The organism is Bartonella sp. MR110HLJHH (assembly GCF_042194225.1).
GTDB lineage: Bacteria > Pseudomonadota > Alphaproteobacteria > Rhizobiales > Rhizobiaceae > Bartonella > Bartonella grahamii.
The window spans coordinates 467,420-507,826 of the sequence record NZ_JBHIMQ010000001.1 but is presented as its reverse complement, the minus strand read 5'-3'; the positions used below and the strand labels follow the sequence as shown (position 1 = coordinate 507,826).

The following is a 40,407-nucleotide window of genomic DNA, read 5'->3' as shown; positions in this document are numbered from 1 at the left end:
ATTTCCTTCCAACTTTATGCCCATCAAGGGTAATATCTTCCATCACACCTTCAACTACAACAATCTTGAGATGACCGTGCAGGCAGAGTAAAATAGGCTTAAAATTTGCCAACAGTTAGAGGAATTAGTGTCTAAAAAATTCTGCTAATGAGGTTTATTTTGCTTTTCCTTGACTTTTAAGCCACGCTAGCATGTCTGAATCCACACGCACAGTTAGCAACAGTTTTCGTTGGTTTATAGAACGGATTGAGAACGGCGTTTTTCCAGAACACATCATTGAGTGACGAAATCTCTCTATGATCAATTGTACTGTCCGGCATTACAGCCAGTTTATCAACTTCAACTCTCTGTTTATCTGTCAAAGGTGATAAGTTACCTACCTCAATTTCATAACGAACTTTCTTCTTTATAACGTTTCCTTTCTTTCAAGTTGGCTCGCCGTGCTGAAATAATACGGATTCCCTCTATGCCATCTTTATCGTCATAGACAGTATGCGCTACGAATAATAATAAAAAAACCATCCATGAGCCCTAAAGCTTGCTAACCATACTCTCCGTTTTCAATACGATCTTGTTTAGCTATGGAGAATGAGTCCGAAAAAACACATGCAGCCATTTCAAAACTTACACGGTGCTTTCTAAGATTATTTTTTGTTTTAGCTTCATCCCATGCAAATCTTATTTTTATACCTTATATTAACACATTTATAAGGGTATTATGTACATCAAGAGTTTTAAATGAACACTGAATTATCAATGTTTTTGTACAATTAATATAATTTAATACTTTAAAAATTAGTGATTAATTAACTGAAAATATAAAAAATAATAAATAATCCTAAGGCGTTATGCATATAATATGCAAATCGAATAAAACTTACAAGCATGTTGAATAAAATGATATTAATTGACTATTTAGGGGTCTGCTCCTGAAAGCAAAAAATAAATTTTGGTGCCGAAATATTCAACTTTCGTATGGCTACCTTTGAGAGCTATACAGATAAAAATACCAATAAAAAGTAAATAAAACAGAATGGTATTCCGTGGTGCTTTTTAATCCACATACATTTGGCAAAAATTGTTCTTCAGTACAGAACTACCCCTTTTTAAGAATGAATGAGAGGAGCGATTTTTTTAATGGTCAACGCTACAAAGGATGCAATCAGCACTTTCAAGAAACCACCAGCCAAAAAACCTAATGAACTTATTAAAACCGTCAGCAAAGGAACCTGAGTCATATAAGCTACCCATGGTATTCCAAAAGAATAAACTATCCCAATGCCGCCCACAGTATTTATCACAAATAATATTATAAAATTTAACCGCTGCCAAAACAATTCTACCATAAAACCAATAAAAAATGCAGCAAATGGAAAACTAATCAGATAACCACTCGTAACTCCTGAAAAAACACTAATTCCACCACGACCACCAGGCAATAGAGGTAACCCAATCGCAATAAGAACAAGGAAAAGAAGTGATGCTAAAGCTCCCCTTTTCGCTCCAAGTATAGAGCCTGCTAACATCGGAGCCATAGACTGAGCTGTAATAGGGACACCCAGCAAAAAAGGAAAATAAATAGGAGGAAAAAGACTCAAAACAGCGTAAATAGCGGCAAATAAAGCAATATAAACTAAATCTTTTGTATTCACTGAATTATTCCTTCACTATGAAAAAACTTTTGTTATTGTTTTATAATTAATAAGTTGTATAATTAATAAAAAGTATCAGATTTATAAAAGTACACTTTAAATGCCTTAGATATAGAGAAAAATACTATAATAATTTATTTTAATAATATCACTTATATAAATCACATTAGATTCTACAATGTTTAATTACATTATAGATTACTATGGTTAAATTCAGTAAACTTATTGTGATGCATGAATATCATATAATAACAGCATAACAAAATAATACATTTATTTTAGCTTGTTCTTATTATGCTTTGAATGAATGAGAGGAACAGATCTTTTAATCGCGAGTGCAACAAAGGATGCAATCAACACTTTTAAACAATCGCCTATCAAAAAACCTGATGAAGCCATTAAAACCTTCAGTAAAGAGACTTTGGTCATATACGCTGTCCATGGAACACCAAAAGAATAAACTATCCCAATGCCACCAACAGTATTTATCACAAATAATGTTATAAAATTTAACCGCTTCCAAAACAATTCTACCATTAAACCAATAAAAAATGCAGCAAATGGAAAACCTATTAAGTAACCACTTGCAATCCCTGAAAAGACACTGATCCCACCGCGACCACCAGGTAACAGAGGTAATCCAATCGCAACAAGAATAAGAAAAAGGAGTGACGCTAAAGCACCCCTTTTTGCCCCAAGAATAGACCCTGCTAGCATCGGTCCCATCGATTGAGCTGTAATAGGTACCCCTAGAAGAAAAGGAAGATAAATAGAAGGGAAAAGTCCCAAAATAGCATAAATAGCGGCAAATAAAGCAATATAAACTAAATCTTTTGTATTCATTTGATTCTTCTTTCACTATAAAAAACTTTGATTATTATGAGATGCTGTATCAATGGTATCAGCATCATAAGAACGCGCTTCCAATGCTTCAGCCACTTCTGAAGCCATTCTTATGGTTCGTATAATTAAAGGTATCGCAAGAGCGACAATGTTAGTATTAAGTCCCCGTGCTTGCTGTGCTTCATGTACCTCATTAAACTTTTCACTCAAAAGAGGAATAAACCTGATCGCCATAGAGATAACCATACTCACTTTTGATGGATTTATACCAAAACAGCAAAAAGGCTGAAGCCCGACTTCAATTGCATCCACCATATCTGAAACTTTTGTTGTGAATGAAACAAGTGATGATAAAGAAAAGAGGATAACAAGACGTAATATGACCTCAACCCCCGTAAGCCAACCGCTAAAAATAGTTTGAAATACAAATAGAAGAACTAAAAGCAATCCCATCGATTTAAATTGCTTCATCGCAGTTTTGAGAGGGAGCTTGGCGACTCTATAGAATAAGATGACCAACAACAAAAATAACCCAAGAAGCGCTATGGAAGAAACCATTATTATAAAAGTTCCACACGCCGCAAGAAATAATAACTTAACTCCAGGACTTAACCTATGAATAAACGTATCCCTTGGAATATATAAACCGATCATGACATTCTTCTTATATACTCCTTGATAGCAACAAAAGGTACATCATCAATTGCTATCTCCCCCTTATCAAAAACCAGCACTCTATCAAACTTTTTCAAAAACTCCAAATCATGCGATACAACTATTGCCGTTTGTGGTAATTCTTCTATCACTTGCGTAACGCGATGCTTATTTCGCAAATCAAGTAATGTCGTCGGCTCATCAAAAATAATGTAGTCTGGTTTCATTGCAACTACACCGGAAATAGCAACGAGTTGTTTTTGCCCACCACTTAATAAATGGACAGCGTGATTTCTGAAGTCTTGAAGTTCATAGCGCTGTAAAATTTCATCTACACGCTCCTTAATTTCATCTTTACTAAGCTTTAAATTTTTGAGACCAAATGATAAGTCCTCTTCAACTAATGGTAAAACAATCTGATTATCGGGATTCTGAAATACAAATCCAACTTTACGCTTTACTGCTTTTGCATCGCGCTTGGTATCAAGCCCATCAACGCTTACAAAACCGTGAGATGGTAATTGGAGTCCATTAATAAGACGAACAAATGTACTTTTTCCAGAACCATTCGCACCTATAACAGCAATTCGTTTTTCGGTAAGCTGTACAGTAATATTTTTTAAAACACACAAATCACCAAAAACTTGTGTTACCTCATCAAATTTTATAGTCCCCAAGATTTATTCCAATCAATCCCTTTTATTAGCTCTTCTTTCTCTATCGTTTCAGTTTATAACCTAAAAGTAATAATAAGCACCATAGAGGAATAATAATGACTGCCAAACTCATATCAGGCATCTGTACAGGAATATATGTTTCAAGAAAAGGCACGCTTATTCCTATCATATCAAAAAGTCGAGTCATCAATCCATTTTGCCCAAAACCACTGATAAACATAATGCAAAATAATAAAGCAAGAAAGCAGAGACAAAGATAGTTAGCGTAAGGATATAAACCAAACGCATAAGTAAAGTCGCCTTTTTTGTTCTTATGTGCATTGCGAAATTTCAAATGAACAATAACAATAATAGCCCAAGTAATCACTGCTGCTGCAGTTGCAAGAGCCATGATCCGCATGAAACTATTATCAGGAACAAGAGCATTAACAACGACAATCAACACCGTACAGAATGATGAAAAAAGGATAGCAATATAAGGAACACGAGCAGCACTCAGTTTACTAAAAATATGTGGTGCATTTTTTTGTACAGCTAAACTATAAAGCATACGTCCATTAGAATAAATGCCACTATTGTAAACAGAAATAGCAGCCATAATCACCACAAAATTCAAAATATGACCAGCAGCAGGAATTCCTATAGCCTCGAAAATTGTAACAAAAGGACTACCATTTTTTCCAATCATATTCCAAGGGCTGATTATCATAATAACGCTGATAGAACCAATATAAAAAATTATAATTCTCCACATAACTTGACGGATAGCCGCTGGAATTGTTTTTTGTGGATCAGATGCCTCTCCAGCAGCAATACCAATAAGCTCTGTTCCTCCAAAAGAAAACATTACTACAGAAGTCGCTAAAACAACCCCTACTGCTCCATAAGGGAAGAAACCGCCATGGTCCCAAAGATAATGAATATTCGCTTGATTTTCCCCTAGTCCAGTGACAATGAGAAAAATTCCCAAAATAATCATACCAATAACAGCAGCCACTTTGATCAAAGCGCAAGCAAATTCAAATTCTCCATAAAAACGAACATTAAACAAGTTAATGAATGTAACAAATAAAAGAACAACGAAAGATGCCTTCCAGTGATCAATCAAAATCCAATGATCAAGGTAAAACCCTATCACTGTAAGTTCAGCCATGCTCACAAGAATATAAAGAAACCAATAATTCCAACCTGTTATGAAACCAGCTAATCTCCCCCAATATTTATAAGCAAAAAAACTAAATGCTCCTGAAGACGGTTCTTCTACTGACATTTCACCAAGCATTCGCATAATGAAATACATAATAAGCCCGCCGACAAGATAAGATAAAATGACTGAGGGACCAGCTAATTGAATTGCCTCGGTTGATCCATAAAAAAGTCCCGTCCCAATAACGCCACCCAAAGCAATCATTTGAATATGGCGATTTTGAAGGCTACGCTTCAATTCATTGTGCTTTTTTTCAAACATCATGCCTCATTACTTTTGTTGAACCTAACCTCAACTTTTATCGAAAAATTAGGCACCTTTTTCAAAAAACACAAAACAAACGTAAACCTATTTTCTTATCATAATGCAACTCCTTATTTTTTTGTGCATTATACATATGCCCCGTTGAAGTTTTAAGAAAAAATATGCTCCACTATTTATTTAAATTAATGTCCTTCATTTTCGTTACACTAACCATTATAGCATTGGTCATTGATAACGCACACTCTGTAATCACATCACATTGGACAACAACCCCCTTTAATAAAATTTTAATAAACCTTCTGCAAACAGATGTCTACCACCTTAATCAATCTCTATGCAAAGTAATGCCTGATTTTCTGTCTTCAATTTGCATTACTCTCACTTATTTACCAGCATGGTTTATCTTTGGTGCTTTAGCAATAGTATTTTGTATCTTAAATTACGAAAAACAAAAACCTTTTCACAAAATATCATATACATATAACGAAGAATATATTTAATCTTGAAAAAGACTTCTAGAGCTCTTTGTACTATACACAACCGATATCGCTTAGAGCACCTCACCCGATTAAAACAACTGAAAATAACTTGATCATCAGAATGGATTAAAACGCTTTATTATAAATATACGCGCTCACTTATGATTTCTATAGATAACGATAACATCACTTCATTTGTATCACTTTAAAAAAATTAGCGAATAAATCTAACTCCCATCTATAGAAAACTCTGTACAGAAAAAAACTTAACATATTGAAGTTCATATATTTTTATGGATGCTTTTTTATACTCTACAAAAACTTTTCTTAATTTTAGTACTAGAAATCACATATAAAAAACGTCTTCTAATATCAGCACTCCTTATAAAATTGGAACTTCTTGAAATTAATGAAGAAGCTTATAAAAATTATTCTACAAATCTAACAAAATGCGTTAAATAAAAACTAATCTGTAAATAATTGCAATTGTAATAAAGAACATTTTGCACCTTCCTCCCATTGTGATATCCACCCTATTACATCTAAAAAAATCCAAGAGACTATTAGTAGAAAAATTTTTAAGCACCTTCTCCCTATTGAGAAAATGGTAAAATAACAGCTTCAGTAACACTCTGTTCTTTTAAATCTGAAAGTCGTCTCGCTAAAACATCAACTTTTTTAGATATCTCATCCAAACTTTTCCATTGATTCGTTACCACTCGAGAAAGTTCCTCAATGAATTTTTCTTGGTAAGCTAGCTTTATTTCTAGTTCTATCAGCCGATCTTCATCCGACATGATTCTTACTCCATCTTAAATAAAAAAACGTGATTAATTTTATTAATCCTCCCCCTTTTTCTTCCCCTAAAAATGAGAAGTAACTTTTCAACTAATTCTACTCATCTTATTTGCACATTATAAAGGGTTTATAATGATCTTTATTTTCCTAATCACTTATTCAACAAATTTCTTTCTTAAGAATCAGAAAATGTTTTTTATCTTTACTAAGTTATCTTGACACCATTTTCCATCCTAAAGATCTACATTCCCAGCTTCTTAATTTGAGTGCTATCGTAAATTGGAAAGCATTTATAGTATTAAGATCAAAGAATACTGTCCTCTGACTTTTACATACTTCTCCTGCAAATTATTATCATATTTTATAAATTATTGAAAAAATGCATTCTTGCTTTTATACGTACTTTTAGCTATTACCCTCAAATTAGTTTTGTCTCATTGATTTACAAACCTATGCCGCATTAGCTCAGTTGGTAGAGCACATCATTCGTAATGATGGGGTCGCTGGTTCGAATCCGGCATGCGGCACCGCATTTTCTCTTTTTCATATTAGAACATATGGATTTTTATTTAATTATCTGTTTGAAGACCACCTTCTACAGTTTATATAATTTTACCTAATTTGTTCTTATTTCTTTGGAGTAAAGGCTAAGATCTCTTTCTTTCTCCACCTCACCGCTCTCCCTAGCTTATATGGCTCCGGAAACAACCCCTGAAGCACCTAATGGCGAATCGTTGTTGTGGATACACTAAAAAGCTGTACACATTCACGGGTTGTTACATATCTATCGCCATCATCAAATATCATCTCATTACCTTTCTCTTTTTTATGTTATGTAAATGGGCGGAGATGCTAGGAGGAGAGAACCTCCCATATCTTCAAGCGGCTTTTTGTTAAAATCTTTTGTATCTCTTGTACTATTGCCTCTAAAAAGATTTCAATAGCTTGATTGATTTGTTTAAGACGCTTCTGGAAACGTAGCCAATACAACACTAGACAAAGATGATACCATTGTCCCCGAATGCCCCATAAAACACTTCATATGAAAAAGACGAAAGCATTATTCATATGGAAAAATATATGAAACCGAAATCATCATTCAAGTTTATTACAATACAATATTCTTTACAACACTATCCAATATCATTGGTCCATATATTGAATATGCTCCACTACTATATTGTTTTAGTTGGAAACAGACTACTAGAGAGGGAGAAAATATCGATTATGTTTTTATATAACATTTTATTTAAAATCCTTCATAAAGATATTTTTTAAGAAAATTAAGCAATTAGAGGAAAAAATAAATAACAGTTAAATTCACTATAGATTTTTTGATTAAATATGTATAATACGTTATGTGTATATCGTGTTGATTCTAAGATAATTTGTAGATCTATAATATTCAACTGTAATGTTTTTTTGTTTTTATGAAAATAATTCTATGGTGTAAGTTATGGGTTATGCAATTACTTGAAAATCAATACCTATTATTTCATTACTTATTATATCTCTTATTTTTTTGTTAAAAAATGCTTTTTTTCATCAGGATTATTGAAGTTTTTTTAAGTAAAGTTCTTCTAAATCATTCTGGATCAACTGTAAGAATTTATGAGTAAAATCTATCTGATTATAAATGGATTTATTATAAAGTTATTATATTGAGATGGAGATCAATTGCTGCAAAATGAATGGTGTTTAGCATAATATTTGTTCAAAAAACGATATGGGTTTTAACATAACTCACTATGGAGATTTTGAATTTATTATGCCCTTTCACTGTTCTGTTCTTAAAAATGAGTAGATGTAAGTTTTCGATTCATATCCTGCTTTGTGTAGTTTTTTATAGGTAAGAATAATGCGAAAAATATCAAAAGAAGGGCTTGCATTGATTAAGCAATTGGAAGGCTTACGTTTATCGGCTTATGAATATTCTGGTGGTGTATGGACAATTGGTTATGGACATACAAATGCTGCTGGTGCTCCAAGCGTCCACAAAGACATGCAAATTACGGAAAAAGAAGCTGAAAAAATCCTTTGTCAGGATTTGAGAGAGTGTGAACTCGTTGTTGAAAAAGCCGTTACCGTTCCTTTAAACAATGAACAATTCGCGGCATTAGTATCATTTTGCTATAACGTAGGAATAACAGCCTTTTGCAATTCTACACTTTTAAAAAAGCTCAATAAAGGTGCATATGAAGTGGTACCAACTGAATTGCAAAAATGGACAAGAGTAGGAGGAAAACGTATCCAAGGTCTTGTCAATCGCCGAGCAGCCGAAGCAGGATTATGGGCGAAAGGATCTCATGTTGCCCCAAATTATCATGTAGTAGAATCAGAAGGTGTAACAGGTATTTGCAAAGTAGAAGCTCTTGCACCAATCATAGGTTCTTTTTCAGGGCTTGGAGGGCTTTTTTCAGGAAATGGTCCTGTTCAATGGGTTTTAGCAGGCATTATGGTTTTAGCTGCTTGTACAGCTATGGTATACATTGCTAAACGCTTTCAAGAACACCGCCTATGATCTTATGGATAAAAAAATATCTAACAATGACGTCAGTGACCATAGCAACTTTTCTTATAGCTTTAGTGAAAGCCTTTTTTCTTGGGGAACAAGTTGAGAAGAAAAAACAAACAAAGGAAGCTTTCAAGATAGGACAACACGGCTTAAGGTAGAAAATGAAGATTAATAAGAAAAGTGATGCTGCTATGCGTACTAAGCTTTCTAACTGGCTGCGCGACGAATGAACGAACTTCTTGTATTGGATGGCTGCCAATTTATTTGAATCGACAAGATATCAATGTGATTAATCCAAATTTGGCGAGAGATATTTAAAACATAATGAACAAGGTGCAGGTCTATGTGGTTGGAGACATAAACGGAAAATAAAGTGGGACCATTACCTTCTTTTAAAATATCACTGTAATATCTTGCAAACTCATATGCTGCTTTTAGAGAAAGTTTGTAACGTGCCTTTCACGGCGTTTATTGTGATGTGTATAACGGAAAAATTAAGAGTGCGTATTATCTTTTCGAACATTCAACCACAATCTTACTTCATCACAATATTTACCTTAGGGAGATACTTTTACAAAAGATGCTGATAATCTGTAAATCGCCCTCACCTAATTCACCTTCTCGTTCATCCTTCTATGCATTGCCCGTCCACCTTTTAAACCACCTTAAATTTTTGATATAGAATTTTTTCTTTAGTTTTTATTTTTTATTGAATCATAAAAATGATCTGTACCAATCTTGCCTCTATGCATCTTTATACATTTTGATTCTTGTTTCTAAAGCCCAGTCTACAAGCATGTCACTCTGTTTTTTATATTTAATATATATTTTTAGATTTATTCGTAACTTGCTAGAAAAGTTTCTATATTTTGATAGCAAATCTTCTATCAGTTCACTTTTTTCAAAAGATTCTGAAAGGATTCTCAAAAAGTCTACAAATTTAAAGACTCTTTAATGCGTATTGTTTCTTTTTTAGAAATCAAAATTGGTGATGCCTCATTCCTTACCAGAAATTGTATTATTTGAAGAGCAATCTGTATAAGATGATGTAATCTCTTTTATGAAGTTAACTAAAGTTTTTTGAATTTCTAGCACATTGTTTAATGACAAAAGAAACCTCCCTTTTATTTATGCAAGCAGCTTAGACATCGGCTGATAATTCTCCCGCTTATAAAAGCTTTTCTGGAATAACCTTCAGAACCACAATAAAGTGGTGAAAGATAAAACAAGTTTTTAGATGATCATAACGCACAATAAAATCGGACCAGTTTAAATGTTCAATGCTAACACCTGCTAAACAGAGGCAAATAAGTTTTAGCACGCCTTCAAATTGGAAAGACTTAAACCCACGCGCTACGACGGATTTCAACTCTCATCGTACGATTTACCTTCCCTCTAAAACTTAATCGCTGTAAATATAAAAACCTTGAAGCCTGTTCTAAATCCGTGAGAGTTGCTGGCTCTTGCTGTATTAAACGTTGAAACTCCTCACAGCTACTCATCTGAAATGCTAGCATTTTTCATAAAAGGACGATAGTAGCGTTGTAACATCCCCAAAAAGTTTACGACATCACCTGAGAGATTATTGCTGATTTCAGGGGATAGAATCAATTTCTGCTCAAAGAAAATCCCAGCCATACCAACAAAAGATTTAGTCTACATGCTATGAGAAATATCCTCAATAATTTTGATAATTTTTTTAGTCAAATTTCTTTTGTTACCAATATCAGCAGCAACTGTTGTGGAATTAACAGAATTATAATTTTTTATCTTAAAATGTATCCATTATTTTTTACATTCTTTCATCTATCTTAGCCTTCTTTTCACAGCTTCAAATGATAAAAAGTAGCTGCAATGTTAAGTTGTCTTGCATCGAACAAATTTCTCGCAAACTATCCCTATTGGCTAGATGACAACACATCCTCTATTTAAAGAAAGAAAACTTTTCTTTTTTATTCAGCGATAAAGTAAATATTATCCAATTACTTATGAGAGTAATTCGATCAAATGGAAACTGTAATTTTTTCCACTCTGAGTAATCCTGTACCCGTTTATATAGATTTGAAAAACACGCTGTTATGAATATTCATAAAAATGCTTTAAAAATTGATATCAGAAAAACTTCTGTTTAAAAAGGGAAAGGTGTTCTCTTACTTGCTACTGAAGAACCTGTTCAGATTTGTCTTGATATTGCTGTAGAGCTTCAAAAAACATAAAGTTATCCCAACGTTTACAAGTGTGCCAACAATTCAACTTTGAGATAATATATCTGTGCTAGAGTTATGCCAATCTCACCAATCTGTTATTGTCTGTGAAGAGCATAGTATCAATGGAGAAGCCTAGAGATGCAATTGTTAAATCGCTTATAGAACAAAACATTCTATGCCAATTTGTATCATTAGGAATACCTAACGACCCCATCTGCAATAAAAACAAACTGGATTTTTAATAAATTATGCAATCAATAGAGAAAGCATAAACAGTGTTAGCAATGACATACTATACAAAAAATATTCAACTGCTTCCTAATATGTTCGCCAGTTCAAAAACATCATAACTCATTGAGGATGCAAGAAAATAAGAAAGAAAAGCACATTAATTCACGCAGTCTTGCTCTCAGTAAACGAGCTTTTTTAAAGATTGTATGGGTATTTTTTTCATTGCTTAAAAATGTACTCCATAAAAACAATATCATACCCATATAATATATTATCCAATAAAATTAATATAAATAATATATAGATTATAGAAATATTATTTATTAGATCCATTTTTTATTATAATTATAGCTTTCAATAAATACATATTGACATTTTTAATAATTTTATTTATATACCATAATTAATATTATTCTATATTAAAATAAAACTAAATGAAGCTTATAAATTTACGTTTTATGCTAATGTGGGAAAGAAGTAATTAACATGTTATATTTTTATATATAGGAGGGAAAAATGCTCACAGCATTATTTATATCTATTTTTTCTATATCAACAGTTGTTTTACCTTTAATATCAGCGCTTGTTCCTTTTTATCCATAGAATGAGCTTTTAATAAAGTAAGTAAAAGATGTATGCAATGTTATTAGTATTTTTTTTGTGTTTATTATTATTAAGATTTTTGCGTTAATATTATTGTAATTACTGAGTATTTTCTGTGATTTTATAGAGGAGCTTTTTGATCTTTTCTATTTAACTTTAACTGTCAACATATTTGTAAAATATATAATTATGCTCCTCTATAAAAAGACTTTCTTTTTCTGAAAGCAGTATAACATATTGCTTTCATTGCTTAAAAACATCTATATTTACTAAACTCTTGCGTGTAATATCTTTGATTGTCTGAGTACCGGTCAGTGTCATAGCTACCCGCATTTCATTGGCAAAAAGATCAAGGAGATGCATAACACCTTTCTTACCTGCTGCTGCAAGCGCATAAACAAAAGCACGGCCAATCATAACAGCATCCGCACCTTGTGCTATCATGCGTACAACATCAAGACCAGAACGAACACCTGAGTCCGCTAAAATAGTCAAATGATCCTTTACAGCATCCGCAATTGCAGGCAACGCTCGTGTTGTTGATAATACACCATCAAGCTGACGTCCGCCGTGATTAGAAACAACAATACCATCCGCACCAAATTTTACTGCTTCTCGTGCATCTTCTGGATCAAGAATACCTTTCAAAATCATTTTTCCTTTCCAAAAATCGCGAATCCATTGTAAATCATGCCAACCAATTGATGGATCAAAATTTGCACCAAGCCAACCAACGTAATCATCCAATGCAATTTTCTTTTTGAGATAAGTGGAGACATTTCCAAGATCATGGGGGCGCCCCATAACACCAACATTCCAAGCCCAATATGGATGAGTAAACGCTTGTAAAAAACGACGTAATCCAGCATAAGGACCAGACATCCCCGAATGCGAATCACGATAACGTGCACCAGGAACTGGCATATCAACTGTAAAAACCAACGTGCGTACACCAGCTAACCAAGCCCGTTCTAGTGCATCACGCATGAAACCGCGATCTTTGAGAACATAAAGTTGAAACCAAAATGCACCTCCAACCGCTTCTTGCACTTCCGCAATGGGACAAACTGAAACAGAGGATAGAGTAAAAGGAATCCCTTTTGCCGCTGCGGCACGCGCCGCTTCTACCTCTCCACGACGTGTATACATGCCCGTTAGCCCAACAGGTGCAAGTACAATCGGTAAATCAAGTGTCTGTTCAAAAAGCTTGATTGAAAGATCAACTTCACCAACTTGCCTTAGAATCCTTTGACGCAGTGCAAGAGCTTGAAGATCTGTACAGTTACGTCGCATCGTTTCTTCAGCATAAGCCCCACCATCAATATAGTGAAAAAGAAAGGGAGGAAGACGACGCTTTGCCGCCTTACGATAATCAAGTGTTGAAGAAATAATCATTGATGGCACCATTGTTCCTAAATAAAAAGAGAAGACATACTAAAACGCATAAAAGCGAACCCGTGTACCTTCCTACTCGATATTCTCCAAAACGCTCTATTGAATAGATAGAAGCAACAGAGATTGCAACTTTCTAAAAAAACTAATTGATAAAAACAATGTCTTTATTTCTCCTATCCAAATTTAAAATCTCACAGTATGGGGTATCATTAATAACGTATCCTCTCATATATTGTTCATGTACAATTGAAGTGTTATACTTTCTTTAAACGAATACCTCTTCGAAAGCGATTGCTCCGCAGCTTAATTAGTTATAATTTAAAGTCGTTTCTCCCTCCAAAGGTCCTTAAATTATCGGTTATAAGAAGATAGAGCCTGTAGTCATTAAGTATAAACCATAATCTCCCCCAAAAGATAAAAAAATCCTTTATTAATACTGGAAATAAAGCTGTCGCATACATCCAGAAATCTTCTTATATCAATACTCAAAACTGAGACCTGTTACTTATTCATGAAAGTTTATAAAAATATACAGTGCCTAATTCACATAAAGCATAAAAAATTTTTTTAATGTTCATACTAGTAGAAGCTTTCCATATTGAATTGAATAATTTTCTAGCAATATTTTATATCTTGAAGCTATAAATGAGTTACTAAAAGTAGAACAATGTTTATTAAAAAAATTGTTACTAAACTGTAGTGAAAAACTTCTTTATTGGCTCTTAAGGATAATTTTTATACGAAATAAAATATACTGGTCATTCAAGCTCTAGAAAAATGGAGCAATAGAAGCATCCAATCTCGCATGTTTACTTTGAAAAACAAATACGTTACTGTTATATTGAATTTTAGTAACTTATTGATTTATTATAATCAATAAATACGAATAACATATTGAATATAGTAAAATTCTTTCATTTTAGATTTTTTCATGATGAAATAATCAAAACTATTCTTTTGCACATCATAAACGAAGTTCGTATAGATAAAACCTCTTGAAAAAAAGAAGTAAAAATGCCTCTCAAATGCAAGGGATGCAATAACTTTGGAAACTAAAAATAGAATGAATGGCGCCAATTTTGCGAAGAACAAAATTTTCTTTTATCCAAAATACACTTTCTGCATACATGTTATCAAAACTCGTAGTTTCCAACTCATTTAAAATGCTTGGACAACTTTAAACCCTGTGCTTGATAATGTGATCCAACATCATGTCCATAAAGGGTTGATGGTCGATTAAGCATATGCTCATAGACCAAACGGCCAATCATTTGACCATGCTCTAAGATAAAAGGAACTTCATGGCTCCGCACTTCTAAAACCGCTCTTGCTCCTTTTCCACCCGCTTCCATATGCCCAAATCCTGGATCAAAAAAGCCTGCATAATGCACCCTAAACTCACCAACTAAAGGATCAAAAGGAGTCATTTCGGCGGCATAAAGCGGAGGCACATGAACAGACTCTCGTGAAACTAAAATATAAAATTCATCAGGATCAAGAACCAACTCCCTTTGACCACGATCAAAAAGAGGTTCCCAAAAATCTAAAACGTGGGCAACAGCACGTTTATCAATATCAATAACACTTGTATGATGTTTACCACGATAACCCATAAGCCCTTTTTCGTCTCCCTTTAAATTAATGGAAAGACCAATACCACCAGCGCTAATATTAGGAAGATCCTCCGATATCAGTGTTTCTTGCTTTTGCAAAGTGTGTAACTCAACTTCATTCAAATAACTTTGCCCTTTTCTAAACCGAAGCTGTGATAAATGTGAGCCTTTATGCACCAAAATTGGAAATGTGCGTGGACTAATTTCCAAATAAAGTGGACCATGATAACCAGCACAAATTTTATCAAACTCCTGAGCATTATCCGTAATGACACGCGTAAAAATATCTAATCGGCCTGTAGAACTTTTGGGATTGGCAACAGCAGATAAAAATTCTGGTAAAGCTAAACTTTCCAAAAGAGGAACAATATAAACACACCCCGTTTCCAAAACGGCTCCATCTTGTAAATCAAACTCATGCAACTTTAACCGTTCAAGCTTATCCAAAACTTTTGTATCAGGGCCTGGCATAAAAGAAGCACGTATACGATAAGCTTTCTCCCCTAAACGAAGATCAAGGCTTGCTGGTTGTATTTGAAATCTATCAAATGGATACTGAGCCTTGAGAAAGTTATTCTCAATCAAAGCTTGTATATCACTATCTGCTAAAATACCGCTTATACGCGCCATATATATTGCCTTTCCTTTTTACATTGTTTCTTTTTTGACCTAGATGATAAATTGGTGCAAGCTATTTTAAGGTGATAAAAACTATTTTTTGTGTTTTTTCCAACCGATTTGTTAACATAAAATAAAATAGGAGGTATTGTAAAAAATAATACCTTCCATACTCTCTTATTCTTGAATGTCGCGCAAATGATGTTATCATAATTTTCTATAGAAGCCTTAAGATTCCTGTTAGAATTTATTATGATTATACGCCATCTTAGCGAAAATATTATTAATCAAATCGCCGCTGGTGAAGTTATTGAACGACCAGCAAATGTTGTCAAAGAACTTGTTGAAAACGCTATTGATGCTGGTGCAACACGCATCGAAATTATTACAGCAAATGGTGGAAAAAATTTTATAAAGGTGAGTGATAATGGTTATGGAATTCCTGCAGATCAGTTAACTTTAGCAGTTTCTCGCCATTGTACCTCAAAGATTACCGATGACGTACACAATATCTGCTTCCTTGGGTTTAGAGGAGAAGCCCTCCCCTCTATTGGTTCTGTTGCTAAACTTAAACTCATTTCACGAACAAAAGATGCTGAGAGCGCTGCTGAAATTTCCGTTACTGCAGGAAAAATTGTAGGACCCAAACCAGCTGCTGCAAACCTTGGAACAATTGTTGAAGTTCGTGATCTTTTCTTTGTCACGCCGGCACGATTAAAATTTATGAAAACCGATCGAGCTGAAACAAATGCTATTAGCGATATGATTAAGCGAATTGCTATCGCATTTCCACATATCCGCTTTTCTCTTTCAGGACTAGACAGAACATCTATGGAACTGTCCGCTACAGAAAATAATATTCAAGGACAATTACAACGTATTACGCAAATTATGGGAAAAGAATTCGCCCCTAATAGCATCGCACTGAATGCTGAACGCGAAGCAGTGCGCTTAACGGGTTTTGCCTGTTTGCCATCTTTCAACCGAAATAATAGTCTTCATCAATTTGCTTATGTTAATGGGCGTCCCGTGCGTGATAAATTTCTATGGGGCGCTATCCGGGGCGCTTATGCTGATGTGATGACACGAGATCGTTATCCTGTCGCTATTCTTTTTATTGATCTCCCACCTGCTGAGGTAGATGTTAATGTACATCCAGCCAAAGCTGATGTACGATTCCGTGATCCAGGATTAATTCGTGGTTTGATCGTTGGAGCTATTCGTGAAGCATTACAGCAATCTGGTATTCGTCCTACTTCAACCCGTTCTGAAGCAACGCTAGCTGCATTTCAAATACAAAAACCATTGGCACAACAACCGTTAGGCAATTTTAAGAACACGCACCAGTCCTCTTCTTATAGCCCACAACCTCATCATTTTGCCGCTGCTTCAATGGTTCACAAACCATTGGATATTACTAGTTCTTTTGGTTTAAAAGAAGATGCTACTCCTATTATGGAGGGCTTAAATATACCAAGTGGAGATACATACATTCCAAACACTACATCTTCATCAGAAGAGTTATCTTATCCACTAGGAGCGGCCAGAGCACAAATCCATAAAAACTATATTATCGCCCAAACACAAGATAGTTTGATCATTGTCGATCAGCATGCAGCTCACGAACGATTGGTTTATGAAGCACTCAAAAATGCACTTTATTCCAAACCGCTTCCTTCACAGTTATTACTTATTCCTGAAATTGTAGAACTCTCTGAAGAGGATGCAACATGCCTTTTAACGCATAAAGATGCTTTGCAAAAATTTGGATTAGGAATAGAACCATTTGGACCAGGAGCAATTGTTGTGCGTGAAACACCTTCCATGTTAGGAGAGATCAACGTCCAAGCCCTTATTAAAGATCTTGCAGATGAAGCCGCTGAGTATGATACAACAAACAATTTAAAAGCAATGCTTGATTATGTTGCAGCAACGATGGCTTGTCACGGTTCAATACGGTCAGGGCGCCTTTTACGTCCCGAAGAAATGAACACACTGTTGCGACAAATGGAGGCAATACCCAATACAAGTACATGTAATCATGGACGCCCTACTTATATTGAACTCAAATTGGCAGATATAGAACGGCTATTTGGCAGAAAATAAACTCTTAACTATTTTGACAAGAAAAATATTTTTAAATTAACTCTCGACTTTATAATATATCTTATGGCACTTTTCTTGAATCTCTTGTATTAGTAAAAAGGAATTATAATGTTTTCCGATAGTGAACGCGAAGCAAAAATTCATTATTCTAATAATGGATATGACATTATAGAATATGGTACCTACACCATTTGTGCTGTTAGCGGACAAAAAATCCCTATAGATGATTTAAAATATTGGAATCATCACCGTCAAGAAGCATATGCTAGTTGTGAAATCTCCTATCAGCGCGAACTTGAGTGCAACCCATATCTCAAGCAATTGTTAAAAACAAAAGAAAAATAAACCCTCGAAAGCTATAAATTTAGCCTTTACCTTTTAGACAAGAAAATTCAAGGGAACGTTTTCTAAAGCGGGTCATGACCTCCTCAAGGACCATACGACAGAAATCTTTTTGAACAAAATCGACATTCACATCAAAGACAATAAGATTTTTAAAATCTTTTTGCGTGTGAATTGTCTGTATACGGATATAATCTTTAGCTGTTGTTGCTAGCCATAAATTGTGCATTTTAGCCTTTTGTATAAGGCTTTTTAAATTTTTATCTGTGAAAAAATAGTGGTCTGGATACATGTAAGTTTGCACCACATGACCAGATAATTCTTTAATAGATTTAAAAAATTTATCTGGATTGCCAATACCGGCAAATGCCAAAAATGATTTTCCTGAAACCTCATCAGAGGCACTGGCTTTAAGATGAGCACGATATAAAGGCTTTCCAGTACGAGAAACAAGAAAAGAAACATTATCAGGCGCATCGGAATGACCAATCAATAAAACACTATCCATAAAAGAAAACTGCGTTTTTAATGGTACGCGCAAAGGTCCTGCTGGAAAGACAGCTCCATTACCAAAACCGCGCATCGCATCAACAACGAGTAACGTATAATCCATATAAAGACGGCGACTTTGAAATCCGTCATCCATTAAAATAAGATTACATCCCTCTTGCTTAAGCTGTTGTGCCGCTGCATAACGATTAGGTGATACAGCTACCAAAGCATGCCGTGCAAGTAAAAGTGCCTCATCTCCAACATTGTGTGGAGTATCATATTTCTCATTTACAAGATGTACCCCTTTAACTGATCCACCATAACCACGTGATACAACACCAGGTACGAAACCAAGTTCTTTAGCCACTTTGGTAAAAGCAATAACAACCGGCGTTTTACCCGCACCGCCACATGTAAAATTTCCAATACACAAAACTGGCAAATCAATCACGGAAGGCTGTCTTGTCATAAAACGACTTGAAAAATAACCATACCCCCATGAAACTGGAGCTAATACAAAACGCAAAAAGCTTTTATTTTTCCACCAAAAATGGGGGGCGCTAATATGCATATCTACCCTGACGCTGACGTAAACCCGTTTGTATTACAAGGGGTTGTAAAAATGGATCTAAAGTCTTTAATGTGCGCTCAAGTGCACCTGCCATATCTGTCGCCACTTCATGAGCCTTATCAACCATTTCTTGTCGCAATGTTTCATTTGTTAAAAGCTTATACACCTGAATAGCAAGCTGTTTTGTATCTTGAACTATATATGCTGCATCATGCGTTAAAAATTGTTCGAACATCTCTTGAAAATTTGAAACATGGGGCCCTGTCAAAATAGCGGAACCAAGCAAAGCCAATTCCAATGGATTGTGTCCACCATTTCCACATAACGACTTACCAACGAAAGAAACTTTCGATAAGCGAAGAAAAAGCCCCATTTCTCCAATTGTATCTCCCCATAAAATATCGGTATTCATGTTTGGAACAGCATCTCTACTCCTCCGAATAAAACGCAACCCCTTATTATCGCATTTTCTGATAAGATCTTCTGAACGTTCAGGATGACGAGGCACAATAATTGTTAATAAATCTGGCAAATAATTTTTAACAATCTTATGGACCTCAAAAGCAATCTCCTCTTCCCCTTCATGCGTTGAAACAGCTGCCCAAACTGGGCGATTGCCGATTGCATTACGATAACGTGCAAGCAATGCTTGATTTTCAACCAGAACAACATCAGCCTTGAGATTCCCAGAAAACGTAACAGATTTTACGCCAAGTGTATGGTAATAAGCTACATCTCTTTCGTTTTGACCAATCGCCAAATCAATATCCTTAAAAATATGTTTGGCAAGAACGCGTCGTTTTTGCCAAGCTTTAAAAGAACGTTCAGACATATGGGCATTAACCAAAATCTGCGGAATACGCATTTTTGCAAGTTCTTTAATACGAAGAGGCCAAATTTCTGATTCACAAATCAAGGCGAGATCAGGCTTCCAATGACTAATAAAACGGCGCACTGCAAAATCTAAATCCAAAGGAGCATATTGATGAATCAACCTATTACCAAAATGTTTTTTCACAAGAGTAGAAGATGTCACAGTCCCTGTCGTCATTAACACATTGATTTTCAATGATAAAATATAATTTATAAGTGGGACAAGTGCAAGTGTTTCTCCAACACTTGCTGCATGCAACCAAACTAACGAACCTTGGGGGCGTACATGAGAACTTTTACCTAAACGCTCTTTTTTGCGACACCACTCTTCTTTTCCACGAATAGCACGGAAGAACAAATAAAAAGGAATAACAGGACATAAGCAAAAACCAATCATCCGATAGCTTAAAAGAGCCGTATGTGCCTTTAATTCTACCATTTAAAATCACCTCTTCCAGCTATTTTAAGATATCTATATGCTTATTTTGTTAAAAAATTCACACTATTAGTTACATCCATATTTTTTTAATATCATCCATATCTTGAATAAAAAACGCTTCACCCATGAGAAAATTCAATACATAAAGGACAAAAAACGTAATTTTATCGCCATATTTTTTTTAAAATTTTCCTATAAAGATAACCTATACACGTTATTTAAATCTCTTTTAATGAAACTTTGTCACTTATATGGATTTTATCACTTCATTCTGCACCCTATAAAAAATCTTACTCAAAAAATAACAAAGCTACATTTCAGTCGATTATAATTTTGAAAACATAAATGATAAATATCATACAACCTATAACATAGATTGTATCAATTTTTTTCAGCTCACTGAATAAATACTTCTTATGATTTTAGTAAAACTTTGAATTTTGCACGTTGGTATTTTAGAGAAAAAACTTATTTTTACATATATTATGTATTATCAATTTTTCAAAAAATAATCCATATAAATATTATAACCTATATAAATCCAACAAATAAAATATGTTTTAAAAAAGCCTAATCTCTATGATTTCATTTCAATAAAATGAATATGTAAAACTAATCTTAAAAAAACTTTTGAACGGTATAAAGTTCTCATTTTAAATTGTGATATAATCTCTTAAAGGTAATCCAGAAAAATCTAATCTTGTTTAATAGAAAATTTCTTAAAAGTCTTAAAGCAATTTAAATAAGAATTTTCAAAATTTTAAATCCTCTCTTTTCAGGAGATCGCATGGTGTATTATTCCTTTTAAGATTGTGTATAATCAACACAAAATGATTAATTTATAGATTGTAGTTTTAAACGAGTACTCAAAAAAACTTATGAGGTAAGTTAACTTCATCAATCTATTCAGTTTTTCTAAGTTTCTAATTTTGGTAAGTTTCTAACGACTTTCATGGTTTCTAAGCTTATAGTGATAACTTGTTGGAAAAATTCCAATGGATAAGTAGGGAGTGCTAATAATCTCAACGGAGTAGTAATTGGTATCATTAATAATGCTACTCTTTTTATTAATCTGAACGCATTAATGTTTCATACTCCATTCAAAAGCAGAGTGACTATTCACAATATAATCATAAACTTCGAGTGATAGCTCGTCATGATAATATTGCTGTTGTAAATAGGTTAATAGAACTGTCTTGCATTTTTATTAAGCGTAAAGATGGTGGTGCAACAATGGATTTTATAACTTGCACGGACACCATTATGGAATGTTCTTGGGTGCCTTGAAAGATGTTTCATTAAGAAAACATATGAATTTTAAACAACAAGCATATTCTTTTTTTACGGCATTCTATTTTACCCGAAGAACGTACCTATGGAAAGGACGATTAAACAAAAGCGTGAAGCAATCTACAGGCTATAATGACCAAATATTCAAGCTTTACTCTGCATCGCCTAACTCAGCATCAAGAAACTGATGCAAATCTACAATGCAATAACGTTGTAATGCATTATCTACACTGCTTTGTGCTTTTGCCTGCCATGCTTCTTGAGCGGATTGATAATCCGAGAAAATACCAACCACATCTAAATCATCAGGATTCTTAAATTGATTACTGTTAAGATTTTTTAATTCCCCACCAAATACAAGATATAAATATTGTTTTTTTTCGTTGGTTTCAGTCATATGTGCCTCCATATCATTTAGATTATTTTAGCGCGCTTTTACGTGATTAAACTAACTTTGTTTGACGAACAACATCTATCATATCTTGACAGCAATTATTTTTACCAGCAATTAAAAGTCCATATTGGTAAGGTTCAATTCCATAAGATAGTAAAGGGGCATCAAGCGATAAAAAACACCCTCCACACTCCTGCAAAATAAGATCAGCAGCGGCAATATCCCATTCATGACAATTTGGACGAACTAATACGATATCAATTTCATCTTGAGCAACAAGAACAATACGATAAGCAAGAGAAGGAAGATAATGGTAAAGACTAACTCGATTGAGAAAATCATCTGGTAATTTTTTTGCGAGCGATTTATCAAGCGAAATTTTATATTTTCGATGCCCCCCCGAGGCTAAACGAGGAAGTTTTATCCCATTTAATGTTGCCCCTCCACCCGTTACAGCTGCATAAATATCTCCTTGAGCCGGACATTGTAGAACGCCCACAATAGGACGCCCATTCTCAATAATGGCAACCGAAATACACCAATAAGGACTGCCAGAAAGAAAACCTCGTGTTCCATCAATAGGATCAACCACAAAGGAGCGTTCATAATCTTGTTGTTCTCGATTATCTTTTGTTTCTTCTGAAATCCATCCATAATTTGGACGCGCTCCAAGAAGCTTCTCTTTCAAAAAATGATCAACAGCAAAATCTGCCTCACTGACCGGTGAATTCCCCTCTTTAATCCAAACATCCAACGTGCATCCAAAATACCGCATTGCTAAATCTCCTGCCTCTCGACAAACATCCCGCAAAAGATTTAAATCAGAAGAATGATGCGTGTTATTTTCCTGCAAGTGTCATCCCTTCAATTAACAATGTTGGAGCCGCCGTACCATAACGCCGATCAATATCATTGGCAGGTGTTAAATGTGCTAACATATGAAGCAAATCAGAACCTAGCGTTACTTCACTCACCGGATAAGCAATTTCACCATTTTCAATCCAAAAACCGGAAGCCCCACGACTATACTGACCAGTAATAAAATCAATGCCGTGACCGAATAATTCGGTCACATAAAATCCATTTCGCAAATCTTTTATCATATCGCAAGGCGATACTAAACCCGGTTCAATTGCAAAATTTGTACTTGTCGGCTGCACTAATGATGCCGAACGCACACCGTGTCCATTTGTTTTAAGTCCCAATTCACGTGCTGTAGATGATGAAAGAAGCCAATTTTTTAAAATACCATTTTCAATAATATTGAGTGTTTGCCCCTCTACCCCTTCTCCATCAAAAGGATGAGAAGCATTTCCACGTAATCGCAAAGGTTGATCGGTTACATTAACATTAGGCTTCATCACTTCCTTGCCTAGGAAATTCTGTAAAAGACTTGTTTTACGAGCTACAGAGGCTCCATTGACCATAGATGCGATATGCCCTGCAATTCCGCGAGCCGTACGCGGATTAAAAATAACATCAACGCCCCCAGTCGCCGCACGAACTGCACCCAAACGTCGGACAGCACCAAACCCTGCATTCTTTCCAACAGTTTCTGCTGCCTCTAAATCAGAAAAATGTAAGGCTGTTGTATAATCATAATCCCGCTCCATTTGTGTGCCTTCACCTGCAAGAGCACTACAAGAACGCGAAAAGCAACTGGAGCGATAGGCTCCACAAAAACCATCGCTGGTCACAAGAATAAACCCACTCCGACCATAAGCTGTTGCAGCGCCACCAGAATTACTTACACCTTTAACATCAAGAGCTGCTGCCTCTGTTTTTAAAGCATCTTCTGTTAAAAAATGACTGCTTGGCACAAAATCATCAAAAAGATCAAGATCTTTAGGAGACTTAACCAAACACTCTTTATCTGCCAAACCTTCAAATAAACTATCGGGAGAAGCTTTAGCCATCGCAACAGCACGTTCCGCAAGTTCTTGCGGATAAGACGCTAAATTAGCAGAAACACTTGCTACTTTTTTTCCAACAAAAACCCTTAGAGTAAAATCATTGCTCTCTGCTGCTTCTGTTGATTCGACTTTCCCAAAACGAACTGATACACTGGTAGAATGAGCATGAACAATAACGGCATCAGCAGCATCTGCCCCAGAACGCCTTGCTGCTTCAACCAGTGAAACAGCTTTCTCAATCTGGTTTTTGTCAGTCATTATAGACTCCCTGAAATATTTTATTATTTACATTGATAAGCACTCTGACAATTTTATATAAATCAGAATATAACTCTTGTATGTTTATTCATAAAATTACGCACATTTCATGCATTTTTTCTTTTAATGCATCGAATAATTTCCTTTTTAGCTTCTTTATGAAAAGACGCAATATGTCGTAAAATTTCTTTAGTTTCAAGATTTCTCATTGCCCCTTATCATTTTAGATAACCCAATCTGTACTGATAATCAAATCAACCGAAAACTTGGCAATCAACAAACGACCTAGCAATAACACTTGAATTTAAGTCAAAATCCTCAAAAATTCGAAAAGCATAAAACGACTTAAGTCACAAACCTTATGTCCTCTGGATAGTCAAACAACTTCCTTTATTCCTATAGCATTCTTTAATTTCCAAGCAAGAATCAAGAAAATGCCTTATATTTGTGTATACTTCTTTGCTTCTATAAACTCTCTCATAATAAGATGGCAATCTTGTAAACAAAAAACATAAACGGAATAAAAAATTTTTCCTTTCATTATGGTTTCAACAAAATGAGCAGTCATAAACTTCTTTACCCTCATGGACGTGGTATCACAAAGAACTCATTTTTTATATTTATCAGAAATAAGTTATAATCATAACATTCTCTCTCGTTTCTAATGCGTCTAATCGAGAGCATCTCATTTTTTCATGCGTCATCCCTAATCAGTTATTTTGTTATTAAACAGGCATAATTTGACCGACTTCTTTTTCCTGAAACAAAAATTCTAAGATACTGGATAGATTTTGATTTAAGAACTATACTCTTTCCCCTCCATTAAAAAATAAAGAAGTGTAATACTGTCATAAAACGATAATCAATAAAGCTTTTATATAAAACTCAACGTTGTATCTATCTTTCAATTCAATCTGTAATAAGCGTATTCTTCCAATTAATTTTGACAAGTTTATCGCTCATAATTGTTTTAACAGATACAAAAATATTTGCAGAAACTAGGATATCTGTACGCATTTTAAAAAATCGCTTTTTTAAACATTTAAACCAAATATATACAATGATACGAAATTAATTTTACGGAAATTAAGAGTGAGCTTATTTATCCTTTAGAGCCTTTTAAAGCTGTACTCTTTAGAAAGTCATCATCTTTTAATCAAAAAAAACACTTTGATTTATAATTATAATTGATCGTTTTGTAATTTGCATAAAAGAATCAAATATCATTAAATTTTCTCCATTTTAAACTTATTTATGTTGAGGAAATCACAACTATTCGCTCTCACATCATGAATAGAGGTAATGTTGATAAAAACTATTTAAGAAGAAGTCAAAATGCCTTTTATCAAGGCTCTCAAATCAAAAACTATCGCAATACTAGAAACTGGCAAATATCATGACAATATTGACCTACAGATTCACAAGAGCAGAAGCTTCTACAACTTTCTTTATTTTCAGTAAAAATGCGCACCTCATAAGCTTTTATATATTGAATAAAATTCAATGACTCTTATAAGATCTTTGGTGCAAAATTAATTTTCTCAGATGATTTGACTCGATTTCAACGACTAATGAAAAAACAAATCATACCTCATCGATTTGCTATATACTCATAACTGATTTCATTCTAACAAGGCTAAGATTTCTGCGCCTTTGTAAAGGTATTAACTTCTTTATAAATGCACCCCCTTACGAGATGATTTTGTTTTCAATAAGAGCACGTCTGCTCATTTCAATCATTGCATCACGAAGGTGTAACTTAATTTTTGACCCAATAACCATTCCAAAGAAAGGAGAAAGTAAACCAGACATGGTTACAGTATGGCGAATTTTGTTATTTGAAGAATCAGATTTTTTTGAACAAATATATTCATGATCAAAACTTATGTAAGTAAGAGGCAGTTTAGCATAATCAGAAAAGAAAACATTTTTTATAACTTTATCAAGTGTAAAAGTTACTGTAGGTCCCTTTTTAGGTTTCATGCGTCCTGTAGCCCCTTCTTTGAAAGGACCAGAAAGTTCTACCCACTCAAGTTCACTATCCCAGCAAGGCCATGATGCCACATCTTCCCATATAGCCCAAATTTGCTCAGCACTCGCTTCTGTGTTAATTTCTTCGCTATATATCCATTTAAACATGATAATCTTCCCTGTTTTAGAAATCATTTAGTTTTATTGCTTAAGAATAATATAAAAATTATTCTTAAAAATGTAATAACGATAACACACTTAATACTTTCAGATTTACTTAATATATAATGATTAACTCAACAAGCGATATTAATAAAATAAACACACAAATATTCAGTATAAATGAACACTATTGTCTACCTTAAATAGAAAATATCTGTTTTAAGTTCATACAATAATAAAGATAAAAGTTACGTACTATTTAGGATATAAATGCAGACTGCATAGTTGAAAGCTTTCAGCTGCTAATGAGATGTTGATGATTAATGTTCAGCCGAAAGAAATTAGACAAAAAGGTATCATAACTGTTGTCGTGAAATATGTATCCTATTGGAGAAAAAACATTCATCGGTAGTAAAGCTAATAATACACTAAAGCTTTGATAATGCTTTTCACTTTTAATGTAGATGAAATTAACAAATCAGCATATAACTTACAAAAATTAGCAGCAATACATACTGCTAATTTAGGTCCAATAGCATTACACCTCAAAGCAATTTTTGGCTAGACAGAAGAACAGATGGCCCCTCTATATTAAAGGGCGTATATTGTAAAAGACTCGCTCTTGGGGCTATAAAAAACTTCAAAAAAATGAGAGATTCAGACAAAAAACATAATGAAATCAAAATTCATCAATTCCTTTAACATTAGAATCTTTTATTTACTTTCTCCGTAACCTTTTAAAAACCATATAAAATGAAGAAAACTGTAAAGAAGCATTTTTTCATCCTACCGGATAAAAACAAGAACTTTCTCAAAATGTAAGCGATCGTAATTTATAGAGACGTATTGCTGTCTCACCATAAAAACGCTCATCGTCTAGATAAAAGACGTCGGGTAAATGAATCATTGTATCTTTCTTTTCTTCAAGTATGAAGAGTGTATCAGCTTTTGCCCACCCTCCTCGCAAAGCTTCTACGAAAGCACGTTCACCTAAACAACGGCTATAGGGAGGATCAGCGCAGATAACATCAAATGGAAGCATTGTGCCAATATTGCCAAGTTTTGTCGCATCACGACGCAAAATCCGTCCTATCGACTGTAATTCAAAGGCTTCTATATTTTTTTGAAGCAACCCACGTCCCTCAACCGAGTTTTCAACAAAAACAGCCGCCTTTGCTCCACGTGAAAGTGCTTCGATGCCTAAAGCACCAGTACCAGCAAAAAGATCAAGAATACGTTTATTGGTCCAAAATTGTTCTTCACGGCTAGAAAGAATATTAAAAAGGCTTTCACGTGTACGATCACTCGTTGGGCGAATCGACTGATTAACAGGCGAAAACAAAACACGCCCAGCAAATTTACCGCCTATGATCCGCACGTGAACCTCCAAATCGCTTCGAAGTTTTTGCACCATCCCTATGTGGTTTAGATTTTTTCATAGCATCACCAAACGATTTTACCTTTTTCTTTCTCTCAAAAGAATGCTCCTCATGTCCACTTTTTATCATTTTCTCTTTATCCTTGAAAAAGCGATCTTTCTTACCAGAGGGATGCGTCTCGTCATAAGATGTTTTGCCACGTTTTTGAACAAAACTTCCCCTCTTCTCTTTGTGTGACGGACTTTCTTTTAGTTTTTCCTTGCCTCGATGAAAGGATTTTCTACCATCCAAATCGCTCTTATGATCATGCGATTTCTCCTCACTATAGGAAGGCTTTCTACGTGTACTCTGCGGACGTGCACCAGGAGCCATCCAAACATTAGCACGGCGAGAACGCGGTAGAAAACGCTCTGCTTTTCCTTCCTCACTTTTTTCCTTCTTTACATTCTCATGAGACTTTGTACTTAATCGTGCACGACTATGTTCAACAGAATCATCTCTTGGTCGGCGCCGTATCGCCCTTTCACTTGAGAAAACCCAACCATCATTTGCAACAGAAAGATCTTTTTGGCTTTGCTTTTCTGCAACAACTGCAGAATTTGAAAATGGCTTAAGAATAGGAGCATCAAAATCTGCATTGGCTTGCATAATCAAACGCTCCCCCAACTGATCTCGTAACATCCGCCCTTTTAACTCTTGCACGGCTCCTTCTTCTAAATCAGAGAGATGAAATGGACCATAAGATACACGTATTAATCGATTAACTGATAATCCCAACGCCCCTAAAACATTCTTTATTTCACGATTTTTTCCTTCACGCAAAGCGACAGAAAGCCATATATTAGATCCTTGTTCACGTTCAATTGATGCTTCAATCGAACCATAAAAAATGCCATTAATCGCAATACCATTTTTAAGGTTATCCAGCGCGCTCTTCTTTACTCTTCCATGAGCACGGACGCGATATTTGCGGACCCATCCTGTTACAGGAAGCTCTAATACACGCGCTAAGCCACCATCATTAGTTAAAAGCAAAAGCCCTTCCGTGTTAATGTCAAGCCTTCCAACAGAAAGAACACGCGGCATTCCTTTTGGTAAATTACTAAATACTGTAGGTCTGCCTTCAGGATCACGGTTCGTGGTGACAAGGCCTGCTGGCTTATGGTAAAGCCATAAACGCGTTCGTTCTATAGGAGGTAAAGGTTTGCCATCAACTTTAATAACATCAGAGCGGCTAACATTAAAAGCAGGCGTTGTCACGACCGTACCATTTACAGAAATGCGACCTGCAACAATCATCATTTCTGCATCTCGACGCGAAGCAACACCAGCACGCGCTAACCTTTTAGCAATTCGTTCACTCTCATTATTTTCATTCATTTGCGTTTCAAACCAATCTTTGCCAGTATGTTCAGAAAATTATTCACATGCACCATACCGCTTATCCTGAAAGAGGAAGTAGCATAATCATTTATCATTTTCTATCCTTTAACGACAATAATGTATTTGTTGACTTGCACGTTTGTTTTAAACACTTTAAAAAATAGAGGTATTCCTTTCATTATAAAAGCGTAATAAATTATTCATTCCATCACATTTCTTATCGAGATAACCTTTAGATTTTCTATACCTTCAGTAGAAAGAATATGATGACTTTGACGCCCATGGAAATAGCCCTTTTAGAAGCGCAATGGGCTGCAAAAAAAGATGAAGTTCCCGTAGGCGCTGTCATTACACGTGGAAAAGCTATCATTGCACGCGCTGGTAACTTTATAAAATCTGCATATGACCCTACAGGACACGCAGAAATGCGCGCAATCCGTATGGCTTGCGAAACATTGCAAAGCGAAAGGCTTCCTGATTGCGATCTTTATGTAACACTTGAGCCTTGTGCTATGTGTGCTGCTGCCATTTCATTTGCACGCATACGACGTCTCTATTACGCAACAAATGATCCCAAAGGGGGGGCTATAGAAAATGGTCCTCGTTTTTATCAGCAACCAACCTGTCATCACAAACCTGAGATTTATTCTGGTTTTAAAGAAAAAGAAGCTGCTCAATTACTTAAAGATTTTTTTATACAAAAGCGATACTAAAAACAATTCTTCTTCCATAACTTTCACTCTTTAAAAACTATCCTATTTCTCAAAAAAAGACTATTAATTCCTCTGATATATATAGCAAAAGCCATTTCGAAGCATTTTTTCTCTTTTTTAATGCTGAATATTGCTTCTATTAGATAATACATTCACTCATAAGAATAATTCATTATTTTGTATATAAAATATAAAGTCCAAAATATCGTAGATATACTCTCATTTCAAATTACATTGAAGCAATAAAAGTTACTTTCTTGCACATCATAAGCGGGATTATCTTCTGGATAAAGAACGTTTTAGAAAAGACTAAAAATGTCTCTTATGAAGGCTCTCAAATGCAAGAATTGTCGCAACATTGGAGTTTGGAAAATAAAATGATAGTATCAGTTTTCTCCTTCCTAAGCATAAAGATATTGGAGCACAATAGATTTTACGTTATACTATCCACATGAGCGATGTTGTAAAATGAGCTTGAGAAATGTTTCGTGTTAGGAAACGCATAAGGACTCTCTCGATGCTGTTGTCATATTGCTATTTCATGAGAATAACACCCCTCCTACAACAGCATTATAACTGCGCGAGAATGAGAGCTTGGTATCATAAGTAATTAGAAAAATTCTTTACTTTAAATATTTTGTCTTTTCCCTATCGACCAATAGGTGCGGTTTTTGCCGGTTGGCGATAACTTAAAGGTGGTTCAGTGAGATAGCGACGGTATTTTGAACTTCCAACTTGTGCTCTCTGACGACGTAAATATTCCTGTCGTTGCTTCGCATTCAACTGTGAAGGGTTTTCTGAACCAGCGCCATTAACTGACGATCCTTTGTGAGGAAAAGACTTATTTCCTTGATGCTTCTTCGATGCTGCTATTTCATTGACAGATCTATCTTGTTGTGGAATCGGTAAAAATCCGCGCGAACTAGGGCTTGGTATTACAAGTTTTGGATGAGGTTTCATAACAATCTGGCTACTGTTATTTGTTGGTGTTAATGAAGTAATATTAGCAACATCTTCAAAAAACTGTATCGAAACTGGTTTATCGGTACCATAGGTAGGAGCTGATAAATTGCATCCCGTTAAAACAAAGCACATCCCTAAAATTCCTATTGGAAATATTTTTATTTCACGTTTTCTCACTGCCTATTCCATTTCCTAAGTATATGGCTAATTAACATTCCCGTTATTTATGAGAGAACGTTCCATACACAAATTTCCCCCCTGCAGATAAAACAACGGAATTTTTCTCGTACCACAAAAAACTATATTCATCAATATGAGAAATTTACTTGCATTTCTTTCCTTTGATCTAAAATTTTAAATCTTGCCAAGAATCTGCAATTCCCGCAAAGCAGCTGCATCACGAGCAGATACATCCGGATAGGCAGGATCACTCCCAACATCTTGTGTATAACGCCATGATCGAGCACATTTTTTTCCTAATGCCTTCTCTGGATATACACCAACACCTTCAACATCATTCAAAGTAAAAGCATCGGAAGGTATTGTATCCTGCGTAATTGTGAGTTCACTGGTAATACAGATCTCCGCCATATCCACATTTTCTAATGCTTCTCGTAAAGCCGGATTGGAAATAAAAACAACAGGAGCGGCTTCTAACGAGGATCCAATACGCTTATCAACGCGTTCAAGCTCTAAAGCACCTGTAACAACTTTACGGACCTGCCGAATTTTTTTCCAACGCTCAGACAAAGATTGATTTTGCCATTCTTCTGGTACAGAGCGAAATTGTTCTAAATGCACCGATTGGCTTTCTGGGTAACGCTCTAACCAAGCTTCCTCCATAGTAAAAGGCAACATTGGAGCAAGCCATGTTACCATACGCTCAAAAATCTCACGGACAACCTGCAAGGAAGACTTGCGTTTTTTTGATGAAGGCGCATCACAATAAAGAGAATCCTTGCGGATATCAAAATAAAATGCCGATAACTCAATGATTGAAAAATCCAATAATGCACGCATAATCTTTTTAAAATCAAATTCATCGTAAGCGCGATTAATCAACTGATCAAGTTCAAAAAGCCTATGCAATATAAATTTTTCAAGATCCGGCAGTGCGCCATAAGATATTTCTTCTCCATCATCATACGCTAAAGTTCCAAGCATCCAACGAATTGCATTGCGTAGTTTACGATATGAATCCACATTTGTTTGAAGGATTTTTTTGCCTAAACGCTGATCTTCCCAATAATCAGTTGTCATAACCCAGAGACGAAAAATATCAGCTCCAGATGTTTTAATGATCTCTTGTGGAACAACCGTATTGCCTAAAGATTTAGACATTTTCTTACCATTCTCATCCAAAGTAAAACCATGTGTGATCACTGCCTTATAGGGAGAGCAAGCACGCGTACCACAGCTTTCCAAAAGAGAAGATTGGAACCATCCGCGATGTTGATCTGAACCTTCAAAATAAACATCAGCAGGCCATTTCAAATCAGCCCGATCTTCTAACACAAAGCTATGGCTTGCTCCAGAATCAAACCAAACATCCAAAATATCATAAACCTGTACCCAAGGCTCATGTGCACGCTCACCTAAAAAACGTTCACGTGCTCCTTCAGCAAACCATGCATCTGCCCCTTCTGCTTCAAAAGCCCGTAAAATACGCTCGTTCACACCTTCATCTTTTAGAATAAAACCATCCTCATTCGCAAAAATACAAATAGGAACACCCCAAGAACGCTGACGAGAAAGAACCCAATCAGGACGATCTTCTATCATAGAAGCTAGGCGGTTTTGCCCAGAAGACGGCACAAAACGCGTTTTTGAAACAGCTTCCAAAGCCCGACTACGTAAAGTTGAACCATCCCCAAAATCTTTATCCATTGAAATAAACCATTGTGGTGTATTGCGAAAAATAACGGGTTTTTTTGAACGCCAACTATGGGGATAGGAATGCTTTAAACGCCCCCGTGCAAACAATCGATCTGCTTTAATTAAAGCGTTAATGACCTCTTTATTGGCATCACCCATTTTTCCATTATCATCAATAATACGCGCAGGTCCTCCTTCACGATCTGGTCCTAAACCTGGAACATCTTTCGTATAGAACCCTGCATCATCAACAGGAAACGGTATAGACGAATCAATCCCCGCTTGCTCCAGTAAGGACTTATAATCATTCCAAATTTCAAAGTCCTCACGCCCATGGCTTGGCGCTGTATGAACAAAACCTGTACCAGCACTCTCTGTTACGTGCGAACCATCAAGCAATGGAATTTTAAAGTTATACCCCCCAGCCAAACCTTTGAGTGGATGAGAAAGAACAAGAGCTTTCAATTCTTCAGCAGAAATAACATGCAACCGCTTCAAAACAAGTTTGGCTTTTTCTGCACAACTCATAGCTAACGCATCAGCAAAGAGAAGTTTTTCTCCGGCTTGAGGACCAAAATCATTTTCAGTACTTTCAACTTCGTAAATACCATAAGAAATCTGCGAAGAATAACTCACTGCACGGTTAGCAGGAATTGTCCACGGCGTTGTTGTCCAAATGACGACATAAGCACCATATAAATCATCAGAATTTGCTTCAAAGACAGGAAACTTAACCCAAAGCACCTCTGATTCATGATCATGATATTCAATCTCAGCCTCTGCCAAAGCCGTACGCTCTACAACAGACCACATCACCGGCTTGGAACCACGATAAATCTGATCTGACATAGCAAATTTTATCAATTCACTGGCAATGCGTGCTTCTGCATGAAAAGCCATTGTAGTATAAGGCGTGTTAAAATCTCCCACGACACCAAGGCGTTTAAATTCTTCACTTTGAACGGTTACCCAATGCTGTGCAAATTCACGGCATTCTTTACGAAACTCGTGAAGAGGTACCTCATCCTTATTTTTTCCTTGCGCTCGATATTTTTCTTCAATTTTCCATTCAATTGGAAGCCCATGGCAATCCCAACCAGGTACATAATTTGCATTAAAACCGCGCATTTGGAATGAACGGACAACCACATCCTTTAGAACTTTGTTTAAAGCATGCCCAATATGAATATGACCATTTGCATAAGGTGGACCATCATGAAGAATATAAAATGGACGATCTTTTGCTTGTTGGCGCAATTGCGCATAAAGCCCCATATTTTCCCAACGCGCCATCAATTCAAGCTCTTTTTGCGGAAGCCCTGCACGCATAGGAAAATTTGTCTGTGGGAGATAAAGAGTTTTTGAATAATCTATTGTTTCATTTTTCACAGTCATTGTGAAATATTCCTGTCCACTTTTACGATTTCATTTTTGCATAACTTCCCTGAACCCTGCAACTCTGGTTTTTATCTATAGGGAAAGCCGAGCTTATCATTCATATTAAGCAGCGATCAGGAAAATATATCATCACACTCTATGGGCTTTATCATGAAATTCACAAGAAAAGAAACCAAAAATTGATCTTTTAAAAAATAAAGGCTCCACTAATAGTGGAGCCTTTTAGAAATTTACTCTTTTAAAAATTAGAATTTATAAGCTACACCAACACGGAAATCATTGGTTTTGTAGTTAACTTCAAGTTTTTCCTTTGCAAATTTCTTTTTACCAAAATCAGAGTAACGATATTCTGCACGTACAATCACATTATCCAGAAGCGAGAAATCAACGCCACCACCAAGTGTGTAACCAATCATGGTTTTTGTTTCATCAGCTAAGTTCTTAGAAGAAACGACTCTTCCATCCTCATCCTTAACGGATATTGATACAGTGTCTTGGAACTGCCCATAAGCAATACCGCCAGCAAGATAAGGCATAAAGCGATCAGCAGCAAAACCAATACGTACCCGTGTAGCACCACCCCAATTTTGTTTGAAAGTATGATTTAAAGTTTCAACTTCATCCTCTTGATCAAGACCAAGTTCAGAAGCCAGCTTTTTCATTTGTTCTATACCATATGCACTGGAATTGTTCTTATCCACCGCTTGTGTACTTTGTGCACCGTGTCCAGCCATATTCTGTCCACCATGAGAACGAGAAGCATGTGAACTAGCACCATGCGCATGAGCGCCAGAGCCATGCCCACCTCCATGAGATGCACCATGCGGATTAGCATTTCCGCTACCATGGGCACCATGATGACCTCCGTTTTGGGCTCCGCTTGTTCCATTGGAAGCTTTTGCTGATTCAGAGGTTGATCCTGATCTCGCGAGTACAAGTGTCCCTCTGCTCGGTACTGTTTTTTCTTTTAATGATAATTGTTCCGATGTAGGTTTTGTCGCTACAGATTGACTTACTTCTAATTTTGTTGATGAGGCAGAAGATACTGGTGCTTTTTCAGCCGTTTTTGCAGATCCTTCTTCTGCAGATTTTGCAGGCACACTTGCTCCACTTGACCCTACTCCTGCTGTTTGATTTCCTGCTGTTGATTTTGCCAATGAGGACGATGATGACTTCCCTGCTGCTCCTACCCCTGTGCCGATAGCTGTTGGTTTAGGTGTAACTGGATTTGATCCATTTCCCCCTACTACTACCGATGGTAGTCTTGTATCTGATCTTGCCAATGATCCCGATGATGCTTGCACTGATCTTCTCTCTGTCTGTGGGGAGGTTTTTGTAGATGTAACAGCTTGTGTTTTGCCCTCTGCTGGCGTTGGCGTTCCTCTTACTTCTGATCTCGTCACTTGTTTGGAGGTTTCTGTGTCTGCAGCAGGTTTTGTTGGTACAGTTCCTGCATCTGCTACTTTTGGTGCAGATTGTTCTGAAGCAGCTGTTTGTGTTGTTTTTCCTGTTGGTGTTCCTGTTGTTTTTCCTGTTGTGGTTACAACTTCTGCAGATCTGCGGGATCTTACGACTGCATTTTCTACTGTAGTGTTATCAGCTGCACCTATGGTAATTGTCTTTGTGTGTTTTTTACCAGATATCATTAAATCCGTATCGACACCAAAAATAAAGTTATCACCGAGATCAATATTAGAACCTGCATAAAAACCACCTACAAAACCTGAAAGTTTAGGAGAGAACTCTTTATCTAGTGGCAAATTCTTTTCTTGATCAACAAGAGCCATATCAGATTTGCTCGAAAAACCACCAGCTTGGACACCTAAATAAAGACCTGTCCATGAAAAAGTAGGAGCAACAATAGTAGAAGATGTCGATGGTGCTGGTTGATGAGGAATCATAACATCAGCAGCTAGCGCTGTAGACGTTGAAATTAAAGAAAAAATAGATGCTGTTATTAAACGTTTTGTATTCATAAAATCTCTCCAAATATCCAAAATGAAATGTATATAGAGCATCTTTTTTGAAAGATCTGTAGCAAAAATAACACACTCACAACAAAATAAAGATTTTTTGAAAATAAAGCTTCTTAAACTTTTAATTTTGCATTCAATGAAAATTTGTAAACTAAATCACACTAGAATTATGTGTCTTAAAGTTGGATTCATTTTCATTAAATTTTTGCATAACTGTTAATGATAATATTCTTTATAAATTTCTTTTTACCGAAATCTGAATAACCGTATTCTGCATGTAATAAACTATCATCTGTTATTGCAAAATCAATGCCTGTGCAAACAGTGAAATCAAATGTTGCCTTTTTTAAAACCAAGCGCCATCAAAGTTTCATCTATTTATCAACATGATCTACTTTTGGTGCTTTAGCGATAGTATTTTGTATCTAAAATTAAGAAAAACAAAGGACTTATTCAAACACTCACAAAAAAAACTTTTAGATTCTTTGCGTAAATATCTTCATCATGACACATCGGTTTAATTTATAAGGATAATTTATTGTTTTCATATTGAATGAAAAAACTAATACTGTAGGATTCTATCATTTAAAACCTGTTCCATGTTTTATTAATCAAAACCATATCTCTCGATAGCGGAAACAGTCTGCGGATAAAAACATTAAAAGAATTTTAAATGCCTCTTATGAACGCTTTTAACAGCCAAGGTCTGTCCACAACATTGGTGGCTAGCAAAGTTGTATGATGATGCTAGCTTGCTCTTTTTATTAAGCGTGTAACGATAGTGGTGCTCTATAGATTTTATATTATTTCATTGGGAGGTTTTACCGTCTTATATCACTCACGGATACTGACATGAAGTGGGCTTGATGTAGTTTGAAAAATATTTCTTTAAAACAAATGTGTGAAGACACAACAACAAGTGTATTCCGTTTGGGGCGTTCTGTTTTGCATAAGGAGTGTGATCCCATAAAAAGAATGCAATAAACAAAAACGTAAGACAATGCCCTAAATACTTTTGAAAATCGTAAAGCTAAATTAAAAGAAGATGGTAAAGTTGGAAACTGGTTTCTATCTTTACATCTTCATATTCTTCCCCAATGAGACTGTATTTCCCAAAGCTTACTCCAACAGATATACGCAATATGCTCGCTCTAATCTGGCATATGCAGAATAAAGTTAGTCACTGGTTATGATCTTTTCCTATTTCTGAGATTAATTGAATACTTTTCTCTTAGGCGTAAAATGATAGCCGTGATATAAGATTTTATGTAATCAGTAGCTATAAAATCCATATATACCACCAATTCGCCCTCTATAATATAAAACTTTTTTCTTTAAAGTCTTATAGCACAAAATGATACAAATAAAAATAGAAGGGATTAAGAGATATAGAATAGAGAGCTAATAAAATAAAGGCCCCGTTAAACGAGGCCTTAGTATTTTTTATGCTTCTAATTTCATTTTTACGAAATTAGAATTTGTAAGCAACACCTACACGGAAGTCATTGGTTTTGTAATTGAATTCACGTGTATCGTTTGCAAACTTCTTTTTACCAAAATCGGAGTAACGGTATTCTGCACGTAAAAGAACGTTGTCTGTCATTGCAAAGTCAACTCCACCACCAATAGTGAAACCAAGCATTGTCTTCGTGTCATCAGCCCAAGTACCACCAGTCAAATCTATGCTTTGCTTAGCTGGCACATTTTCATCCCCGTCAGCTTTCTGCTCAACTTTAGCTCTCTCTCCTTTTCCTGCAACGGATTGAATGCCCTGTACCTGCGCATAGGCAATACCACCAGCAACATAAGGCATAATCCGGTCAACAGCAGCAAAACCGATACGGACGCGTGTCGCACCAGACCATTTTTCTTTGTAACTGTGCGTTTCTGTTACCTTGTCACCGTTTTCAAACTGTTGCTGATCTTTTAATTCAACCTTAGCTTTTTCAAGGGCATCATTAAAATTTGCTGCATCTTTTTCAGTAAGCGTCAATTCACGGGCTTTTTTTGATTCTTCACGGTCTGCCCAAACTGCATCGGTTTCAACACCGAGAATGAGACCATTTCCGAGGTCTACGTTAGATCCGGCATAAATACCACCCATGAAACCAGAAGGACTAGGTGTGTTATCTTTTTTGAAAAGCTCTTTATCTGCTCCTGGAATAGTTACTTTAGTTTTACTCGAAAAGTTGCCAACTTGACCACCAAGATAAAAACCCGTCCAAGAAAATGAAGGTGCTGCTGCGATAACTGCTGGTGCGACTTCATGAGGGATCATCACATCAGCAGCTTGTGCTGCAGAAGCTGAAATTAAAGCGGCAACAGAAGTTGCTATTAAATATTTTGTATTCATAATTTTGCTCCTAAATTAACTATAAAATGACCTTACAAGATTATAGATAGAAAAGCTGTAGTAAAAATGTCACAGTCATACAAATAAAAGCCCAGAAAACAGCAGTTTTGTCAAAGTCAAGATCTCTTGAAATTTTAATTTTTTATTAATACTTTTTATTCATAATCGCACTTTTGATGAAATTAGAACTTGTAAGCTACACCTACATGAAAGTCATTGGTTTTGTAGCCTAGTTTAGGGTAACCCTTTTTAAATTCCTTCTTACCAAAGTCTGAGTAACAGTATTCTGCACGAAGCAGAATATGATTTGTCATAGCGAAATCTATACCACCACCAAGGGTGAAACCCACCATCGTTTTTGTTTTATCAAATATCGTAGCAGAAACTTCTTTACTTGATTTACCATTTGCCGACTTTTTTGTTTCTGAAACTTTATCGACACCTTGTATTTACGCATAGGCAATACCATTGGCAACATAAGGCATAATGCGGTCAGCGACGGAAAAACCAACACAAACCCATGTTGCACCAGACTATTTTTCTTTGAAACCAATACGATACACTGCTGTGTCACCTTTTTGAAACTTTTTATTTTCATCCAATACAACAACACCAATGCAACACCAGCATCTTCAAATTCATCATTAAAATCATTAAATTCATCAATCGCAAGAATCTTTGAGACCGTCTTCGTTTCTCCTCGGTCTATCCAGACTGCATCGGTTTCAACACCTAGAATTGAGGACATTTCCAAGTTCTATGTTGGAACCTAAATAAATACCACCTATGAAACCTCAAGGCTTAGGTAGTCCATCTTTATCTGAAGTTTTTTCTTTTGTCTCTAAATCAAATACATCAATTTTGACTTGAAAAGTTGCCAACTTGACCACCGAAATAAAAATCTGTCCAAGAAAATGAAGGGGCTGTGATAACAACTGCTGGGGCTGTTTCACGAGGAACGATAATATCAGCAGCTTGTGCTGCAGAAGCTGCTGATAGCGATAATAGAAATTGTGACTAAAGATTTTATATTCGTAAACTTTTCTCCTCATTTATTTATGAGCAGGGTGCTATATGATTAGAGAAAGAAACGCTGTAGTAAAATGATACAATCATAAGAAACGAAAGATGACGCAAGATAAAGTCATTTCATAACTTCACTTTTTGCAAGAAATTGTAAGTTACAAGTACGTATAAGTCATTGATTTAGCGCGTAATTATTGCTTGTTGTTTATGAAAATCTTTTTAAAGAAATCTGAATAATATCTTTTCATCCCCCAATAAATATGGGAATATAACAACAGAAAATAATAGAGGCCCTGTCTTTGACAGAGCCTCTTGGAAGCTTATTTCGTTGTTGACGAAATTAGAATTTGTAAGCTACACCAACACGGAAGTCATTGGTTCTGAAATTATATTCTTTTTCTTTTGCAAAAAATTTCTTTTTACCATAGTCCGAGTAACGGTATTCTGCACGCAACAGGACATTATCAGTCACAGCAAAATCAAGACCGCCACCAATAGTGAAACCAACCATTGTTGCTGTTTCATCAGATGAACCTGAAACAAAAGTTTTATCACCTACCTTCACTTCTCCATGAGCAGCCTCTAGCTGTGTATAGGCAACACCTCCAGCAACATAAGGCATAATGCGGTCAGCAGCAGCAAAACCAATACGTACTCGCGTAGCACCAGCCCATTTCTGTTTAAAACCAACACCTTCTGATACATCTACAACTTCTTGTGCACCTGCATTTCTAATACTTAAACTCTTTACAGTTTCAGTTCCACTAGCTGGAG

Annotated in this window: 28 protein-coding genes, 1 tRNA gene and 3 pseudogenes; 5 read left to right on the top strand and 27 right to left on the bottom strand. The window is 35.6% G+C overall.

Annotated features, from left to right (window positions below):
• Positions 1-541 precede the first annotated feature (541 nt).
• From ACFIKB_RS01945 to ACFIKB_RS01915, 7 genes are all read right to left on the bottom strand, one after another.
• On the bottom strand, positions 542-616 hold the full coding sequence (locus ACFIKB_RS01945) for a hypothetical protein (RefSeq protein ID WP_375628330.1): 75 nt from the start codon (positions 614-616) through the stop codon (positions 542-544).
• A gap of 490 nt (positions 617-1,106) precedes the next feature.
• Entirely contained in the window at positions 1,107-1,652 is a 546-nt protein-coding gene (locus ACFIKB_RS01940; RefSeq protein ID WP_375635938.1) for a biotin transporter BioY, read from the bottom strand.
• A 273-nt stretch (positions 1,653-1,925) separates the two neighbouring features.
• Positions 1,926-2,495 carry a biotin transporter BioY gene (locus ACFIKB_RS01935; RefSeq protein WP_375635939.1) on the bottom strand — a complete coding sequence of 190 codons (570 nt, stop codon included), beginning with the start codon at positions 2,493-2,495 and terminating at the stop codon, positions 1,926-1,928.
• A gap of 15 nt (positions 2,496-2,510) precedes the next feature.
• Positions 2,511-3,149 carry an energy-coupling factor transporter transmembrane component T family protein gene (locus ACFIKB_RS01930; RefSeq protein WP_375652666.1) on the bottom strand — a complete coding sequence of 213 codons (639 nt, stop codon included), beginning with the start codon at positions 3,147-3,149 and terminating at the stop codon, positions 2,511-2,513.
• On the bottom strand, positions 3,146-3,826 hold the full coding sequence (locus ACFIKB_RS01925) for an energy-coupling factor ABC transporter ATP-binding protein (RefSeq protein WP_375635941.1): 681 nt from the start codon (positions 3,824-3,826) through the stop codon (positions 3,146-3,148). Before ACFIKB_RS01925 ends, ACFIKB_RS01930 begins: the two co-directional genes overlap by 4 nt.
• Positions 3,827-3,866: 40 nt before the next feature.
• Positions 3,867-5,294, bottom strand: coding sequence for an amino acid permease (locus tag ACFIKB_RS01920; protein ID WP_375652679.1), 1,428 nt, complete (start codon positions 5,292-5,294; stop codon positions 3,867-3,869).
• Between the two features lie 1,075 nt (positions 5,295-6,369).
• On the bottom strand, positions 6,370-6,573 hold the full coding sequence (locus tag ACFIKB_RS01915) for a SlyX family protein (protein WP_375652665.1): 204 nt from the start codon (positions 6,571-6,573) through the stop codon (positions 6,370-6,372).
• Between the two features lie 455 nt (positions 6,574-7,028).
• Here ACFIKB_RS01915 and ACFIKB_RS01910 point away from each other — a divergent pair.
• A tRNA-Thr gene (locus ACFIKB_RS01910) sits at positions 7,029-7,101 on the top strand.
• A 100-nt stretch (positions 7,102-7,201) separates the two neighbouring features.
• Here ACFIKB_RS01910 and ACFIKB_RS01905 read toward each other — a convergent pair.
• A pseudogene (locus ACFIKB_RS01905) lies at positions 7,202-7,381 on the bottom strand (helix-turn-helix transcriptional regulator).
• Positions 7,382-8,432: 1,051 nt separating this feature from the next.
• Here ACFIKB_RS01905 and ACFIKB_RS01900 point away from each other — a divergent pair.
• Positions 8,433-9,095, top strand: coding sequence for a lysozyme (locus ACFIKB_RS01900; protein WP_012754682.1), 663 nt, complete (start codon positions 8,433-8,435; stop codon positions 9,093-9,095).
• Between the two features lie 360 nt (positions 9,096-9,455).
• Here ACFIKB_RS01900 and ACFIKB_RS01895 read toward each other — a convergent pair.
• The 3 genes and pseudogenes from ACFIKB_RS01895 to ACFIKB_RS01885 form a co-directional block, all read right to left on the bottom strand.
• Positions 9,456-9,697: pseudogene (locus ACFIKB_RS01895) on the bottom strand (integrase); the annotation flags it as partial.
• A 2,676-nt stretch (positions 9,698-12,373) separates the two neighbouring features.
• Positions 12,374-13,525, bottom strand: a complete 1,152-nt coding sequence (gene lldD / locus ACFIKB_RS01890; RefSeq protein ID WP_375647112.1) for an FMN-dependent L-lactate dehydrogenase LldD — start codon at positions 13,523-13,525, stop codon at positions 12,374-12,376.
• A gap of 1,154 nt (positions 13,526-14,679) precedes the next feature.
• On the bottom strand, positions 14,680-15,768 hold the full coding sequence (locus ACFIKB_RS01885) for a 2'-deoxycytidine 5'-triphosphate deaminase (protein WP_375647113.1): 1,089 nt from the start codon (positions 15,766-15,768) through the stop codon (positions 14,680-14,682).
• Positions 15,769-16,008: 240 nt separating this feature from the next.
• Between ACFIKB_RS01885 and mutL the strand changes: the two genes are divergently transcribed.
• Both mutL and ACFIKB_RS01875 read left to right on the top strand, forming a co-directional pair.
• Entirely contained in the window at positions 16,009-17,862 is a 1,854-nt protein-coding gene (mutL, locus tag ACFIKB_RS01880; protein WP_375652663.1) for a DNA mismatch repair endonuclease MutL, read from the top strand.
• A 108-nt stretch (positions 17,863-17,970) separates the two neighbouring features.
• Positions 17,971-18,207 carry a DUF2093 domain-containing protein gene (locus tag ACFIKB_RS01875; RefSeq protein ID WP_273787833.1) on the top strand — a complete coding sequence of 79 codons (237 nt, stop codon included), beginning with the start codon at positions 17,971-17,973 and terminating at the stop codon, positions 18,205-18,207.
• A 19-nt stretch (positions 18,208-18,226) separates the two neighbouring features.
• Here ACFIKB_RS01875 and lpxK read toward each other — a convergent pair whose 3' ends face one another.
• The 9 genes and pseudogenes from lpxK to ACFIKB_RS01830 all read right to left on the bottom strand — a co-directional run bounded on the left by lpxK (position 18,227) and on the right by ACFIKB_RS01830 (position 29,326).
• On the bottom strand, positions 18,227-19,267 hold the full coding sequence (lpxK, locus tag ACFIKB_RS01870) for a tetraacyldisaccharide 4'-kinase (protein ID WP_375652662.1): 1,041 nt from the start codon (positions 19,265-19,267) through the stop codon (positions 18,227-18,229).
• Positions 19,257-20,579 (bottom strand): lipid IV(A) 3-deoxy-D-manno-octulosonic acid transferase, encoded by a 1,323-nt coding sequence (gene waaA, locus ACFIKB_RS01865; RefSeq protein WP_375635947.1) that lies wholly within the window; start codon positions 20,577-20,579, stop codon positions 19,257-19,259. The genes lpxK and waaA overlap by 11 nt, the downstream gene beginning before the upstream one ends.
• Positions 20,580-21,494: 915 nt before the next feature.
• Positions 21,495-21,758: pseudogene (locus tag ACFIKB_RS01860) on the bottom strand (type ISP restriction/modification enzyme); the annotation flags it as partial.
• 262 nt (positions 21,759-22,020) lie between these two features.
• Positions 22,021-22,266: a DUF4170 domain-containing protein gene (locus tag ACFIKB_RS01855; protein WP_375635948.1), complete on the bottom strand. Its 246-nt coding sequence runs from the start codon at positions 22,264-22,266 to the stop codon at positions 22,021-22,023.
• A 46-nt stretch (positions 22,267-22,312) separates the two neighbouring features.
• Positions 22,313-23,116: a 3'(2'),5'-bisphosphate nucleotidase CysQ gene (locus ACFIKB_RS01850; protein WP_375652661.1), complete on the bottom strand. Its 804-nt coding sequence runs from the start codon at positions 23,114-23,116 to the stop codon at positions 22,313-22,315.
• Positions 23,103-24,434 carry a TldD/PmbA family protein gene (locus ACFIKB_RS01845; protein WP_375644615.1) on the bottom strand — a complete coding sequence of 444 codons (1,332 nt, stop codon included), beginning with the start codon at positions 24,432-24,434 and terminating at the stop codon, positions 23,103-23,105. The genes ACFIKB_RS01850 and ACFIKB_RS01845 overlap by 14 nt, the downstream gene beginning before the upstream one ends.
• 1,689 nt (positions 24,435-26,123) lie before the next feature.
• Complete coding sequence (locus ACFIKB_RS01840) at positions 26,124-26,573, bottom strand: hypothetical protein (RefSeq protein ID WP_375652659.1); 450 nt, start codon at positions 26,571-26,573, stop codon at positions 26,124-26,126.
• 805 nt (positions 26,574-27,378) lie between these two features.
• Positions 27,379-27,945 carry a 16S rRNA (guanine(966)-N(2))-methyltransferase RsmD gene (gene rsmD, locus ACFIKB_RS01835; RefSeq protein WP_273787828.1) on the bottom strand — a complete coding sequence of 189 codons (567 nt, stop codon included), beginning with the start codon at positions 27,943-27,945 and terminating at the stop codon, positions 27,379-27,381.
• On the bottom strand, positions 27,926-29,326 hold the full coding sequence (locus ACFIKB_RS01830) for a pseudouridine synthase (protein ID WP_375652658.1): 1,401 nt from the start codon (positions 29,324-29,326) through the stop codon (positions 27,926-27,928). The genes rsmD and ACFIKB_RS01830 overlap by 20 nt, the downstream gene beginning before the upstream one ends.
• Positions 29,327-29,595: 269 nt before the next feature.
• On the opposite strand from ACFIKB_RS01830, the gene ACFIKB_RS01825 reads away from it, so the two are divergent.
• Positions 29,596-30,042, top strand: a complete 447-nt coding sequence (locus ACFIKB_RS01825) for a nucleoside deaminase (RefSeq protein ID WP_375636040.1) — start codon at positions 29,596-29,598, stop codon at positions 30,040-30,042.
• Positions 30,043-30,690: 648 nt separating this feature from the next.
• Here ACFIKB_RS01825 and ACFIKB_RS01820 read toward each other — a convergent pair.
• The 7 genes from ACFIKB_RS01820 to ACFIKB_RS01790 form a co-directional block, all read right to left on the bottom strand.
• A complete protein-coding gene (locus ACFIKB_RS01820; protein WP_012754667.1) occupies positions 30,691-31,182 on the bottom strand; it encodes a hypothetical protein in 492 nt (163 codons plus the stop codon).
• Positions 31,183-31,359: 177 nt separating this feature from the next.
• A complete protein-coding gene (gene ileS, locus ACFIKB_RS01815) occupies positions 31,360-34,275 on the bottom strand; it encodes an isoleucine--tRNA ligase (protein ID WP_375652656.1) in 2,916 nt (971 codons plus the stop codon).
• A 248-nt stretch (positions 34,276-34,523) separates the two neighbouring features.
• Positions 34,524-36,254 (bottom strand): outer membrane protein, encoded by a 1,731-nt coding sequence (locus ACFIKB_RS01810; protein ID WP_375652655.1) that lies wholly within the window; start codon positions 36,252-36,254, stop codon positions 34,524-34,526.
• 1,471 nt (positions 36,255-37,725) lie between these two features.
• A complete protein-coding gene (locus tag ACFIKB_RS01805) occupies positions 37,726-38,607 on the bottom strand; it encodes an outer membrane protein (protein ID WP_375647121.1) in 882 nt (293 codons plus the stop codon).
• A 182-nt stretch (positions 38,608-38,789) separates the two neighbouring features.
• Positions 38,790-38,960 (bottom strand): outer membrane protein, encoded by a 171-nt coding sequence (locus ACFIKB_RS01800; RefSeq protein WP_375635957.1) that lies wholly within the window; start codon positions 38,958-38,960, stop codon positions 38,790-38,792.
• Positions 38,930-39,355, bottom strand: coding sequence for a hypothetical protein (locus ACFIKB_RS01795; protein ID WP_375652654.1), 426 nt, complete (start codon positions 39,353-39,355; stop codon positions 38,930-38,932). The genes ACFIKB_RS01800 and ACFIKB_RS01795 overlap by 31 nt, the downstream gene beginning before the upstream one ends.
• A gap of 618 nt (positions 39,356-39,973) precedes the next feature.
• Positions 39,974-40,407 (bottom strand): outer membrane protein (locus ACFIKB_RS01790; RefSeq protein WP_375652652.1); only part of this gene is annotated, 434 nt, incomplete at its 5' end.

Coding starts and splice junctions, on each gene's coding strand:
- ACFIKB_RS01935 (WP_375635939.1), bottom strand. CDS start 2,495: ATGAATACAAAAGATTTAGTTTATATTGCTTTATTTGCCGCTATTTAT.
- ACFIKB_RS01930 (WP_375652666.1), bottom strand. CDS start 3,149: ATGATCGGTTTATATATTCCAAGGGATACGTTTATTCATAGGTTAAGT.
- ACFIKB_RS01920 (WP_375652679.1), bottom strand. CDS start 5,294: ATGTTTGAAAAAAAGCACAATGAATTGAAGCGTAGCCTTCAAAATCGC.
- ACFIKB_RS01915 (WP_375652665.1), bottom strand. CDS start 6,573: ATGTCGGATGAAGATCGGCTGATAGAACTAGAAATAAAGCTAGCTTAC.
- ACFIKB_RS01900 (WP_012754682.1), top strand. CDS start 8,433: ATGCGAAAAATATCAAAAGAAGGGCTTGCATTGATTAAGCAATTGGAA.
- lldD (WP_375647112.1), bottom strand. CDS start 13,525: ATGATTATTTCTTCAACACTTGATTATCGTAAGGCGGCAAAGCGTCGT.
- ACFIKB_RS01885 (WP_375647113.1), bottom strand. CDS start 15,768: ATGGCGCGTATAAGCGGTATTTTAGCAGATAGTGATATACAAGCTTTG.
- mutL (WP_375652663.1), top strand. CDS start 16,009: ATGATTATACGCCATCTTAGCGAAAATATTATTAATCAAATCGCCGCT.
- ACFIKB_RS01875 (WP_273787833.1), top strand. CDS start 17,971: ATGTTTTCCGATAGTGAACGCGAAGCAAAAATTCATTATTCTAATAAT.
- lpxK (WP_375652662.1), bottom strand. CDS start 19,267: ATGCATATTAGCGCCCCCCATTTTTGGTGGAAAAATAAAAGCTTTTTG.
- waaA (WP_375635947.1), bottom strand. CDS start 20,579: ATGGTAGAATTAAAGGCACATACGGCTCTTTTAAGCTATCGGATGATT.
- ACFIKB_RS01855 (WP_375635948.1), bottom strand. CDS start 22,266: ATGACTGAAACCAACGAAAAAAAACAATATTTATATCTTGTATTTGGT.
- ACFIKB_RS01845 (WP_375644615.1), bottom strand. CDS start 24,434: ATGACTGACAAAAACCAGATTGAGAAAGCTGTTTCACTGGTTGAAGCA.
- ACFIKB_RS01840 (WP_375652659.1), bottom strand. CDS start 26,573: ATGTTTAAATGGATATATAGCGAAGAAATTAACACAGAAGCGAGTGCT.
- ACFIKB_RS01830 (WP_375652658.1), bottom strand. CDS start 29,326: ATGAATGAAAATAATGAGAGTGAACGAATTGCTAAAAGGTTAGCGCGT.
- ACFIKB_RS01825 (WP_375636040.1), top strand. CDS start 29,596: ATGACTTTGACGCCCATGGAAATAGCCCTTTTAGAAGCGCAATGGGCT.
- ileS (WP_375652656.1), bottom strand. CDS start 34,275: ATGACTGTGAAAAATGAAACAATAGATTATTCAAAAACTCTTTATCTC.
- ACFIKB_RS01810 (WP_375652655.1), bottom strand. CDS start 36,254: ATGAATACAAAACGTTTAATAACAGCATCTATTTTTTCTTTAATTTCA.
- ACFIKB_RS01805 (WP_375647121.1), bottom strand. CDS start 38,607: ATGAATACAAAATATTTAATAGCAACTTCTGTTGCCGCTTTAATTTCA.
- ACFIKB_RS01800 (WP_375635957.1), bottom strand. CDS start 38,960: ATGGTGGGTTTCACCCTTGGTGGTGGTATAGATTTCGCTATGACAAAT.
- ACFIKB_RS01795 (WP_375652654.1), bottom strand. CDS start 39,355: ATGTCCTCAATTCTAGGTGTTGAAACCGATGCAGTCTGGATAGACCGA.